This window comes from Streptomyces sp. NC-S4 (assembly GCF_054353315.1).
Genome location: NZ_CM135937.1, coordinates 5,881,861 through 5,939,531 on the forward strand (window position 1 = coordinate 5,881,861; position 57,671 = coordinate 5,939,531).

Sequence of the window (57,671 nt, forward strand, 5' to 3'; positions counted from 1 at the left end):
CTGCTCGGTGGCGACCAGCCCTGCTACCAGGACATCAAGGACTGATCAGTCCCCGTGTCTGACCGGACGGGCGGGTGGTGACAGCCGTCGCCCCCGCCCGTCCGGGCTCCACAGAGTTCTCAAGTACCACCGTTTCCAGGGAGCTGTTGTCCATGAACCCCCAGGCCCCGGTTTACGTTCGCGCAGAAGACGACGCCTGGCTCACCGTGGTGTACTACCACTTCCATGCCTGGAGCGGCCGCCGTCCCTTCTGGGCCGGGCTGTTCACGCTCCTCGGCGGCTTCCCGATCGCCTACTTCCCCTACGCGGACCTCCGGCTGGGCAACGTCAGCCTCGCCATGGCCACCACGGGCGGTGCCGGTGCGCTGATCATCGGCGTACTGCTGATCACGCTGGGCCTGGCGCTCTGGTTCCAGGCGACCATCCGCGTCTTCGCCGGCGTGGCCGCGATCCTGCTCGCCCTGGTCTCGATCCCGGTCTCCAACCTCGGCGGCTTCTTCGTCGGCTTCATCCTCTCCATGGTCGGTGGCGCGCTCGCCCTGTCCTGGGCGCCGGGGAAGCCCGCGGAGCAGGACGAGCAGCCGGCGGGCGACCAGCAGCCGGGCGTCGTCGCTCTGAGCAAGGCGGACGCGATGGCGGACATGGGCGCCCAAGGCGTTCCGGGGCCCCGTGGGGCGGAAACGGCACACGCGAGCGAGACGACTGCCCACGCCGATGGCGGGAGGAACAGTGCGGGGTGACGAGACGCAGCGGGGCGTGGCCCCTGGCGCAGAGTCCCGTGTAGTGAAGGGGCCGCGCCACGCGGCGCCCAGGAAGTCGCTGCTGAACAAGATCCAGATACCCGTCGGCAAGACGATGGCGCTCGCGGCGATGCCGACGGCCGTGTTCGTCGGGATGGGCATGGCGCCGAAGCTGGCCGTGGCCGACGACAAGGAGATCCCCTTCGCGCCCGGCCCGTGTGTGACACGGTCCGACGAACCGGCGGAGACCGAGTCGAAGTCCCCGTCACCCACGCCCTCGACGACGCCTTCGCCGAGTGCGTCGCCCAGCGCGACGCCCTCTCCGTCCGCGTCCCCGTCGTCGTCGGCGAAGGCGAAGCCGAGCACCTCCCCGTCGGCGGCCAAGCCGCCGGTGACGAACGAGAAGGCTGCGGCTGCGGCTGCGGCCACGACGCCGGCTCCGGAGCCGACCAAGTCCGTGAACCCGCTGGACCCGCTGGGCGTCGGCGACGCGCTCAAGAACCTCGTCGACGAGCTCGGCAGGCCCCTCAAGGACGCGACGGCGAAGGCGACCCCGACGCCCGCGGCCACCCCGTCGGGCGCCGCCACGACGGCTCCGACCCCGGACCCGGCCGCGGACGCGATCCGCGAAGCGGCGAAGAAGGCCGGTGTCGACGTCAAGGAGCTGTCCGAGGAGGTCAAGAAGACCGAGAAGGACCCCAAGAACGAGACGGGCGAGGACAAGGCCAAGGACGACAAGGCCGAGGACGAGGCCAAGGACGACGAGTCCAAGGACGAGGACAAGGACGAGGAGACGAAGGACCCGGACGGGAAGCAGCCCTTCCCGTGCCCGACCTACGACGCCAAGGCACTGGCCGACGCCGAACTGGAGCAGGGCGTCCCGCTCCTGCCGGACGAGCCCTGGTACCTCGACAGCTCCCTGCTGACCCTGTATGGCCTGGACTACCACGGCATCGTCGAGGTGAAGACGGCCGGCGGCAAGACCAAGAAGGTCCTGAAGTTCACCGCGGACTCGCTGGACATCAAGGACCTGTACCAGACGGTCGGCAAGTCGGGGAACGTCGCCCACCTGAAGTCGCGTCCGGGCTCCACGTCCAAGATCCGCGGCGGCACGGTGACGATGTACACCGAGAGCCTCAAGGGCAACCTGTTCGGTCTGATCCCGATCGAGTTCACCCCGAACAGCCCGCCGCCCCTGAACGTCCCGTTCGCTTTCTTCACGAACGTCAAGGTCGTCCAGGCCGGCCAGTTCGGCGGCACGCTCACCGTTCCGGGCCTGAAGAACTACATCGGTCCGCCGGAGTAGCAGCGGCTCCAGAGCGTCACAACGGCCCGCCCTCCTTGTGGGGGCGGGCCGTCCGTTTTCCGTTACCCATAGGTAACTCACAGCATCTTCACAGGAATTGGGCCCTCGACTAGCGTGCAAATGCCGCTGTCATACACGCGGCGCGCGGCTGTCCACGGGGGGACTCACAAGCACTTCGGTGTGCCCTTGGCATGCCTGCGCTCGTGACGTTCCTGAGGAGCCGCACTTTCATGCTGCAAACCATGAACCGCTCGGTGCGCCGGGCGGTGATCTGCGCGATCGGCCTGTTACTGGCCGCCGTCGCGGTGGAGGCGTCCGGAGTGGCGCCGCCGCTCTGGCCGGACGGGACCGCCAACGCGGCTTCCGCGGGGGCCACGGCCCCGCCCCTGAAGACGTTCCCGCTCTTCGCGCGGAACGCGAGCACCGGCAAGCTCCGGGCGTACGAGGCGAACGGCGCGGGGGGCCTCAAGTCCGCCTACGAACTGGGCGGCGGCTTCGGCGAGGCGACCGCACTCGTCCAGGCCAACGTGTCGGAGGGCGGCCGGGCCAACGACCTCTACCACCGCGCGGCCGGAAGGCTCTACTACACCGCCGAGCACGGCAACGACACCAAGCTCATCGGCGGCGGCTGGGACATCTACGACACGATCGTCTCCGTGGGGAACATGGGCGGCTCCGCCGATCCCGACCTGATCGGCCGCGACGCCGCCGGCAACCTCTGGCTCTACCAGGGCCGGTCCGACGGCACGCTCGCGCCCCGGATGCGCATCGGCACCGGGTGGGGCGGCATGACGCTCGTGGGCCGCGGCGACTACACCGGTGACGGCAAGGCCGACATCCTCGCCCGCAGCACCGACGGCACGCTCGCCATCTACGCCGGTACCGGCTCGGCCACCGTGGACGCCGTGGTCGGCACGCGGTACGTCGTGGGCCCGGGCTGGCAGGCGTACAAGACCCTCGCCTCCGCGGGCGACACCGACGGCGACGGGAAGACCGACCTGATCGCCGCCGACACCGCGGGCGCACTGTGGCTGTTCAAGGGCACCGGCAATCCGGCCGCCCCCTTCGCCGCCCGGGTGCAGATCGGCACCTCGGGCTGGGCGGCCTTCGATGTCCTCTTCTGAGCAGAACGGCTGATACGGGTATGCGCAGATACGCAACCGCGCCCGGGCGCCGTCGATTCGGCAACTGGACGACCTTCCTGACCACCACGGCCGTGGCCACCGCCACGGCCATCACCCTGACCGGCAGCGGGGTGCAGCCCCTCGACGGGCTGCGCCCGGCGGCCGCCGCGGAGCCCGCCCCCTACGACCTGGACGCGGCCCAGAAGGTCCGCGAGGCGCAGTGCCTGCTGGGCAACGTGCTGCGCAAGGGCGGCGCGGAGATGAAGGCCGTAGCCCGCACGGGACTGAAGGGAACCGAAACCGAACTGCTCGCCGCCGCGGCGCGCAACTACTGGGACGGAACGCCGCTGTCGGCGGCGTACGACAAGGACCACTCCGCCGCCAACGCCAAGTTCGCCGAGATGGACGAGCGCAACAAGGCGTGGCAGGCCTCCCTGTACATGAACGACATCCCGCCCGGCTACACGGTCACGGGATTCCAGTGGCCGCCGGACAACCCGAGCATCTTCATGGCGACGGGCTACGGGGGCTGGATCGCGGACCAGTTCTGGACGGGCCAGGGCGACTTCTACACCGACCCGCACCCGCTGGCGGGCAAGGACTCGGTCGACGCGGCCACCAAGATCGCGAAGGCCCGGTACTACCCGGAGAGCTCCGACACCTACGAGGACCGCAAGGAGTGGGAGTGGCACATGGCGGGGTCCACCCCCATGTATGCCGACGACGCCCGCATCTTCCTGCAGAACGGCGGCTTCCCCACCAGCGCCCCCGCCCCGGACTCGATGGAATTCCGGATCGACGTGGAGCAGCTCAAGGCGCGCTTCGCGTCCTGCGCCACGCGCAATCCGCTCGACCCGCACAAGGTCCTGACGGCCGAGGCGGCCGTCGCCTCGCAGGAGTGGCAGGCCGAGATCGCGGGCCAGAACGCCCAGCGGGACACCATCCTCGGTGCCGAGCAGGCCGCCTCCAAGGACCTGCAGATCGCCGCGCAGGCCATGGCCGAGGCGCTCGGCCAGTCCATGATCGCCAGTCGGCTCACCGACTGGGAGGCACACTTCCTGAAGGTTCCGGCCGGCAGCGGACGGCCGCCCGCGAGTGAGTTCACCAAGGCCCGCACGTGGATCGAGCAGGCCCAGGCCCGCGCGACCGGGCGGCTCTACGTGGCCTCGCGCGCTGCCCAGGACGCCCAGGCGCAGGCCGCCAAGGTGACCACCGCGCAGAACGCGGCATACGCGATCGCCGACAACGCGGGTCTGCCCCGCGGCCGCGGTCTCCTCTACGGCCAGCAGGCGGCCCAGGTGACCAAGGCCTCGGCGGCCGCCGCCCAGGCGGCGGCGAAGGCCACCGAGACCGCGCTGAACGCGACGCGCGCCTCGGCGGCCGACAGCAAGACGCTGAACTCGCTGGCCATGACGCAGGCGCACGCCTCGAAGGCGGAGTTCCGCCGCAAGGCCGCCGAGGAGGCCGCCGCCCAGGCGAAGGCCTCCGCGGAGGGAGCTGCGGCGCAGGCCGTGAAGGCCGCGGAGAACGCCTCGAAGGCGAAGGCGGCACAGGTCAAGGCGGCGGCAGCGGAGAAGGAGGCCAAGACCGCCTCGGAGGACGCCAAGGCCAAGCGCGAGAAGGCCGAAGCGGAACGCGACTACGCCAAGTCCCAGAAGGAGCTCGCCGAATCGGAGCGGGCGAAGGCCGCGACGGCGGAAGCCAGGGCCCAGACCCAGCGGACCGAGGCGGGCAACCAGCTGGCCGCGGCGCAGACGGCGGGAACCACCGCCGAGAACAAGATGAAGGACGCGGTCGACGCCGAGAAGAAGGCCGTGACGGCCCGGAACAAGGCGATCGACGCGGAACAGGAGCGCGACGCCCTGGACGCCAAGGCCTACGCCAAGGAGTCCAAGGCCGCAGCCGACGAGGGCACCGGCGCGGCCGAAGGGTCCCGAACCGCGGCCACGGCCGCACGTACCGCGGCGGACAACGCGGGCACGGCGGCCAGGGCCGCACGCGCCGAGGCGGACACGGCGACCGAGGCCGCGACCAACGCGAGGGCGGCGGCGACCCGGGCCCAGGGAGCGGCCAAGCGCGCCCAGGCGGCGGCGGACGCGGCCAAGCGGGACGTCGCGGTCACCGAAGCCGCGGTGCAGAAGGCACATGCGGCGGCAGCCGAGGCCATCGATGCCTCGGACGCGGCCAAGTGGAACGCGATCACCGCGAAGTCGCAGGCGGAGACGGCCCACCAGCAGGCGGAGAAGGCCAAGACGGACGCCTCGGTCGCCCGCAGTGAAGCGGTGGCAGCCGGAGCCGAATCCATCCGCACGGCCGGGTTCGCCTTTTCCACGGCGCAGGCGGCCGTCGCCGCCAGTGAGTCGGCGATGCAGGTGGTCAAGCCGGCCAACGACGCCATCGAGCTGGGCTCTCCGTACAAGGAGACCGACTCTTCGGCGGGTCTGGCCGTGCTGACCGGTCAGGCCGCGAAGACGGCGGCCGAGCAGCAGGCGGCCCTGGCCCAGGCCAAGGCGGACCAGGCGGCCAAGGCGGCCGCCGAGGCGAAGAAGCTCGCCGAGCAGGCGGACGCGGACGCGAAGGCGGCGGCGGAGGCCGCATTGCAGGCGGCCGACTGGGCCGCCAAGGCGGCGAAGTCGGCGCAGGCCGCGCAGAAGTCGGCCAACGAGGCGGCAGCGGCGGCCAAAGCGGCGAAGGCTTCCGAGGCCAAGACCGTCGAGTACAACCGGCAGGCCACGGCGGACGCCGCGGCGGCGCAGACCGCGGCCACCACGGCGGGCACCCACGCCTCCGCCGCGGACGCGGCGGCGACGGACGCGGAGCGCGACGCCGCTTCCGCCCGCAAGGCGGCCACGGCGGCGGAGGCCGACGCGAAGACCGCGGACACGGTCGCGACCAAGGCCGAATCCGATGCCACCACGGCGGAGACGGCCGCGAAGCGGGCCCAGGAAGCAGCGAAGGAGGCGCAGGACGCGGCGACCCGGGCGGAGAACCAGAAGAACCACGACGCCATCGCCTCGGGCGGTGTGACCGGCGTCAAGGGAGTGTTCGCCCGCTCCAAGATCGAACCGATCGGAGAACCCGAGGACCAGAACAAGTGCGTCCTGGACATCGGGTTCGACGGCTGCACGGTGAAGTTCAAGCTGACCTACAACCTCACGGTCGACTTCTACCTGTGCACGGACCCGGCGGCCCCGGAGAACGTGACCGAGGCGAACTGTCCGGCCGATTACGTGACCTGGATCCATTCCCAGAACATGGGTCTGCAGACGTATTACAAGGACGTCTACTTCAGCCGCCTGGAGATCGCCCTGATCTTCGACAAGGTGTTTCTGAAGACCCTCTGGCACATGCTCACGGACGACTTCTACAGCTGCGTCAAGGGACACAAGCTGGACGCATGCGTGTCGGTGGGGATCGACCTGGCCATGGGCGCCGTCAGCAAGCGGATGGAACTCCTCATGGATGCGATGCAGGCCTACCGGACTGTCATGAGGACCGGCGCGAGCATGGACGAGGCCAGGGCGCTGGCCAAGAAGGCCGAGATGGAGCCCGACGTGATAGCGGCCCTGGAGCGGGAGGCGAACTGGGGGCAGAAGTTGTTCACCTCCTGCTACCGCAACAGTTTCCCGCGAACCACGCCGGTGCTCCTCGCCGACGGCTCGTACAAGCCGATCGGTGAAGTCCGCCACGGCGATCTGGTGATGGCGGGTGACCCCGTGTCCGGCGCGGTCCGTGCCCAGCCCGTCACCAGCACCTACCAGCACGACACCGAACGCCTCGTCGACATCACCCTGGCCGGTGGCGGACAGCTCACGACCACGGCGGGACACAAGTTCTTCGTGGCCGGCCGTGACTGGGTACTGGCGTCCGACCTGGTGGCCGGCGACCGGCTGCGGGGCCCGGACGGCTCCCTCCGTGCCGTCGTGGCACTCAAGGACCGGGACGGCATCGCCCCGCAGCGGGTCTACGACCTGACGGTCGACGGGCTGCACACCTTCTTCGTGCGGGCCGCCGGAGAGCAGCCCCAGGACGTGCTCGTGCACAACTGCTTCAGCCTGATGGACGAGACGACGTTCCCGGCCAGCGGTGCGCACACGATGAGCAGGCACGTCAACCGGACAGCGCGCCAGGCGATGGACGACGCGCTCGAGAACCAGCGAAAGGGGCTGGAACCGGTCAGCAGCGTCTTCACCGATGCGGACATCGCCCAGCAGGCGGTCGACCGGGCGGCGGCCCACTACTTCTTCGGAGCCGGCAAGACGAAAAGCGCGGCCCGCAAGACCGCGCTCGACAACTGGCTGAAAGACCCGAACGGCCCTGACACCTTCACCTTCGATGGCAAATGGGACGGGATGACCTCGCTCGGGACGGTGTACCGCGTGGGTGAGGCCCCGAAGGCGGCCGGCAACTCGGTCCGTGTCACCTTGAAGAAGTTCAAGCACGACAAGGGCAACGGGTTCGTCGTCTACACGGCGTACCCGATCTGACGGAGGTGAGCAGGACGAGCGCGCACGGTGAGTGGGACTTCGGGCTCAGTGCCCTGGCCCAAGCGTTCCGGGACGTCTGGATCCACGGGACGGCCGACGAGGTGATCGCGTCCGTGGCTTCGCGTCATGCCCGCACGCTCCACGCCGACACGGTGAGGCTGCTGGAGTCACCGCTGTCGGACGGGGCACTCATGGCGCTGTGGCACGCGGCGACCGGGCGGAACCACAACCCGGACGTCCTGGGGATGGGCGGACGTGACTGGCTGGCCCATGTCGCGGACATCGCCCGTCGGCGGATCGACCAGGAAGGGGAGCGACGTTCGAGCTCTCCCTCACCGGTGCGTACGGATCTCGCCGAGGACGTCCTCGGCGAGATCCGGGGGCCGGTCCTGGCCGCACTGGACGAGGCGACGGCCGACCCGCAGGGCCGGGTCTCCGGAGCCGTGGCCGCGCTGGAGAGGGTGGTCGCCGAGGTCGATCCCGACCTCGGGTTCCGGCTCTTCCTCCGCTCGATCGTCGGGTTCCGGGTGCCCATCACGGATGTCCAGTACACGGGGTACAGGGCGCTCGGCGACCGGTTCGGGTACGGCGATCACCTCCTCCACAACGTGGAGAACCTGACCGATTTCAGCTGAGACGACACCGAGGGCGGCTCCCCGGATCCTGAGTGGATCCGGGGAGCCGCCCTCGGTCTCTGTGCGGCAGAGGCAGTGCGTCAGGCGCGGGTGTCGCCGCCCAGGTGGTGGACGCGGACCATGTTGGTGGTGCCGGGGACGCCGGGGGGCGAGCCGGCGGTGATGATCATGGTGTCGCCCTGGTTGTAGCGGCCCAGCTTGAGCAGCTCGCCGTCCACCAGGTCGACCATCGCGTCGGTGGTGTCCACGTGCGGGACGATGTAGGACTCGACGCCCCAGCTCAGCGTGAGCTGGTTGCGGGTGTTGACGTCCGTGGTGAAGGCCAGGATCGGCTGGGTCACGCGGTAGCGCGACAGACGGCGGGCCGTGTCGCCGGACTGGGTGAAGGCGATCAGCGACTCGGCGTCGAGGAAGTCCGCGATCTCGCACGCCGCGCGGGCGACGGAGCCGCCCTGGGTACGGGGCTTCTTGCCCTGGACCAGCGGCTGGAGGCCCTTGGAGAGGAGCTCCTCCTCGGCCGCCGTGACGATCTTCGACATCGTCTTGACGGTCTCGATCGGGTACGCGCCGACCGAGGACTCGGCCGACAGCATGACCGCGTCCGCGCCGTCGAGGATGGCGTTGGCGACGTCGGAGGCCTCCGCGCGCGTCGGGCGGGAGTTGGTGATCATCGACTCCATCATCTGGGTCGCGACGATCACCGGCTTGGCGTTGCGGCGGCACATCTCGATGAGCCGCTTCTGGACCATCGGGACCTTCTCGAGCGGATACTCGACGGCCAGGTCACCGCGGGCCACCATGACCGCGTCGAAGGCGTCGACCACGGCCGCCATGTTCTCGACGGCCTGCGGCTTCTCCACCTTGGCGATGACGGGGACCCGGCGGCCCTCCTCGTCCATCACCTTGTGGACGTCCTTGACGTCGTTGGCGTCGCGGACGAAGGACAGGGCGACCATGTCGCAGCCCATCCGCAGGGCGAAGCGGAGGTCGTCGACGTCCTTCTCCGACAGGGCGGGGACGTTCACGGCGGCACCGGGCAGGTTGATGCCCTTGTGGTCCGAGATGACACCGCCCTCGATGACGATGGTCCGCACCCGCGGGCCCTCGACCTCGGTCACCCGGAGCTCGACGTTCCCGTCGTTGATCAGGATCTGGTCGCCCTTGGCGACGTCGCCCGGGAGGCCCTTGTAGGTGGTGCCGCAGATGGACTTGTCGCCCGGGACGTCCTCGGTGGTGATGGTGAACTCGTCACCGCGCACCAGCTCGACGGGACCCTCGGCGAAGGTCTCCAGACGGATCTTCGGGCCCTGGAGGTCGGCGAGGACGCCGACGGCGCGCCCGGTGTCCTCGGAGACCTGCCGGACGCGGTCGTACCGCTCCTGGTGTTCTGCCTGGGACCCGTGGCTGAAGTTGAATCGGGCCACGTTCATACCTGCCTCGATGAGCGCTTTCAGCTGCTCATACGAGTCGACGGCGGGGCCCAGCGTGCAGACGATTTTGGAACGGCGCATGACTGGATCCTATCGGTTTGTTTCGTAGCGGAATATTCCGGCTGGTGGAAAGTCCAAGTGACTACTGGGTAACCAGCGCATACGCCTGGGTGGCGATCTCCAGTTCCTCATCCGTCGGGACCACCGCCACCGCCACCCGGGCATGCTCCGCCGAGACCAGCCGCGGCTCGCCGGAGCGCACGGCGTTGGCCTCCGGATCCAGCACCAGGCCCAGTGCGGCCAGGCCGTCGATCGCGGCCTCGCGGACCTGATGGGCGTTCTCGCCGACCCCGGCCGTGAAGGTCACCGCGTCCACCCGCCCGAGCACCGCCGCGTAGGCCCCGATGTACTTCTTCAGCCGGTGGACGTACGCGGCGAAGGCGAGGCTCGCCGCCTCGTCGCCCTCGCCCGCGCGCCGCAGCACCTCGCGCATGTCGTTGTCGCCGCACATGCCCAGCAGACCGCTCTTCTTGTTCAGGAGCGAATCGATCTCATCCACCGAGAAGCCGCCCACCCGTGCCAGGTGGAAGACGACCGCCGGATCGAGATCGCCCGAACGGGTCCCCATGACCAGCCCCTCCAGCGGGGTCAGGCCCATGGACGTCTCCACGCACACCCCGCCCCGCACGGCCGAGGCGGAGGCGCCGTTGCCCAGGTGCAGCACGATCACGTTCACGTCCTCCACCGGCTTGCCGAGCAGCCGGGCCGTCGCCCGCGAGACGTAGGCGTGCGAGGTGCCGTGGAAGCCGTACCGCCGGATGGCGTACGCGTCGGCGACCCGGGCGTCGATCGCGTACCGCGCCACGTGCTCCGGCATGGTCGCGTGGAAGGCCGTGTCGAAGACGGCGACCTGCGGAAGGTCCGCGCGCAGCGAGCGCGCCACCTCGATGCCCGTCACGTTCGCCGGGTTGTGCAGCGGGGCCAGCGGGATCAGGCTCCGGATCTCCGCCAGCACCTCGTCGTCGATCACGGTCGGGCGGGTGAACCGCGTCCCGCCGTGCACCACCCGGTGACCCACCGCCGCCAGTTCGGGCGAGTCCAGCCCCATGCCGTCCGCGGCGAGCTCCGCCGCCACGGCCTTCAGCGCCGCCCCGTGGTCCGCGATCGGACCGAGCCGCTCCCGGCGGCCGGCGGCCGCGGCCGGACCCGAGAGCGGCTCGTGCACCAGCCGGGAGGTCTCCTCGCCGATGCGCTCCACCAGGCCGGACGCGAGCCGGGACCGGTCCGCCATGTCGAGGAGCTGGTACTTGACCGACGAGGAGCCGGAGTTGAGGACGAGTACGCGCGATGCGGTCACGGTGGAGGTCTTTCCTGGTCGCGGGTGGTGGAGGGGGAGGGGCAGGCCGTGGGCGAAGGGTCAGGCCGTGGGCGCCGGCGCGCCCTGCGCCTGGATCGCGGTGATGGCCACGGTGGTGACGATGTCCTGGACGAGCGCACCGCGTGAGAGGTCGTTGACCGGCTTGCGCAGACCCTGGAGCACCGGGCCGACCGCCACCGCGCCCGCCGAACGCTGCACGGCCTTGTACGTGTTGTTGCCGGTGTTGAGGTCCGGGAAGATCAGCACCGTCGCGCGGCCGGCCACCTCGGACCCAGGCAGCTTGGTCGCAGCGACCGAGGGCTCCACGGCCGCGTCGTACTGGATCGGCCCCTCGATCAGCAGGTCCGGGCGCTGCTCGCGGACGAGCTCGGTGGCCTTGCGGACCTTGTCGACGTCCGCGCCGCTGCCCGAGGTGCCGGTCGAGTACGAGAGCATCGCGATCCGCGGCTCGACGCCGAAGGCGGCCGCGGTGGCGGCCGACTGGACGGCGATGTCCGCGAGCTGCTCGGCGTTCGGGTCCGGGTTGACCGCGCAGTCGCCGTAGACGAGGACCCGGTCGGCCAGGCACATGAAGAAGACCGAGGAGACGATGGACGCCTCGGGCTTGGCCCTCCCGTCGCCCGCCACCACCCTGCCTGACGCGCTTCGCGCGGCCGTGTTCGTTTTGATGATCTCGAAGGCCGGGCGGATGGTCGCCGCGGTGGAGTGCACCGAACCGGAGACCATGCCGTCGGCCAGGCCCCGCTGGACCATCAGGGTGCCGAAGTAGTTGACGTCGGTGACCACGTCGGCCGCCAGCTCGGCGGTCATCCCCTTGTGGGCGCGGACCTGCGCGTAGTACTCGGAGAAACCTTCCCGCAGCGGTGAGGTCGCCGGGTCGATGAGCTGTGCGCCGGAGATGTCGACGCCGAGGTCGGCGGCCTTCTTCAGGATCGCCTGCTCGTCCCCCAGCAGGGTCAGGTCGCAGACCCCGCGGCGCAGCACCACGTCCGCGGCGCGCAGCACGCGCTCCTCCGTGCCCTCGGGCAGCACGACGCGCCGGCGGTCCGAACGGGCCCGCTCCAGCAGCTCGTGCTCGAACATCATCGGGGTGACGCGCTCCGAGCGGGCCACCGACAGCAGACCGCGCAGCTCGCCGGTGTCCACGTGCCGCTCGAACAGGCCGAGCGCGGTCTCCAGCTTGCGCGGGGTCGCGGAGTTCAGCCGGCTCTGCAGCGAGAAGAGTTCGGCGGCGGTGGGGAAGCTGTTGCCGGCCACCGACACCACGGGCGTGCCCGGTGCCAGCTTCGAGGCCAGCGTCAGGATCTCCGGGGTCGGACGCTCGTTCAGCGTGAGCAGCACACCGGCGATCGGCGGGGTGCCGGAGGAGTGCGCGGCCAGCGCGCCGATGACCAGGTCGGAGCGGTCCCCCGGGGTGACGACCAGGCAGCCGGGGGTCAGGGCGCCCAGGAAGTTCGGCAGCATGGCGCCGCCGAAGACGAAGTCCAGGGCGTCGCGGGCCAGCCCGGCATCGTCGCCGAGGAGCACCTCGCCGCCGAGCTCCCGGGTGATCTGGGCGACGGTCGGTGCGGAGAGCGACTTGTCGTCCGGCAGCACGTAGCAGGGCACGGGCAGCCGGGCGGCCAGCCGCTCGGCTATGACGTCGCGGTCCTCCGCGGCCACCCGGTTCACGACCATCGCGACGACGTGGCAGCCCAGGGTCTCGTAGGCGCGGTAGGCGTTGCGGGCCTCGGCGCGCACGGCCTCGGCATGGTGCTTGGTGCCGCCCACCACGGGCACGACGACCGCGCCCAGCTCGTTGGCGAGGCGGGCGTTGAGCGCCAGCTCGTCGGGGAGGTTGGTCTCCGCGTAGTCGGTGCCGAGGACGAGCATGACCTCGTAGTCGCGGGCCACCCGGTGGTAGCGGTCGACCAGCCGCGAGACCAGCTCGTCGGTGCCCTTCTCGGCCAGGATCGCCGAGGCCTCCTGGTAGGACATGCCGTAGGCCGCCGCGGCGTCCTGATCGATCCGGTAGCGGGCCCTGAGGAGGTCGAAGAGCCGGTCCGGCGCGTCGTGCAGCAGCGGACGGTAGACGCCGACCCGGCCCGTCTGCCGGGTCAGCAGCTCCATGATTCCCAGCTCGACGACCTGCCGGCCGTCCCCGCGCTCGATACCGGTCACGTACACGCTGCGCGTCACGCCCGCTCTCCGTCCCATGCTGTGAAGGTCATTTTGATCTGGCTCGACCCCTTGACAATACCTCTGTCAATGGATAGGGCGCCCCCGGGAAAAAGGCCTGGCCGGGAGGGGTGGAGGGCCTTCGGGGGGCGGCCGCCGAAGATGTGCGGCGCCCCGGGCCCGTGGAACAATCGGACAGGCCTCACCATTACGCCCTTATGTACGGCAGGAGACACAGCACGATGCGTATCGGAGTTCTCACCGCAGGCGGCGACTGTCCCGGCCTCAACGCTGTCATCCGGTCGGTCGTACACCGTGCCCTCGTCGGCCACGGAGATGAGGTCATCGGTTTCGAGGACGGCTTCAAGGGCCTCCTCGACGGTCACTTCCGCCCCCTCGACATCAACGCCGTCAGTGGCATCCTCGCCCGCGGCGGCACGATCCTCGGCTCGGCCCGCATGGAACGCGCCCGGCTCCACGAAGCCGCCGAGAACGCCCAGGAGCTGGCGACGCGCTACGGCATCGACGCCCTCATCCCGATCGGCGGCGAAGGCACCCTGACCGCCTCCCGGATGCTGTCGGACGCCGGGATGCCGGTCGTCGGCGTACCGAAGACCATCGACAACGACATCTCCTCCACCGACCGCACCTTCGGCTTCGACACCGCCGTCATGGTCGCCACCGAGGCGATCGACCGCCTCAAGACCACCGCCGAATCGCACCAGCGCGTGATGGTCGTCGAGGTCATGGGCCGCCACGCGGGCTGGATCGCCCTGGAGTCCGGCATGGCCGGCGGTGCGCACGGCATCTGCCTGCCGGAGCGCCCCTTCGAGGTGGACGCCCTGGTGAAGATGGTGGAGGAGCGGTTCGCCCGCGGCAAGAAGTTCGCCGTGATCTGCGTGGCCGAGGGCGCGCACCCGGCCGAGGGCTCCATGCCGTACGAGAAGGGCGCGATCGACCAGTACGGTCACGAGCGCTTCGCCGGCATCGGCAACCGGCTCGCGATCGAACTGGAGCACCGCCTCGGCAAGGAGGCCCGCCCGGTCATCCTCGGCCACGTCCAGCGCGGGGGCACCCCGACCGCGTACGACCGGGTGCTCGCGACCCGCTTCGGATGGCACGCCGTCGAGGCCGTCCACCGCGGCGAATTCGGCAACATGACGGCCCTGCGCGGCACCGACGTCGTGATGGCCCCGCTCGCCGAGGCCGTCACGGAGCTGAAGACCGTCCCCGAGGAGCGCATGTACGAGGCCGAGTCGGTCTTCTGACGCCGGCCCGGGCGGGACCCGCGGCCCCCGTGCGGTCGTCCCGCGCGTCCTACGCCGCACCGCCCGCGAGGTGCCAGAACCGGTCCACGATCTCGGTGAGGAACTCCCGGCCCGCGTCCCCGCTGCCGGCCTCGCCCTGGCCGCCGCCCCAGCTGAGCGTCGCCACCATCCGCGACTGGTAGTCGCCGTGCAGCTGCTCCAGCACCGCCTCCAGATGGTGCTTGGGGATCGGCAGCAGCTTGCCCAGCGGCTTCACGTACGCCTGCCAGCGGGTGGTCACCGCGCTGCGCAGCAGTTCGGCGAGCTCCTCCTGCTTGCCGGTCGCCGTCACGAACTGGGCCAGCGTCAGCCCCAGTACCGTGGCCAGGGCGGCGGACTGCCGTTCGTTGCCCTTCCAGCGCCCGGTGTCCTCCATCTTCTGGTACGCGCTCGTCTCCAGGCCGATCCGGCGGGCCAGGTCGTCCGCCGCGAGCCCCCGGGCGACCCGGTGTTCCCGCAGGGTGACCGGTTCGGCGAGCAGTTCGCCGGGTGCACACCACAGGACGCCCGCTAGCGCCGTGAGCTCGGCGGAGGAAGGTGATATCTCGCCGCGCTCCCAGGCCATCACGGTCTCGGGCGCGACGACGAGTCCGTACTGGGCGCGCAGGCCGTAGGCGACATGTCCGGGAGCCATGCCCAGGGCCGCGCGCAGGCGACGCGCGGCGGGGGCATTGAAAGGTGGGCTGGAGTGCACACCGCACACCGTAGAAGTGGCCGGCCTGCGGCGCCTACAGACCAAACAAACAAGCCAATACCTCGTAGGAACGTCCTATGAAGTAACGGCCTTTCGCCGGGTTTCCGGGCGACTGTCCGGTAATCGGTGAAGCGGAAGATCCTTTCCGTATGTACGGTTCCAGCCAATGCCCGCCGATGCAATACCTCTCACACTCTTCGCCCGATCCGAACCGGCCGGCCGTTTCCTGCGTGATCCTTTCCGGGGCCCTCGCCGACGGGGGTGACGAGGGCCCCTTCCTCCCTTGCCTTGACGTCGGCGTCAAGGAATACGGTCGTTCCATGCGCATCGGCGAACTGGCGGAGCGGGCGGGGACCAGCACCCGGACGCTCAGGTACTACGAGTCGCGCGGGCTGCTCCCCGCGCGGCGGGCCGGCAACGGCTACCGGACCTACGACGAGGACGACCTGCGGCTGCTGAGTCAGATCCGCACCCTCCAGGACTTCGGCTTCGAACTGGAGGAGACCCGCCCCTTCGTGGACTGTCTGCGGGCCGGCCACCCGGCCGGGGACTCCTGTCCCGCCTCGCTCGCCGTCTACCGGCGCAAGCTCGCCGAGCTGGACGGCCTGATCGGCCAGCTGGCCGACGTGCGCGAGCAGCTCGGGCGGCAGTTGGCCGACGCGGAACGGGCGGCCGGCGAAGCGGCCGTGCCGAAGTGCGAGATGACCGGATGACCGGATGACCGGATGGACGAGAGGGACGGTGGCATGAAGGCTCACGGCGTGGCGCAGGTGACCGACGCGGATTTCGAGACCGAGGTGCTCGGGGAGCGGGGGCGGCCCGTCCTCGTGGAGTTCACGGCCGACTGGTGCGGCCCCTGCCGCCAGCTCGCCCCCGTCCTCTCCTCGATCGCCGCGGAGGAGGCCGGCCGGCTCAAGGTCGTGCAGATCGACGCGGACAGCAACCCCGGGGCCGTCACCCGGTACGGGGTGCTGTCCATGCCGACCCTGCTCGTCTTCCGTGACGGCGAGCCCGTCCAGCAGATCGTCGGCGCCCGGTCCAAGCACCGGCTGCTCCGGGACCTGGAGCAGCAGCTCGCCACGGCCTGAGCCGCGGGCCCGGGCCCGGGGCCGGGGCCGGGCCCGGCCCGGCCCCCGAGCCCGGCGCCTCAGGCCTGCGGCCGGAACCAGACCGTCGCCAGCGGCGGGAGGGTCATGCGCAGGCTCGCCGGGCGGCCCTGCGCCGGCACCGGCTCCGGCCGCATCGGCTGGGTGTGGTGGACGCCGCTGCCGCCGTAGACCTCCAGGTCGGTGTTGAGCACCTCCCGCCACAGCGGCACCTCCTCGGGCACCCCGATCCGGTAGCCGTGCCGGACCACGGGCGAGAAGTTCGACACCGCCAGGAGCTGCGAGCCGTCCTGCGCGTACCGCAGGAACGCGAAGACGTTGTCCTCCGCGGCGTCCGCCTCCACCCAGGCGAAGCCCTCCGGCACGGTGTCCCGCTCCCACAGGGCGGGCGCCCCCGTGTAGGTGCGGTTCAGGTCGCGCACCAGGTTCCGTACGCCCCGGTGGTCACCGGCCGCCGCGTAGGACTCGTCCAGCACCCACCAGTCCGGCCCGTACACCTCCGACCACTCCGACCCCTGGGCGAACTCCTGCCCCATGAAGAGCAGTTGCTTGCCCGGATGGGCCCACATGAAGCCCAGGTACGCCCGGTGCGCCGCCCGCTTCTGCCACCAGTCGTCCCCGGGCATCTTGGAGACCAGCGAGCTCTTGCCGTGCACCACCTCGTCGTGCGAGATCGGCAGCACGTAGTTCTCGCTGAAGGCGTAGATCATCCCGAAGGTCATGTCGTGGTGGTGGTACTTGCGGTGCACCGGGTCCTTCGACATGTAGCGCAGGGTGTCGTGCATCCAGCCCATGTTCCACTTCAGGCCGAAGCCGAGCCCGCCGGAGTCCGTCGGCCGGGTCACGCCCGTCCACGCCGTGGACTCCTCCGCGATCGTCACGACCCCCGGGCAGCGCCGGTACACCGTCGCGTTCATCTCCTGGAGGAAGCCCACCGCGTCCAGGTTCTCCCGGCCGCCGTGCTCGTTGGGCGCCCACTCGCCCTCGGCGCGCGAGTAGTCGAGGTACAGCATCGAGGCCACCGCGTCCACGCGCAGGCCGTCCACGTGGAACTCCTCGCACCAGTACACGGCGTTGGCGACGAGGAAGTTGCGGACCTCCTTGCGGCCGTAGTCGAACTCCAGCGTCCCCCAGTCCGGGTGCGCGGCCCGCCGCGGGTCATGGTGCTCGTACAGCGGCCGCCCGTCGAACTCCGCGAGGGCCCAGTCGTCGCGCGGGAAGTGCGCCGGCACCCAGTCGACGATCACCCCGATCCCGGCCCGGTGCAGCGCGTCCACGAGGAAGCGGAAGTCGTCCGGGGTGCCCATCCGCGAGGTCGGCGCGTAGAAACCGGTGACCTGGTAGCCCCACGAGCCGCCGAAGGGGTGCTCGGCGACCGGCATCAGCTCCACGTGCGTGAAGCCCAGCTCCTTGACGTACGCCGGGAGCTGCTCGGCGAGCTGCCGGTAGGACAGCCCGGGCCGCCAGGAAGCCAGGTGCAGCTCGTACACCGAGAAGGGGGCCTGGTGCGGGGAGCGGGCGCCGCGCCCGGCCATCCACGCCGCGTCCTGCCACTCGTACCGGGACGAGGTGACCACCGAGGCGTTCGCCGGCGGGACCTCCGCGGAGCGGGCCATCGGGTCGGCGCGCAGGGTGTGACTGCCGTCCGGGCGGGTGATGTCGTACTTGTAGAGCGTTCCGGCGCCCACCCCGGGCAGGAACAGCTCCCACACCCCCGTCGAGCCCAGCGAGCGCATCGGGTAGGCGACGGAGTCCCAGTACGAGAAGTCCCCGGCGACCCGGACCCCCTGGGCGTTCGGCGCCCACACGGTGAAACGGGTCCCGGCGACGCCCTGGTGCTCCATCGGCTCGGCGCCGAGCGCCTTCCACAGCTGCTCGTGGCGGCCCTCGCCGATCAGGTGCAGGTCCAGCTCGCCGAGGGCGGGCAGGAAGCGGTAGGGGTCGTGGACCTCGATCTCGTCGCTGTCGTACGCGACCAGCAGCCGGTACTCCGGCACGCCGGTCAGCGGCAGCAGCCCCGAGAACAGCCCGTCGCCCTCGTCGAAGAGCTCGGCCCGCAGCCCCTTGGCCACGACGGTGACCGCCTTGGCGTGCGGGCGCAGCACCCGGAAGGCCACCCCGCCCCGCTGGGTACGGGCCCCCAGCACCGCGTGCGGGTCGTGGTGGCGGCCCTCCAGCAGCCGGGCACGTTCGTCGGCGCCGAGTGCGGGCGCCGGCCGGACGCCCCGCGGCGGGTCGGCGCGGCGGGCCCGGGGCGTCCGGGCCTTCTTCGCCGCCGCCGGGGCGGGTACGGCTTCCTCGCGGACGGTCGGTGACGGCTGTCGTGCGGCGCTCACGCGAGCGGCCTCCTCGGGGGCTTCGGGTGGGGGTGGGGGGAGATGGAGCCGGGGGCGGACGGGGTCGGGGGCACACGGTGGGCGGGTCGTACGGGCTCCGAGAGCCGCCGGATCGCGGCCATCGGCACGTGCAGCCAGTCGGGACGGTGCCGGGACTCGTAACGGGCCTCGTACACCGCCTTGTCGGTCTCGTACGCGCGCAGCAGCACGGGGTCCTCGCGGGGGTCCCGGCCGGTGGTGCGGGCGTAGCCCTCGCAGAAGGCGGCCCGGCAGTCGTCCGCCCAGGCGGGGGCGAACGGCCGGTGCGAGCGGGCGGCGTAGTCGAAGGAGCGCAGTATCCCGGCGATGTCGCGCACCGCCGGTTCGGGACGGCGCCGGTCGGCCAGCGGCCGGGCCGGCTCGCCCTCGAAGTCGATCAACGACCAGCCGCCGTCGAGGGTGCGCAGGGTCTGCCCCAGATGGAGGTCCCCGTGGATCCGCTGGGCGGGCACGCCCGCCCCCCGGGAGGCCGCCAGCGCGTCGAAGGCGCCCCGCAGCCCCGCCTCGTAGGGCCGCAGTGCCGGCACCTCCCGGGCGGTGGCGGCCAGCCGGGCCGTCATGCCCGCCGCGAGCCGGGCGGTCTGCTCCGGGCCGAGCGCGACCGTGGGCAGCGCACCGGCCAGCGCGCTGTGCACCTCGGCGGTGGCCCGGCCCAGCGCGTGCGCCTCGGCGGTGAAGTCGGCCCCGGCGCCGAGCCGGCGCAGCGCGAGCTGCCAGCCGTCGTCGGAGCCGCGCAGGTACGGCTGGAGCACGCCCAGGGTCAGCGGTTCGCTGCCGGGCGGCTCGGCCTCGTACCAGGCGACGGGGGCCGGGACCCGGGTGCAGCCGGCGGCGGCCAGCGCCCTCGGCAGCTCCAGGTCCGGATTGACCCCGGGGCCGACCCGGCGGAACACCTTCAGGATGAACGAATCTCCGTAGATCAGCGAGGAGTTGGTCTGTTCCCCGGACAGCGGCCGGGGGGTGAGCCCGGCCGGGATCGGCGTGGCCGGGTCCCGGTCGAAGCGCAGCGGCCCGAGGGTCCCGGGGGAGCGCAGCCGTTCCAGCAGCATGGCCGCGAGCCGGGGATCGCCCAGCGCCTCGTAGACCGCCCGGCCCGCGTACGGTCCGTCCTCGGCATGCCCGATCAGGGTGGGCGCGAGGGCGGGCGGCAGGGACGGGCGGATGCCCAGCAGCAGTTGGTAGCAGTCCCCGTCGACGTCGAGGAGCAGGTGCAGCAGTCCGGGGGTGGATCCCGGCGGCAGCAGCTCGGCCGCCGAGACGGTCCTGAGCCTGCTGATGGTGCGGCCCTTGCCCGCGAACCAGCGCTGTGCGGGCAGCCAGGCCTTCAGCATCGGCTCCAGTGGAGCGATCCCGGTGGCCCGGTCGGCCGTCAGCCGGCTCCGGGCGGATGCAGCCTCCGACATGACGTCGCGTCCTTTCCCCGGGCCGTCACAGAATGCGCAGAGTGTCCCGGATGCGCGGCAGTTGCTTCTCCGGCATGTGCGAGTGTCGGGTCAGGATGGTCCGTACAGGGGCGGGCGATTGACCCATTCGAGCTGCCCGCCCCGTCCTCGGCCCGCTACTTCGTGCGTTTGTCGACGCGCTGTTCGGCCCGCAGCCGGAACCAGTAGAAGCCGTGGCCCGCCAGGGTCAGCAGGTACGGCCACTCGCCGATCGGCGGGAAGCGCACATCACCCGTGAGCTCCACCGGGACCCGCCCGTTGAACGACCGCAGATCGAGCTCGGTGGGCTGCGCGAAGCGCGAGAAGTTGTGCACGCACAGCACCAGGTCGTCCCCGTGCTCGCGCAGGAACGCGAGCACCGCCGGGTTCGACGACGGCAGTTCGGTGTACGAGCCGAGTCCGAAGGCCGGGTTCGCCTTGCGGACCTCGATCAGCCGACGGGTCCAGTGCAGCAGCGAGGAGGGCGAGGACATCGCGGCCTCGACGTTGGTGACCCGGTACCCGTAGACGGGATCCATGATGACCGGCAGGTTCAGCCTGCCCGGATCGCACGAGGAGAAACCGGCGTTGCGGTCCGGGGTCCACTGCATCGGCGTGCGGACGCCGTCGCGGTCGCCCAGCCAGATGTTGTCGCCCATGCCGATCTCGTCGCCGTAGTAGAGCACCGGCGAGCCGGGCAGCGACAGCAGCAGGGCCGTGAACAGCTCCATCTGCTTGCGGTCGTTGTCCAGGAGCGGCGCGAGCCGGCGCCGGATGCCGATGTTGGCCCGCATGCGCGGGTCCTTGGCGTATTCGGCGTACATGTAGTCGCGCTCTTCGTCCGTGACCATTTCGAGGGTGAGCTCGTCGTGGTTGCGCAGGAAGATGCCCCACTGGCAGCGGTCCGGGATCGCCGGGGTCTTGGCCAGGATTTCGGAGACGGGGTAGCGGGACTCGCGTCGCACCGCCATGAAGATGCGCGGCATCACGGGGAAGTGGAACGCCATGTGGCACTCGTCCCCGCCCTTCTCGAAGTCGCCGAAGTAGTCGACGACGTCCTCGGGCCACTGGTTGGCCTCGGCGAGCAGCACGGTGTCCGGGTAGTGCGCGTCGATCTCGGCGCGGACCCGCTTGAGGAGCTGGTGGGTGCGCGGGAGGTTCTCGCAGTTGGTGCCCTCCTCGGCGTACAGGTAGGGCACGGCGTCGAGGCGGAAGCCGTCGATGCCGAGGTCGAGCCAGAAGCGCAGGGCGGAGACGATCTCCTCCACCACGGCGGGGTTCTCGTAGTTGAGGTCCGGCTGGTGGGAGAAGAATCTGTGCCAGTAGTACTGCTTGCGTACGGGGTCGTACGTCCAGTTGGAGGTCTCGGTGTCGACGAAGATGATGCGGGCGTCCTGGTACTGCTTGTCGTTGTCGGCCCACATGTAGTAGTCGCCGTACGGTCCGTCCGGGTCCTTGCGCGACTGCTGGAACCACTCGTGCTGATCGCTCGTGTGGTTCATGACGAAGTCGATGATCACCCGCATGCCGCGGGTGTGCGCGGCGTCCACGAACTCCACGAAGTCGGCGAGGTCGCCGAACTCGGGCAGCACGGAGGTGTAGTCGGCGACGTCGTAACCCCCGTCGCGCAGGGGTGAGGCGAAGAACGGCGGCAGCCAGAGGCAGTCGACACCGAGCCACTGGAGGTAGTCCAGTTTGCTGGTGAGCCCCTTGAGGTCCCCGACGCCGTCGCCATTGCTGTCGTGGAAGGAGCGGACGAGGACCTCGTAGAACACCGCCCGCTTGAACCAGTCGGGATCGCGGTCCTTGGCGGGGGTGTCCTCGAAGGTGTCGTGGACGGGATCGTTGATCATCATGTGGTGGGTGACCCTCCGGTGGGCGGGGACGGTCGCAGAGCGGCCAGTACGTGCGCGGGCGTGCGGCCCGGCTCTAGGCGCACGTAGTTCGCCCTGCCCCAGTGATAGGTCTCGCCGGTGAGCTCGTCGCGCACCGCGAGGGACCCGTGCCAGTCGAGGCCGAGTACCGGCATGTCCAACGACACGGTCGCCTCCTGGGTGTGGTGCGGATCGAGGTTGACGACCACCAGTACGGAATTGGCTCCGGCGTGCTTCGAATAGGCGATCACCTGTTCGTTGTCGGTCGAGTGGAAGTGGATGTCGCGCAACTGCTGGAGCGCGGGGTTGCGGCGGCGCAGCCGGTTCAGGGCGGTGATCAGCGGGGCGATGGTGGCGCCGGTGCGGTCGGCGGCCGCCCAGTCGCGCGGCCGGAACTCGTACTTCTCGGAGTTCAGGTACTCCTCGCTGCCCTCGCGCACCGGGGTGTTCTCGCAGAGCTCGTAGCCGGCGTACACCCCCCAGGCGGGGGAGAGGGTGGCGGCCAGGACGGCCCGGACCTCGAAGGCGGGACGGCCGCCGTGCTGCAGGTACTCGTGCAGGATGTCCGGCGTGTTGACGAAGAAGTTCGGCCGCATGACCGAGGCGGAGGGGGTGTCCGCCAGCTCGGTCAGGTACTCGGTCAGCTCGGCCTTGGTATTGCGCCAGGTGAAGTACGTGTAGGACTGCTGGAAGCCGACGGCGGCCAGCGCCCGCATCATCGCGGGCCGGGTGAAGGCCTCGGCCAGGAAGATCACGTCCGGGTCCGACTTGTTGATGTCCGCGATCACCTTCTGCCAGAAGACCACCGGCTTGGTGTGCGGATTGTCGACCCGGAAGATGCGGACGCCGTGGTCCATCCAGTGCCGCAGGATCCGGCAGGTCTCCTCGACGATGCCGGCCATGTCGGTGTCGAAGTGGATCGGGTAGATGTCCTGGTACTTCTTCGGCGGGTTCTCGGCGTACGCGATCGTCCCGTCGGCCCGGTGGCGGAACCACTGCGGGTTCTTCTCCACCCACGGGTGGTCGGGGGAGCACTGCAGCGCGAAGTCCAGCGCGATCTCCATGCCCAGCTCGCGGGCCCGCCCGACGAAGGCGTCGAAGTCCTCGATGGTGCCGAGCTCCGGGTGGACCGCGTCGTGCCCGCCCTCGGTGGACCCGATGGCCCACGGCACGCCCGGGTCCCAACTTCCAGCGGAAAGAGTGTTGTTCGGACCCTTGCGGTAAGTGGACCCGATCGGGTGGATGGGCGGCAGGTACACCACGTCGAAGCCCATCGCCGCGATGGCGGGCAGCCGCTCGGCGGCGGTCCGGAAGGTCCCGCTGACCGGGGCCTCGCCCGGCTCCAGCACCGCGCCCTCGGAGCGCGGGAACATCTCGTACCAGGAGCCGAAGAGGGCCCGCTTGCGCTCCACCAGGAGCGGCAGGGGCTTGGAGGCGGTGACCAGCTCCCGGTACGGGCGCCTGGCGAACGCGGCGTCCACGGCGGGGTCGAGGGCGGCCTCGTAGCGCTCGGCGACGGGCAGGTCCTCGTCGCGCATGGTCGCGGCGGCGGCCAGGACGGCCTCGCGCCCGTCGCGCTTGGGGATCCGGGCCCCGGCCCGCTCGTAGAGCTCCGCGCCCTCCAGCAGCATCAGACCGGTGTCGATCCCCGCGGGAATCTTGATCGCGGCGTGGGCCCGCCAAGTGGCCACCGGATCGCTCCACGCCTCGACGGTGTACGTCCACCTCCCCTCGACCTCGACGGAGACCTTGGCCCCCCACCGGTCGGTGCCGGGGGCGAGTTCGCTCAGCGGCACGGGGACCCGCAGCCGCCCGCCCGGATCACGCAGGACGAGGTGGGCGGCGACGGCGTCGTGTCCTTCGCGGAACACGGTGGCCGAGATCTCGAAGACCTCGTCCACGACCGCCTTTGCGGGTCTGGCGCCGCAGTCGACGGCGGGGCGGACGTCCAGCACGGGAATGCGACCGATCATGATGGGATCACCTGGGGGCAGTTCGCAGGGCTCGGTGACAACAGGCCAGCCGTGGGCACGACTGGTAGTGCACGCTCTGTTCGCTCTGTTTCTAGCCGCTCAGTGGACGGCTGGGCTGCGGGCATGGCCGCTCCTGTCCGCGTTCACTCGGGTGGCGGGGAGAGGGTTTGTGGGCGGGTGCGCCGTGCGTGTACGAACGTGTACCCGGGGAGCCCTTCCCACTCTCACCCCGCCCAATCCGCGCGTTCGGTTAACTACTCGTACGTAGTGGCACGGCCGATACCAAGCCCCGGGTCGACATCCGCCGGGTCTCCGTCAAGTCGGCCGGAACTAGGTGGCGTAGGGGTGCACGAGGGCTGCGCCGGGAGACAATGCCGTCATGCCGAGAGGGACGAGTGACCGGTGATTCGGGGGTCTTGAACGATGCGGTCGAGGACGGCGGTCGTGGTCCGGCTGCCCGGGAGCGCGTCGCCCGTGCCGGTCGACGAGGCGCAGCGGCTGCTCGCCCGGCGGATCTCCGGCGAGAGCGGCATGGGGGCGATCGTCGGCCGGTTCCTGGAGACCCTGGGAGCGCACGGCGCCGAATGCGCGCCCAGGGAGCTGGACCGGCTGGGCCGGGTCGCGGCCGACCTGATCACCGCCTGCCTGGCCGGGCAGCACGACGGCGCGGCCGAGCCGATCGGCGGCGAGGCCAGCGGCGGCGAGCCCCCGGCCGGTCCGGACCCCCGCGCGCTCCTGGAACGGATCGACGCCTTCATCGACCACAACCTCGGCGATCCGGGCCTGACCCCGCGCTCCGTCGCCGACCGCCACCAGATCTCGGTGCGCCGGCTGCACCTGATGTTCCAAGGCCGCGGGGAGGGCGTCGCGGCCACCATCCGCCGGCGCCGGCTGGAGAACTGCCACGCCGACCTCGCCCGGCCCGGACTGCTCGACCGGCCCATCAGCACCATCGCCGCCCGCTGGGGCTTCGGCAGCGCCGCCGTCTTCAGCCGTGCCTTCCGCGAGGCGTACGGCATCAGCCCCACCGAACGGCGCGCGCGGGCCGTGGCCTGACGGGCGCTGCGCGGCCCCGCCGGGGATCCGGTCCGGCCCGGCCCGCGACCACCGGCCGGCCGGAGCGCCCGACAGGCCCGCGCGGCAGCCCGGCCGGCCACCGCTCACCGGCTCCTCCGGGCTGTCCCGTGCCGCGCCCGATGCGTCATCCGTACGGGGGACCACGCCACGGGGGGTGCGGAGGAACCGCGCGAATCGCCCCGCGCACAGCTGCCGCCTGCGACCGCCCCGGACCCGGTGGCCCGCCGCCGGGGAGATCGCGGACCGGCCGAACTCCCCGACGCCCTCCCGGAGGTGCTGCGGCCGCTTCCGGACGTGCCGCCGGAGCGGGACGGCCGTCACCGGCGGACCGGGCCCGCCGGAGGGCCCATGGCCGGAACACGCGGGCGCCGCTAGCCTTCCCGGGGTGATGCGCGGGTGCACAGCGTGGTGCGGCCGCTCCGATCCGTAATCCCCTGCGAAGGTGGAACACGTGAAGGCTATCCGTCGATTCACCGTGCGCCCCGTCCTCCCGGAACCCCTGCTGCAGCTGACCGAGCTCGCGCGCAACCTGCGCTGGTCGTGGCATTCCGAGACCCGTGAACTCTTCCAATCCGTCGACCCCGAGGGCTGGCAGGCCGCCGGCGGCGATCCCGTCCGGCTGCTCGGCGCGGTCTCCGCGACCCGGCTCGCCGAACTGGCCGCGGACCGCCGCTTCCTGCGCCGGCTCGCCGTTGCCGCGGCCGACCTCGACGACTACGTGAACGGCGGGAGGTGGTACCAGAGCCAGGAGAACGGTGCGGAACTGCCCGCCGCCATCGCCTATTTCTCCCCCGAATTCGGTATCACCGCCGCCCTGCCGCAATACTCCGGCGGCCTCGGCATCCTCGCCGGCGACCACCTGAAGGCCGCCAGCGACCTCGGCGTCCCGCTCATCGGGGTGGGCCTGCTCTACCGCCACGGCTACTTCCGCCAGTCGCTCTCCCGCGACGGCTGGCAGCAGGAGCACTATCCCGTCCTCGACCCCAACGAACTCCCGCTCGGCCTGCTCCGCCAGGACGACGGCACCCCCGCCCGCGTCTCGCTGACCCTGCCCGGCGGACGCACCCTGCAGGCCCACATCTGGCAGGCCCGCGTCGGCCGCGTCCCGCTGCTGCTCCTGGACTCCGACGTCGAGGACAACGACGCCGCGGCCCGCGAGGTGACCGACCGGCTCTACGGCGGCGGCAGCGACCACCGGCTGCTCCAGGAGATGCTGCTCGGCATCGGCGGCGTGCGCGCGGTGCGCGCGTACTGCCGGATCACCGGCCATCCCCATCCCGAGGTCTTCCACACCAACGAGGGGCACGCCGGCTTCCTCGGGCTCGAACGCATAAGGGAACTGGAGCGGGAGCAGGGCCTCGGCTTCGACGCCGCCGTCGAGGCGGTGCGCGCCGGGACCGTGTTCACCACGCACACCCCCGTCCCGGCCGGGATCGACCGCTTCGAGCGGGCCCTGGTCGCCCGGCACTTCGGGGAGGGCGGGGAACTGTCCGGCGTACCGGTCGAGCGGATCCTCGAACTGGGCGCCGAGACCTATCCCGGCGGCGACCCCGGCGTGTTCAACATGGCCGTCATGGGCCTGCGCCTGGCCCAGCGGGCCAACGGGGTGTCCACCCTGCACGGCGCGGTCAGCCGGGAGATGTTCGCCGGGCTGTGGCCCGGCTTCGACCCGGCCGACGTGCCCATCATCTCCGTGACCAACGGGGTGCACGCCCCCACCTGGGTGGCCCCCGAGGTGGTCCGGCTCGGCGCCCGCCAGATCGGCGTGGGCCGTACCGAGGACGCCCTGTCGGTCGGCGGCTCGCCCCGCTGGGACGCGGTCGCCGAGATCCCGGACCAGGACGTGTGGGACCTGCGGCGGGTGCTGCGCGAGCAACTGGTGCAGGAGGTACGGGACCGGCTGCGCGCCTCGTGGCGCCAGCGCGGGGCGGCCGCGGCCGAACTGGGCTGGGTGGACTCCGTACTCGACCCCGACGTGCTGACCATCGGCTTCGCCCGGCGCGTGCCCTCGTACAAACGGCTGACATTGATGCTGCGCGACCCGGACCGGCTGCGCAGGCTGCTGCTGGACCCGGAGCGGCCGGTGCAGATCGTGGTGGCGGGCAAGGCGCACCCGGCCGACGACGGCGGGAAGCGGCTGGTGCAGGAACTGGTCCGCTTCGCGGACGACCCGAGGGTGCGGCACCGGATCGTCTTCCTGCCCGACTACGGCATGGCCATGGCACAGAAGCTCTACCCGGGCTGCGACGTCTGGCTGAACAATCCGCTGCGGCCGCTGGAGGCGTGCGGCACGAGCGGGATGAAGGCCGCGCTCAACGGCTGCCTCAACCTGTCCGTGCTGGACGGCTGGTGGGACGAATGGTTCGAGCCGGACTTCGGCTGGGCCATCCCGACCGCCGACGGGCTCGGCGCGGACGAGGACCGGCGCGACCACCTGGAGGCGAGCGCCCTCTACGAGCTGATCGAGAACCGGGTCGCGCCGCGGTTCTACGACCGGACCGGGCACAGCGGGCTCCCGGTGCGGTGGATCGAGATGGTCCGGCGCACGCTCGTCTCGCTGGGGCCGAAGGTGCTCGCCGGGCGGATGGTCCGGGAGTACGTGGAGCGGCTGTACACGCCGGCCGCGCTCGCCCACCGGGCCCTGGACGCCGAGGCGGCCCGTGACCTCGCCTGGTGGAAGGGCCGGGCCCGGGCGTCCTGGCCGCGGGTCTCCGTCGAGCACGTGGAGACGCTGGCCGCGGCTCCTGTGGGCGGCACCGCCGAACTGGGCGCCACCCTCACCCTGCGCGTGCAGGTGGCGCTGGACGTGCTCACCCCCGAGGACGTGGAGGTCCAGGCCTTCGCGGGCCGGGTGGACCCGCAGGACGTCATCCGGGACGGGCGGAGCTTCCCGCTCAAGCCGGCCGCGGGGCCCGATCTGGAGGGCCGCTGGGTGTACGAGGGCCCGCTGGCCCTCGACCGTACGGGGCCCTTCGGCTACACGGTGCGCATCCTGCCCGCGCACCCGCTGCTGGCGACCCCGGCGGAACTGGGCCTGGTCGCGGCCCCGGTGGAGGCGGACGCGGGGGGCGGGGTGCTGCTGCGGTAGACACCGCGGCGGTACCGGTTCAGGGGGCGGGCGGCGGATCCACCAGCCGCTCGCCCTCCACGAGCATCCCGGCCCGCTTGACGCTGCGCAGGGCCGGGATCACCTCCACCTGCCCCACGCCGTCCACCGCGCCGATCCGCTCGGTCAGGTACGTGTAGAGCGCGTCGGTGTCCCGGCACACGACCACCGCCATCAGGGAGGCCGCCCCGGTCACGGCCGCCGCGAACGGCACCTCGCGGTGGCTCGCCAGTGCGGCCCCCACCTGCGCCAGCCGGGCCGGCGGGACGGTCAGCACCATCGTCGCCTCGGCCTCGTAGCCGAAGAGCGAGGGGACGAACTCCACGTCGAAGAAGAGCGCCCCGAGATCACGCAGCCGTTCCACCTTCCGGCGGGCGGTCGACTCCGACAGCCCCGTGGCGCGGGCCAGTTCCGGATACCCGGCGCGGCCGTCCCGGCCCAGCACCGCGAGCAGCGCGAACTCCGTCTCGTCCAGGGCGTACCGGCCCGGCCCGGGCGGGGGCACGGGCCGTTCCAGGGCCGCGATCTGATCCGGGCGCAGCACGTCCACGCCCGCCCACGAGTCGGGCCCGCCGAAGAACTTCCGCAGGATGGTGTGGGCGCTGATGCCGGTCACCCGGCGGGTCCGCGGCAGCTTCTCCAGCAGCAGGGTGTCCCGGTCCCGGCGGGTACGGGCCCGGGTCATGCAGTGGACCTCCGTGCCGCCCGAGTTCAGGGTCACCCACGCGATGTCCGGGCGGCGGGCGAGCGCCTCGGCCACCGGGAGCGCCGCGTCGGGGGCGCACTGCACCCGCAGCCAGGACTCGAACAGGCCGACGCGGCTGCCCTGCGGCAGCCCGACCACCCGGACCAGACCGGCGGTCCGCAGCCGCCGGTAGCGGCGTACGACGGTCTGGTCGGAGACCTCCAGCACCTCGGCGAGCCGGCTGAAGGGGGCCCGGCCGTCGATCACGAGGGCGTGCACCAGGGACCGGTCGAGTGCGTCCAGCTGCGTCGAGTTCATGGTTTCCATCATGACAGGGGTCATGGTGGCGGAAATCCGGCAGGAGCGGGCCGCTGGATGGGGGAAGCGGGCTGAGCGGTGGGACCTTGGGGTCACCGCGGACCCGCCCGCGACCCCACCCCCGCGCACACCCGAGGAGAACTCCCATGCGCAAATGGCTGCCCCTGACGGCCGTCTGCCTCGGGGCATTCATGCTCCTGGTCGACGTCACGATCGTGACCGTCGCCCTGCCCGACATGTCCGCCGACATGCACACCGGATTCGCCGGCCTCCAGTGGGTGATGGACGTCTACGCCCTCGCCCTGGCCGCCCTGCTGCTGGGAGCGGGCTCGCTCGCCGACCGGATCGGCCGCCGCCGCGTCTACCTCATCGGGCTCGGGCTCTTCGCCGCCGCCTCGCTCGCCTGCGGGCTGGCCACCGGCCCGGCCGAGCTGATCGCCTTCCGCGCCGTCCAGGGCATCGGCGGAGCCGCCATGTTCGCCACCACCATGGCCCTGCTCAGCTCGTCCTACCAGGGCCGCGACCGCGGGGTGGCCTTCGGCGTCTGGGGCGCGGTCAACGGCGCCGCCGCCGCGGCCGGGCCGATCATCGGAGGGCTGCTCACCGAGAACTTCGGCTGGCGCTGGATCTTCTTCATCAACCTGCCCGTCACCGTGCTGGCCGTGTACGTCACCCTCAAGGCGGTGGCCGAGTCCCGTGACCCGCACGCCGGGCGCCTCGACCTGCCCGGCATGGCCACCTTCACCGCGGGCGCCGCGGCCGTCACCTACGCCGTGATCCGCGTCGGCGAGAACGGCTGGGGCTCGCCCACCACCCTGGGCCTGCTCGGCGTGGGAGTGGCGGCCTTCGCCGGCTTCGTGCTCGTCGAACTGCGCAGCGGCCGCCCGATGCTGGACCTCTCGCTCTTCCGCAGCCGGACCTTCGTCGCCGTCATGGCCGCCGGACTGCTGCTGTCGGGCGCCGCGTTCTCGTACCTCATGTACGTCTCCCTCTGGCTGCAGTCCGTCGAGGGGATGAGCCCGGTCGGCGGGGGCCTGGTGCTGCTGCCGCTCAGCGCGGCCGGCTTCGTCGTCGCCGCGGTGGCCGGACGGCTGCTGCACACGGTCCCGCCCCGGCTGACCATCGGCGGCGGACTGCTGCTGATCGGCTTCGGCGCGCTGCTCCAGGCCTGGATGCTCGACGCGGGGGACGGCTGGACCGCCCTGGTACCGGGGCTGCTCGTGACCGGCGTGGGGGTGGGCGCCGCGACCCCGGCGCTGGCCGCCACCGCGATGGGGGCCGTGGCCCCGGCCCGGGCGGGCATGGCGGGCGGCGCCCTGAACACCGCGCGCCAGCTGGGCACCGCCCTCGGCATCGCCGTGCTCGGCGCGGTCTTCCACACGGGGTTGCGCTCCGGGCTCGGTGAGGGCGGCCGGGGCCTGGCGGAGACGCTGGCCTCCGGAGGCGCCGGACGGGTGCTCGGCGAAGCCCCGGCGGGCGCGGCCCGCGAGGCCCTGACGGGGCTGGTGGAGGCCGCCTTCGCGAGCGGTCTGCGCGATACGTTCCTGGTCTCGGCCGCGATGGGGCTGGCCGGTGCGGCGGCGGTCTTCCTCCTGCTCCGCGGTGGGACGCCGGCCGCCGCCGCCCCGCTCCCGCGGCCCCGCGCGCAGTCCACCCGGGCCCAGGACCCGGCGGGGGCACCGGCCGTACGGGACTGAGGCCGTAGGCAGGGAGACCGTGCGGAGGGCCGTACGGCTGGGACCTCACGGGTGAACCTTCGAACGCACAGGGCATGCCGAATCGATTCAGCAGCCTCCTCCGCTCCTACGCTGCCCGAGGATGCCACCGGACCGGTATCCGCGGAACCCGAGGAACGGACTCCCCCCATGCGTCTTCGCTCGACCGCCGCCGTGTTCGTCGGCGCTCTCGCGCTCGCCCTGCCCACCGCCGGCCCGTCAGCGGCCGACGACCACGGCGAACGCGCCCTCGGCACGCTGCACTACCAGTACCTGGACGCCGCCGGATCCGAGAGAAGAGGCCAGATCCGGCCCGCCGACAACGACACCTGCTACCTGCTGACGCGTACCTCCCGCGACGAGCCCGCCATCGAGGTGCGCAACGAGACGGAGTCGCTCGCGGTCCTCTTCGACAACCGCAGCTGCGAGGGCGAGGCCGAGAAGGTACTGAAGCCGGGGGAGAAGGCGAAGCAGGTGGAGGTCGTCTCCGTCTACTTCAAGCCGGTGGCCAAGGAGGACTCGGGGACCAGCGGAAACGGCGGGAACGGCGGGACCGGCGGGAACGGCGGGACCGGTACCTGGCCGGGCCGGGACGACCGGCCCCGGGACGACGAGGCGGACGAGGACCAGACCGACAGCGGGACCGGCGGCAACGGCGGCAACGGCACCTGGCCGGGCCGGGAGGACCGGCCGCGCGAGGACCAGAGCGACCAGAACCAGAACCAGAACCAGGACCAGAACCAGGACCAGAACCAGAACCGCGACGACGAGGAAGAGGAGGAGGACCTCCTCACCGCGATCTTCCGCGCCCTCGGCTGACCCGGGCCATGGAACAGGGCCGCCCGGGGAGGATTCCTCCCGGGCGGCCCCGTGGTCTATCTGCTCAGCTGCCGTTCACCGTGCCCCGGTGGGGTCAGAAGGTGAGCTTCCAGCTGTTGATGTAGCCGGTGTCCAGGCTGGCGGCGTCCCTGACGCGGAGCTTCCAGGTGCCGTTGGCAACCTCGGAGGAGGCGTTCACGGTGAACTGCTGGACGATGTTGTCCGCGCTGCCGCCGGTGCGGTTGCGCAGGTTGTAGACGCTGCCGTCGGGGGCGACCAGGTCGACCACCAGGTCACCGACGTAGGTGTGGACGATGTTCACGTCCACCTTGAGGGCGCTCGGGGCGTTGCCCGTGCGCGTCACGTTGATCGGGGACTCGACGGTCGCGTTGTCCGCGATCTGGTAGTCCGTGGTGTTCTCGAAGACGCTCGGCTGCGTGGTGCCGACCGTCCAGGTGAACGCCGCGGTACCGGTCTGGTTCTGCGAGTCGGTCACCGTGACGGTCACGTTGGACGTGCCCGCGGTGGAGGCCGTGCCCGAGATCAGGCCGTTGGAGGAGTTGATCGACAGGCCGGCCGGCAGGCCGGTCGCCGCGTAGCTCAGCGCACCCGGGTTCGTGCTCGTGGCCTGGACCTGCAGGCTGACGGCGCTGCCCGTGACGGTGTTCTGGTTGGCGATCGGGGTGACCGTGACGCCGTTGGAGATGCGGGATCCGACGGCGACGCCGGCCCACGCGTTGGCGACGTTGTTGTAGATCGTCGAGCCCTGGCCGTAGAGGTCGGCGGCGGCCTTCAGGGTCTGGACGCGGGCGTCGGCGTAGTTGGTGTTCGACTTGAAGTAGCCCACCGTCAGCGCGCGGAACCAGATCTTCGAGGCGGCGTCCCGGCCGATCGCGGTGACCGGCAGGCCGTCCGCGGTGGGCGAGTTGTAGCTCACGCCGTTGACGACCTTGGCGCCCGAGCCCTCGGAGGCCAGGTAGTACCAGTGGTTGGCCGGGCCCGAGGAGTAGTGGACGTCGATACCGCCGAGGCCCGAGTACCAGCTGTCCTTGGACGCGCCGTCCTTGCTCGGCTTGTCCATGTAGCGCAGCGGGGTGCCGTCGCCGTTGATGTCGATCTTCTCGCCGACCAGGTAGTCGCCGACGTCCTGCGGGTTGTTGGCGTAGAACTCGACGGCCGCCGCCATGATGTCGGAGGTCGCCTCGTTCAGACCGCCGGGCTCACCGCTGTAGGTCATGTTGCCGGTGACCGAGGTCAGACCGTGGGTCATCTCGTGCGCGGCCACGTCGGTGGAGGTGAGCGGCTTGTTGTTGCCCTCGCCGTCGCCGTACGTCATGCAGAAGCAGGAGTCGCTCCAGAACGCGTTGACGTAGGCGTTGCCGTAGTGGACCCGGCTGTACGGGGCCACGCCGTCGTTGCGCAGGCCGTTGCGGCCGTGCACGTTCTTGTAGTAGTCCCACGTGGCGGCGGCGCCGTAGTGCGCGTCCGCGCCGGCCGTCTCCAGGTTGGACGGCTGGTTGTTGCCCCAGATGTCGTCCGGGCCGGAGAACAGCGTGCCGGTGCCGGAGCCGGTGCCACGGTTGAGGTTGTACGTCTTGTGGCTGCCGCGCGCGGCGTCGGTCAGGTTCCAGGTGCTGCCCGACTGGGTGGTCCCGAGGGTCACTTGGCCGCTGTACATCGTGTTGCCGGTGCCGGTCTCGATGGCCTGCCACTCGGTGATCTTGGCGCCGGTCTTGGCGTTGGTCACCACGTGGAGCTCGTTCGGCGTGCCGTCGTGCTGGAGGCCGCCTACGACGGTCTCGAACGCGAGGACGGGCGCGCCCTCGGCCGCCCAGATCACCTTGCGGGCGTTCTTGGAGGGCTTGGCCTCCTTGGAGCCCTCGGCGCTCGCGGCGGAGACGGCCTGGCTCTCGGCGGCCGCCGGGGTGACGGTGGCGCTGGTGTCGGCGACCTTGATCTCGTGGTTCGTCGCCCTGGTCACGCTCTTGGTGACGCCGTCCTTGGCGTGGACGGTGAGGTCACCACCGAGGACCGGGAGTCCGTCGTAGGTGCGCTCGTAGGTGGTGTGCGTGGTGCCGTCCGCGTCCTGGACCACGTCGCGGACGACGAGCTTCTCGCCGCTGCCGAGGCCGAGCGCCTTGGCGGCCTGCACGGTGGTCGAGTTGGCCTCGGCCAGGAGCGTCGCACGCTCCGAGGCGCTCAGGGCGCGGTTGGCCGCGCCCGGGTTGGGCTGGGAGGCCGTGGGTGCCTGTGACGCGGTGGCGTCGGCGGTGGCGGTACCGGTCTGGATGCCGACGGCGAGCAGGGCTGCCGCCGCAACGAGAGCGCCGGCCGCGGTGGCACGCCTCTGGGGGGTGGACCTCAACGCAGACTCCTTCTGCAAGGGGGGTTCCGGATGGCTGGGTGGGCCTCCGGGCAGAGCAGGGCTGGTGCGATGAACGGTCGAAGATTGCCACTCACGACGTCAGATGTCAGGGCCGCGTCAAAAGGTTGGCCGGAAAAGGTCCGTTGTTCGAAGATACGTATCCGGTATCCGGACCATTCACCTTCGTGTGCTTCACCAGGTCGTCCGCGATGCGGAACGTCTGCTACCGGTTGCTAACACTTGCGCAACAAGAGGCTGCGTTGACCCAAACGGCATTTACCGTACGGGTGTTTGTCGTACTGTTTCCCGGTGCGGCAGATGTTCGTTGCCAGGGGAAGCGATGGGCACCCGCCACTGTCATAGACCACGTGCCAGGGGGGCCCATGAGGCATGTCCATATTCCTGCGCAAAGAGTGGCCCGAGCGGCCCGGGAGTCCCTTGCGCCCGCACGGCGCCTCGGGGACAAGGCCCGTTGGTACCGCCCGGCCGCAATCGCCGCCGACTTCCTCGGCGCCGCCATCCCGGTAGGACTCGTCTTCGACGCCGCGCAGCAGGTCCGGCCGGTCTACTGCGCCCTGGCCGCCGCCGTGGCGTGGACCGGGGTGCAGGCGCTGCGCCGCCGCTACGCGACCCGGACGCTCGGAGAATCCCGCGGAGTGCTGCCGGTCCTGCACGACTGGCTGATTCTGATCGGCGTGCTGGCCGTGGCGCGCGTGGTGACCGAAGAGGCCACCCCGCGGCTGTCCGCCCTGGGGGCCCTGCTGCCCGCTCTGCTCATCACCGTCGCCTGCCACAAGCTGACCTACCGTCACCTCTCGGCCGCCCGCCGCGAGGCACAGGCCGTCAGCCGGGTCCTGGTGGTCGGCGAGCCCGACGCGGCCGAGGACGTCATCGCGCACCTCGCCGCCCGCACCGACCACCCGTACGTCGTCGTCGGCGTGGTCCCGGTCGGTGCCGGGCAGCTCGCCAGCGGGGTGCCCGTGGCGGCGCGGCTCGACGGATGGACTCCCGAGACTCCGAACGGCGACTCCGCGGCCGTCCTCGGCGCCGTCGCCAGCCACCACGCCGACCTGGTGCTGGTGGCCCCCGGTGTACGGATCACGGGGGAGCGGCTGCGCCGGATCGCCTGGGCCCTGCACGACGCCGGGCTCGAACTCGCGGTCTTCCCCGGACTGGTGGAGGTCTCCGTCAAGCGGCTGGAGACCCTGTCCGCGGGCGGGCTCGCCGTACTGCGGGTGGCGCCGCCCGTCAGCCGCGGGATGCAGACCCTGCTCAAGTCCGCCCTGGACCGGGTCGGAGCCGCCGCCGGACTGCTGCTGCTCTCCCCGGTCCTGCTGGGGATCGTCCTCGCCATCCGCCTCGGCTCGCGCGGCCCGGCCTTCTACCGGCAGCGGCGGATCGGCCGCGACGGGGTCCCGTTCGTCATGTGGAAGTTCCGCACGATGGTCGTGGACGCCCACGCCATGAAGGCCGAGCTGTCCGGGTCCAACGAGAACGACGGCCTGATGTTCAAGATGCGCCGCGACCCCCGGGTGACCCGGGTGGGCCGGCTGCTGCGCCGCACCTCGCTGGACGAGCTGCCGCAGCTGATCAACGTACTGATCGGCGACATGTCGCTGGTCGGCCCGCGCCCGCCGCTCCCGGAGGAGGTGGCGAAGTACGACGAGGTCGAGCTGCGCCGGCTCACCGTACGGCCGGGGATGACGGGGCTGTGGCAGATCAGCGGCAGGTCCGACCTGTCCTGGGACGAAACCATCCAGCTCGACCTGCAGTACGTCGACAACTGGTCCTTCACCAGTGATGTCGACGTCATGGGCCGTACGCTCCGCGCCGTCGTAGACGGTCGCGGAGCGTACTGAGGGGCCCGGGCCGCCTGTGCGATCAGCTCTGCTCGCGCCACCACTCGTACGTGGCGGCGATGCCGTCCCGCAGCGGGATGGCGGGCTTCCAGCCGAGCGACGTCAGGCGGCTCACGTCCAGCAGCTTGCGCGGGGTCCCGTCCGGCTTGGAGGTGTCCCAGGCGAGCCGGCCGCGGAAGCCGGTCACCTCGGCGACCGTCTCGGCCAGTTCCCTGATGGTCAGGTCCTCGCCGCAGCCGATGTTGACGGGCTCGTCGCCGTCGTAGGTGTTCAGCAGCACGGCGCACGCCGCGGCCAGGTCGTCCACGTGCAGGAACTCCCGCCGCGGGGTGCCCGAACCCCACAGCGTGACCTCGTCACGGCCTTCGGCGGCGGCCTCGTGGAAGCGCCGGACGAGGGCCGGCAGGACGTGCGAGGACTCCAGGTCGAAGTTGTCGCCGGGGCCGTAGAGGTTCGTCGGCATGGCCGAGATGTACGAGGCCCCGTACTGCTTGCGGTACGACTGGACCTGGACGATGCCGGCGATCTTCGCGAGGGCGTAGGCCTCGTTGGTCGGCTCCAGCGGGCCGGTCAGCAGGGCGTCCTCGTGGATCGGCTGCGGGGCGAGCTTCGGGTAGATGCAGGACGACCCCAGGAACAGCAGCCGGCCCACGCCGGCGGCGTGCGCTCCGCCGATCACGCTGAGCTGGATCTGAAGGTTCTCCTCCAGGAACTGCACCGGGTACGTGCTGTTGGCCATGATCCCGCCGACCTTGGCGGCGGCCAGTACCACGGCGTCCGGGCGGACGTCCTTCAGGTACGCGGCGGTTGCCGCGGCATCGCGCAGGTCGAGGTCGGCGCGGCCCCGGGTGAGCACCTCATGGCCGTCGGCCGTGAGCCGGCGGGCGACCGCGGACCCCACGAGGCCGCGGTGGCCCGCGACGAAGACGCGGGCGTTCGGGGGCAGGAGCGGCAGCGAACTTGTCATACCGCCGATGATGCCAGTCCGCTCCCGCGGGGGTGGCAGGGGTCCAGGGCCCGGAACCGCGCCACCGGCGCGGCCCCGGCCGCGCCGGACCCCACGGTGAACGGCGGCCGCGGCAACCGGTCGTCGACCGGCATCCGGCGGGCCCGAGGGCGCCGGCAGTCCACCGGCGGCCGGCACCCGGCCGCCGGGCCGGCCGGGATCCCGGCCGGCTCCGGAACCGGGAGCGGCCCGGACCGCGTCCGCTCCGGGCAGGGGCGTCCGCCCCGCCGGGGCAGCCCGGGGGCGGCCGTGTACGGTAACGCAATCCGGCCCCCGGGCCGCGGCGGGGCCGTTCGGTGCGACGCCCGAAGGCCCGCTCCGCACCCACCCCGAGGCAACGCCTCACCACGACCGACAGAAACAACCAGCAAGGGGACCCCATGGGCAAGACCGCACTGATCACCGGAGTCACCGGACAGGACGGCTCGTACCTCGCCGAGCTCCTGCTCTCCAAGGGCTACACGGTGCACGGGCTCGTGCGGCGGTCCTCCAGCTTCAACACGGAGCGGGTCGACCACATCTACCAGGACCCGCAGACCGCCAACCGGTCCTTCGTCCTGCACCACGCCGACCTCTCCGACGGCGTCGCCCTCGTGAACCTGCTCCGCGACATACGCCCCGACGAGGTCTACAACCTCGGCGCGCAGTCCCACGTCCGCGTCTCCTTCGACGCCCCGCTCTACACGGGCGACGTGACCGGCCTCGGCGCGCTGCGACTGCTGGAGGCCATCCGGGCCAGCGGTGTCGACACCCGCATCTACCAGGCCTCGTCCTCCGAGATGTTCGGTTCCACCCCGCCCCCGCAGAACGAGGGCACCCCGTTCCACCCGCGCAGCCCGTACGGCGCCGCGAAGGTCTTCGCGTACTGGACCACGGTGAACTACCGCGAGGCGTACGACATGTTCGCCGTCAACGGGATCCTCTTCAACCACGAATCCCCGCGCCGCGGCGAGACCTTCGTGACCCGCAAGATCACCCGCGCGGTGGCCCGCATCAAGGCCGGTCTCCAGGACCACCTCTACCTGGGCAACCTCGACGCGGTCCGCGACTGGGGCTACGCCCCCGAGTACGTGGACGCCATGTGGCGGATGCTCCAGCAGGACGAGCCCACCGACTACGTCGTCGCCACCGGCGTGGCCGCGACCGTCCGCGAGTTCGTCGAGTCCTCCTTCTCGCACGCCGGTCTCGACTGGACCGAGCACGTGCGCTACGACGCCAAGTACGAGCGCCCGAGCGAGGTCGACGCCCTCATCGGCGACGCCTCCAAGGCCCATGACCTGCTTGGCTGGAAGCCGACGGTCCTGGTGGCCGAGCTGGCGCAGATCATGGTCGACGCCGATATCCGTCAGGTTGAGGACCAACTGGCGGGTGTGACGGTCCGCATCGACCGCTGAGGCCTTATATTTCCCCTACGGTTTGCCGTGTTCCGGCCATACTCCGCAGCTCTACGGGGGTGTGGCCGGGGTAAACCTGCCGTATGTCCCTTGTGCACCCTCCATGCTGAACCTGTTGATTCCAAGTTGGTATGCAATGGGTCAAGAGAGGTGACCGGGCCTTCAACTGAGCCCTAGTCTGCGCCAGTACATATGGCTGTTCGGATAGTTCCAGCCATCAAACCGGGCAATTGCCCTGGGGGGCTCATGCGTAGATCCAGAGGGCTGACTGCCGCCCTCGTACTGTCACTGGCCGGTGCGGGCACCGGCATAGGCCTGGTGCTGATGCCTGAGGCGTCCGCCATCACGGCGCCAGTGGCATTCACCGCCGACGAGCTGCCGACCTGGCAGACGAACGGCGTCGTCTGGGCGATGGCCCAGGCCAACGGCACCGTCTTCGCGGGCGGTACCTTCTCGGCCGTCCGTCCGCCCGAGGGCGTGGCCGGCGCGGAGCAGAACGCCGTGAACTTCGTGGCGCTCGACGCCGCGACCGGCAATCCCACCTCCTGCAAGCTGGCCTTCACCATCGGAGACGGCACGGCGACCGTCCGGACGCTGGTCGTCTCGAAGGACAAGAAGACCCTCTACGCGGGCGGCAACTTCGGCGCGGTCAACGGGACCCCGGTCTCCAGCCTCGCCGCGATCGACATCGCGAGCTGCACCCCCAAGGCATCGTTCCACCCGAGCTTCCCCGCCACCGTGCGCGCGCTCGCCGTCACCGACGACACCCTGTACGCGGGTGGCGACTTCGGCACGGTCGAGGGCCAGACCCGCGAGCGGTTCGCCGCCGTGGACGCCTCCTCCGGTGCGCTGAAGCCCTTCGTCGCCAACGTCGACGAGCCGGGCCGCGCCGTCGAGGTCACCCCCGACGGCAAGAACGTGCTCCTCGGCGGCGACTTCTTCACCGTCAACGGCTCCAACAGCCACGCCCTCGCCGTGGTCAACGCCACCACGGGTGCGGTCACCAAGACGTACAACAACATCCCGTCGAACTCGGTCGTCAAGGACATCTCCACCGACGACACCGGCTTCTACACGGGTCACGAGGGCTCCGGCGGCGGCGTCTTCGACGGCCGCATCGGCCTGCGCCTGAGCGACTTCACCGAGAAGTGGCGCGACCGCTGCCTCGGCGCGACCCAGTTCGTCCTGCCGTACGAGGGAGTGCTCTACAGCTCCTCGCACGGGCACGACTGCTCCACCGAGCTGGAGTTCCCCGACGGCAAGCGGAACTTCCTGCTGGCCCAGCCGACCAACCACGAAGGCGCCGCCCCCGCGCCCGTGGACGGCTTCGTGCGCGGTCCCGGCAAGCTCGGCTGGCACCCCACGGCCAACGACGGCATGGACGGCACCGAGGGCATCGGCCCGCGCGTCATGGCCGTGGCCGAGAAGAACGACGTCAAGTACATGTGGGTCGGCGGTGAGTTCACCCTCATCAACGGCAAGCCGCAGTGGGGCCTGACCCGCTTCGCCTCCAAGGGCGACGTCGGCGCACCGACCACCCCGGTGGCCAGCGCCTCCAGCGTCAAGCCCGGTGAGGTCCAGGTCCGCTGGCGCACCAGCTACGACGCGGACGACAGCAAGCTGACGTACCGCATCTACCGCAACGGCTCCGCCACCCCGGCCGCCACCGTCACCGCCAGCTCACTGGAGTGGGAGCGCCCCCAGGCCTCCTGGAACGACACCACGGTCAAGGCCGGCCAGAGCTACACCTACCGGGTGACCGCGACCGACGCCGCCGGCAACACCAGCGCCCTGTCGGCCGTCGCCTCGGTGACCGTCCCGACCTCGGTCCAGTCCTACCCGAACCAGGTCCGCACCGACGGCGCCGACCTGTACTGGCGCTACGACGACTCGGTCAGCCCCTACGTCGCCGACTCCTCGGTGTCCGGCAACCGCAGCGGCATCCAGCTCAACACCCCCGCCCTGAAGCAGTCGCCCGGCGCCGTCCCCGGCAGCACGGCGATGGGCTTCAACGGCACCAGCCAGCAGGTGTACAGCGACCGCCGTCAGACGGTCGGCAACACGTTCACCATCGAGACCTGGTTCAAGACGAACACCACGCGCGGCGGCAAGCTCATCGGCTTCGGCAACAACCAGGCGCGCAACAGCGGATCGTACGACCGCCAGCTGTACATGACCAACACCGGTCGCCTCGTCTTCGGCGTCTACAACGGCTCGACCCGGACCGTCTCCACGGGCCTGTTCGAGACGTACAACGACAACCAGTGGCACCACGTGGTCGGCACCCAGGGCCCCGGCGGCATCACGCTGTACGTCGACGGCCAGAACAAGGGCTCGCTGAACGTCACGAGCAACACCACCTACGCGGGCTACTGGCACGTCGGCGGCGACAACCTCAACAACTGGCCGACCCGTCCGACGAGCAACTTCTTCGCGGGTCAGCTCGACGAGACGGCCGTCTACCCGTCGGCGCTCACCCAGGCCCAGGTCAAGAGCCACTTCGACCTCGCCAAGGCGCCCACCGACACGGTCTCCGCGGTCAAGACGACCGAGGACACCTACGTCAACCAGGGCGCGCCGAGCACCGCCTACGGCACGTCCACCTCGCTGGCGGTCCGCGGCAGCGGCTCCCTGTACGAGACGTACATGCGCTTCAACCTGCCGGCCGCCCCGGCCGGCCAGGTCCTGAAGTCCGCCTCGCTGCAGATCAAGACCAGCACGCAGGCGAACTCCGGCACCACCGACACCATCAAGGTGGTTCCGGTGACCGGTAACTGGACCGGCGCGGGCACGACCTTCAACACCAAGCCCACCCTCGGCACCACCCCGCTCGGCACCCTCGCGGGCGTGGCGGAGGGCTCCGCGGTCCACAACGTGGAGCTGGACACCGCCGCGGTCTCCGCGGCGCTGGGCACCAGCTACGGCCTGGGCCTGACGAGCACGGGCACCGACCCGCTGTGGATCTGGTCCGCCGAGGCCACGGCTGCGGAGGGCACTCCGCAGCTGGTCCTCACCTTCGGCGCGAAGTAAGCGACGAAAACCGAAACAACCGCCTGACGGCGTGCGGGGTCCGGCCCTCTGTGGCCGGGCCCCGCTGCACACCCCCTTGAGTACGGGAGCCTTCCGATGTACCGACGCTCCGCAGCGGCTGCTGTCCTGCTGGCCGCCGCCCTGACGCTGACCGCCTGCAGTTCGGGCGGGGACAAGGCCGACTCCGGCGCCAAGCCGAAGCCCCCGGCCTCGTCGTCGGCCCCCGACCCGGCGGATGCTCCGCAGCCGTCGACCGACCCGAACGCCAAGCCGACCGGCCCGGTCCTGCCGGACGCGAAGATCACCCCGAAGACGGGCAGCTTCACGGCCGAGGAGAAGAAGTACCTGAGCGGGCGGGTCCCCGACAAGGTGGACCCGGCGTCCGTGCTGCAGGGCGGCCAGGACGCCTGCCAGCGGGTGCAGCGCACCGCGAAGCACGACAAGGACGCGGCGACCGGAGCCGTCATCACCGGTGAGATCCCGGGCGCCAAGGACGCGATCACCCTCCTGTGCCCGGACCAGAAGCCGATCCTCGCCGCGGCGGAGAAGGGCTTCCCCGAAGGCCCCCGGACCTCGCCCGCGGCGGGCAGCTACCGGGCGCTGACCCAGGCCACGAACTGCACCTGGGAGGCCAAGGGCAAGGACGGCGCCACCCTCGCCTCGGGCCCCGAGAACCCGCCCAAGGCGGGCGACAAGATCACGGCGACGATCCCGGCCGGGACGGCGGAGTTCACCTCCTCCGGCTGCTACGCCTGGATCCCCGCGTAACCGACCGACAACGCCCCCGAGGACCGGACTCCCGGCCCCCGGGGGCGTTTTCGTACCCGGAACCCGGGTACCCGCGCGGTCACAGTCCCGACAGCGGAAGGCGGACCCATGGGCATCGGCGGATGCATCGTCCTGATCGTGGTGGGGGCCGTCCTCACCTTCGCCAGCGACTGGGAGCTGGAGAGCGTGAACCTCGACCTGGTCGGCCTGATCATGATGGCGGTCGGCGGCATCGGCCTCGCGGTCTACACGAGCATCTACAAACGCCGCCGGACCACGGGCGCGATCCCGGTGGTGGACGACCACCGCCGGGACGTCATCTGACGCCGCGGAGGCGTTTGTGAGTTCTGGCTAAGGGGCGAGTGAGATGTTGCCGACGGCCGTGGACCATTCGATGCCGGAGGCGGGCCGGATGTAGGCGAGTCGGACCCAGCGCTCCTGACCCTCGTGATCGAGTACGCTCTCGCACACGACGGCCATCAACCGGCCCCTTCCCTTGGACGCGATGTCTTCCACGACATGCCCGATCCACGGGTGGTGCTCATGCCCGAACGAGCCGCCCCCGGTCATCGCTCCTCCTGCTGGTCGCCGTGGTGGGCGGCCGCTGCCGCGAGGAAGCGGGTCCAACCGCGTGCGGCGATGGCGAGCAGGCGAAGGCTCGGGCCCGGCGGGGGTTCGGGAAGCACCGCCTTGCGGCGCCTGCCCGTGCGTGTCTGACTCATGGTTCGGACTCCAGGAGAGTGCGGAGCCGGAGGGTGTCCGGACACCCAGCAGGAAACCGCACTGGGTAGTGGACATATCACGGTCTGTGTGGACGTTCGGGGACGTCCAGAGCTACCGTTGAAACGTCCCGGCGTCCCACGGGGAAGGCCCCTCATGGCGAACGAGCGTCTGCGCGCCTCGATCTCGGCGAACTCCGCCACCATCGAGTCGGTTGCCGCGCAGGTCGGGGTGGACCCCAAGACGGTGGAGCGCTGGATTACGACCGATCGGACTCCGCACCGCACGCATCGTTGGAAGACCGCCACCTTCCTCGGCGTGGACGAGGTGTATCTCTGGCCGTCGATCGCCCGGCAGGCAGAGACGGCGAGTGCTTCCGAGCTGGTGAGGTACTACCCGCACCGAGGTGTCGTGCCCGTCGAACTGTGGTCATCCCTGATCGACAACGCCGTGAGCCACGTCGAGGTCCTCGTCTACGCCGGTCTGTTCCTCTTCGACGGACATCCAGAACTGGCCGAACGGCTCTCCCGCAAGGCGCGGGCGGGCGCCCAGGTGCGCATCCTGCTGGGGAACCCGGCCTCTGAGGTGCTCCGGCAGCGAGGCGAGGAGGAGGGCATCGGCGCGGACCTCGCCGCCCGTGCGCGCATGACACGGCGCTACCTCGAACCCGCCATGGCGACACCGGGGGTGGAGGTCCGGCTGCACGAGACCATCCTCTACAACTCCCTGTACCGCTTCGACGACGACGTACTCGTCAACCCTCATGTGCTGGGGGCTCCCGCGGGCCAGAATCCGGTCCTGCACTTTCGCTACATCCCGGGCGGCCGGAGCTTCAGGCACTACATGAGGAGTTTCGACTACGCCTGGGATCGCGGTACTTCGGCCTAGGGTGGCGGTCATGGCCCGAGTGGACTACTTCGACGACCCCAACGCGCCGGTCGCGAACAGCATCGTTCCGTCCGTGACCGCGGTCGCTCGCGACGACGACGGCCGGGTCCTGCTGATCCACAGAACCGACAACGACCTGTGGGCCCTGCCGGGAGGCGGCGTGGACACGGGAGAGTCCGCCGCCGACGCAGCCGTACGCGAGACGCGGGAGGAGACCGGGTTCGACGTCGAGGTGACCGGGCTCGTCGGGCTGTACACCGACCCGCGGCACGTCATCGCGTACGACGACGGGGAGGTCCGCCAGCAGTTCTCGATCTGCTTTTCGGCACGCATCGTCGGAGGGGATCGCCGAACCAGCAGCGAGAGCAAGGAAGTGGCCTTCCTGGCTCCGGACGAGCTGGACGGAATGCGGATCCATCCGTCGATGCGGCTGCGCATCGATCACGGGCTCGCCGATCGGTCCGATCCCTACATCGGCTGATCCGTCATCGCGGCGTCGGCGCGGGCGACCGCTGCCGCCAGGTACGGGACGGCTGCGCTGATCGCCGCATGGACCTCGCTGCCCGGTGCGTAGCGGGTCAGGATCTCGTCGATGCGTTCGGGGAAGCCGAACCGCTGACCGGCCGGCCCCGTTGTCATGTCGGCGCAGGTCAGCGCGTCCAGGACGGCCGATTCCTCCCGCTCGTACACGGCGAGTTCGGCAGACAGGCCGCGCTGCCGGGCCTCGTACACGGCTCCGGAGTGGTGAGCGACCAGGCGTACGAGCCGTCCGTCAGCGCCCTGGGATGCCAGGTACCGGGCACCGTCCAGAGGGTGGAAACCGGAGTCGCGGAGCTGCGGCGCATAGCCGATGTCGTGCAGCCACGCCGCCGCGACCAGCAGCTCCCTGTCCGCCTCGGGCACGGACCGGGACAGCTCCCGAGCCCGCTGCGCGACGCCCCGGGTGTGCAGCCAGCGGTCGCCCAGCGGAGGCAACAGGGACTGCGCCAACCGGGCTGCCCCTTGCGGGGATTCCAATGAGGAAGAGGGCATGGCCCACACCGTATCGACGTGGGCCGCCCTCCTCAGCCGCGGATGCCCTCGTAGACCGGGAGGAGGGTGTCCAGGACCGCGTCCATGGAGAAGGACTCCGCGGCCAGCTTGCGGGCCGCGTGTGAGGCCTTGTGGTTCGCGGCCGGGTCCAGGAGGTCCAGGACGGCGGCGGACACGCCCGCGGGGCCGGGGTCGACCGCGTGGCCGGCGCCGGCCCGGGCGATGTCGCGGGCCAGGCCGTTGGAGTGGGTCACGACCGGGGGGACGCCCACCGCGAGGGCTTCCAGCACCGACATGGGGAACGGCTCGTCCACCGACGGCAGTACGTAGACGTGGGCGCGGCGCAGCTCGGCCAGGACCTCCGTGCTGGAGAGCGCCCCCGGGACCGTGAACCGGTCGGTGAGTCCCAGCGCCCCGATCCGGGCCCGTACGGCGGCCAGCTCGCCCTCGTCCGGTCCGGCGACCACGAAGTGGGCGTCCGGGTGGGCGGCGAGGACGGCCGGGGCTGCGTCCACGAAGTCCACCGGCCGCTTGCGGGCCTGCAGCCGCGCCGAGTACAGGATGCGCGGCGGGCCGCCCAGCGGGGGCCGTTCCTCCTGCGCCGGGGTCCCGTTGACCAGGCGGACCGCCTGCGCCAGGGGCGGCGCGCCGACCACCGCGTCCAGCCCCTCCCGTTCGTGCGGGGTCAGGTACAGCACCGCGTCCGCGCCGCGCAGCAGCCGGCGTACCGCCACCGCGTCCAGCACCTTGGCCAGCAGCTTCTCGCTCGGGTCCACCATGCCGTGGGTCTGCAGCACCAGCGGCTTGCCCGCCCGCAGCGCCGCCAGGGCGACCGGCAGGGTCACCAGGTCCCGGGCCAGGTGGACGTGCACCACATCGGCGTCCCGCACCAGCCGCCCGGCCGAGGCCAGCAGGGCCGGGGAGGTCATCCCGCTGAAGCCGAGGGGGAGCAGCCGGCGGGCCGGGAACAGCTGCGCCGGTACGCCCTCCACGGAGTCCGGCCACGGATCGAAGCCCTCGCCGAGGGCGAGCAGCCGCGCCTCGTGGCCGCGGGCCCGCAGCCACTTCGCCAGGTTCAGCGCGACCCGGACCGGACCGCCGAAGGCGTGCGAGGGGGAGTGGAGGGTGACGGCGTGCAGGACGCGCATCGCGGCGCTCACTTGGGCTCCTCCACCGGGCGGCGCTGCCCGTCCTGGGTCTGCAGGGTCAGTTCGGGCAGGTCCTTGTGGACCACGGCGCCGGCCCCGGCGACCGCGCAGCGGCCCACCGTGACCCCGGCGAGCACGGTCGCCCGTACCGCCACCCAGGCGCCGTCCTCGACCACGATCGGGGCGTTGCGGTAGCGGAAGTCGGCGGCCCGGTGGTCGTGCGAGCCGGTGCACAGCATCGCTTCCTGCGAGACGCACACGTTCGCCCCGATGGTCACCGGCTCCAGGTTCAGCAGCCAGGCGCCCTCGCCTATCCAGGTGTGGTCCCCGATGTCGAGCTTCCACGGCCACAGCACCCGCACCCGGTGCCGGATCAGCACGCCCTCGCCGATCTTCGCGCCGAAGGCCCGCAGCAGCGACACCCGTACCCGTGCCGGACAGAACCAGCTCATGAACAGTGTGTTCATCACGGCGAACCAGAGCGCCTGCGTCAGCAGCCCGCGGCCCTTGTCGTACCCGGCCAGCGTGAAGGAAGGAAGATCCCGCAACTGTCGCCCCCATCTGCACTCCGCCATGCCTCCCCGGGCGCGGCCCGCTCAGACTAGACTGCCCGCGGACCAGGCACATCGGGTGGGGGCGGCAGTGACGACGGACATACGCAAGCCCCCCGCGACGCCCGCGAAGCAGCCGGTTCCGTCCCCCTTCGAGGACGAGAGCCTGTGGGGCCGGGCCACGCTGCCGCGCACGCTCCTCTCTCGCGCGCTGTCCGTCCCGCTCGCGCTCGGATTCACCGTCTTCCTGCCGCTGTTCGTCGCCGCCCAGACGGGCGCCGGCGTCCGCGACGCGGCCTTCTGGCTCCAACTGCTGCTCACCATGTACGCGGGCGCCCGGCTCTCCGCGATGGTGCTCACCAGCCGCCGCAAGCTGCTGCAGGGCTCCTTCTGGCTCTTCGTCTACATGGCCATGGGCGTGGCCCCGCTCGCGCAGGCCGTCCTCGGCCAGGTCCCCACGCCGGTCGTCGGCCCGCGCTCCGACCTGACCATCGCCATCGGGCTCGTCCTGCTCGGCTGCACGGCCTTCGACGTCGGCGTGCTGCTGGCCCGGCACCGGCCGGCGGTGCGCAGGGGCGGCTCGCAGAGGGACTCGAAGCCCGTCATGGCGCACCGGCGCAGGCTCCAGCTCCTGACGATCCTGTCGTTCCTGTGCAGCGCCGTCTTCATCATGAAGCTGGGCGGCCCGGCGGTGTTCTTCTCCAGCCGCCAGGAGATCATCGCCGGCATCGAGGAGGCCGGCGTCTCCAACGGCGACGGCCAGGCCGGCCAGGCCCTGCTGCGCGGCTTCGGCACCGTACCGGCACTGCTCGCGCTGCTGCTCTACACGCGCTGGCTGATCACCTCGAAGTTCGCCCGTCGCAAGGTGTCGATCATCGTCACGTGGGCGGCGCTCGCCGGCCTCAACCTGATCGTCAACAACCCGATCTCGAACCCCCGGTACTGGTTCCTGACGGTCATGTTCGCGCTGCTCTTCACCGTCTTCCCGGTGAGCGCGGCGGCGTACCGGGTCGCGCTGTCCATGGCGGTGGTCGTCGCGCTCCTGATCTTCCCGTTCGCGGACCGCTTCCGCTACGACGAGAAGAACTACCGGCCGGTGGAGACCACGTCCTTCCTGGAGCCCATGGCCCTCAAGGACTACGACCAGATCGGCATGTTCGCCAATACCATCACCTTCTCGAACTCCGGGCCCGGCCACTTCTACGGCCGCCAGCTCGCGGGATCCGTCTTCTTCGCGGTGCCGCGCGCGGTGTGGCCGGGCAAGCCGCGGGACACGGGCGTGATGGTCGGCCAGTGGATGGGCACGGTCAACACCAACCTGTCCTCCCCGATCTGGGCGGAGCTGTGGCTGGACTTCGGGCCGCTGGGCATGGGGGCGGGGCTGCTGGGCATGGGGTACGCCGCGGCGCGCGTGGACCGGCGGTACGCGAAGCGGGCGACGCGGCGGAGCCCGCCGGGGAGCCTGATCTCGGTGGTGGTCCCGCTGGTCGCGGGCTACTCCTTCATCCTGCTGCGCGGGCCGCTGCTCCAGGCGTCGGGGCGCGTGGCGATCGCGGCGATGTGCCTTGCGCTGGTCGCGACCTACCGCTCGGACAAGTCCACCACCCTGCGCTAGCCCTGCCCGGGCCGCCGCTTCCCGGGGCTCCGCCCCGGACCCGCGCCTCAAACGCCGGCGGGGCTGGAGGTTTCAGCCCGTCCGGCGTTTGAGGACCGGGTCCGGGCAGCGCCCGGGAAACGGCGAAAGGGCGGGGCGGGGAGAGAAGCCCGCGCAGCGGTTCACACCGCGGCGGCTCGGTGGGCTCATCGCTGCGCGCGAGCGGTCAGGCGGCGGCCGCCGGCTCGGGTTCCCGCGAGCCGGCGGTGGCCGGGAGGCGGGTGACGCGCCACCAGGCGGCCAGGGCCTTGAGGGCCGAGCCGCCCGCCAGGCCCCACGCGGCGCCCGCCACACCCCACACCGCGTACCCGCCGAGCAGCAGCCCCACGGACAGCAGCGAGAAGACCACCTGCAACGACAGCGTGGCCTTCGGAGCGAGCACCCGCAGGGTCAGCAGCGCGCACGTGCCGAGCCCCATCACGGCGTACTGCGCCCCCGTGGCCGGCAGCAGCGCGGACGCGTCCGCCCAGGTGTCGCCGAGCAGTTCCCGGCCCAGCCGGTCCGGCAACAGGTACAGGGCCGCGGCCCAGCCCGCGCCGACCGCGGCGAGTACGAGCCCCAGCGCCGCCGTTGCCCGTACGGTGGCGCGCTTGCCGCCGAGCCGCCCGAGCACCGGCGGCCCGAAGGCGTTCGCCGAGTTGAACAGCACGTTCAGCGGCCCGAAGAGCGTGGTCGCACCCCGCAGCGCGCCGACGGCCAGCGGCGTCGCGAAGACGCCGAGGCCCAGCACGGCGAGCTGGCTGGAGCCGTTGCCCACCGCGAACTCGACGACGAACCGCTGCCCCAGGTGGCCGCGCCGCAGGTACGGCCGCAGGTCACCGCGCACGCCGCGCACGTACGGACGCAGCAGCCACAGCCCCAGGCCCAGCGCCGGCAGCGCGGAGAGCCCCCACGCGAGCACCAGCCGCCCCGCCGAGGCCCCTTCGGGCTGCAGGGCCAGCGCCGCGACCACGCACACCAGCCGCAGCGCGTCGGCGGCCAGCGCCCGCTCGGGGGCGCGCAGCGCGGAGAAGCAGTACCGCAGGCCGTCCTGGAGGAGCACCAGCGGCAGTACGAGGCCCAGGGCGAGGAAGGCGGTCCCGGTGGCCCCGGCCGTCGCGAGGCCCACCGCCAGCAGCAGCGCGCCCACGACGGCCGACGCGGCGGCGGTGAAGCCCAGCGCCGAACGGCACTCGGCGCCGAGCCGCTCGCCCTTCTCCAGCACCAGGCTCTGGCCCACGTAGGCCATGTTCAGCCCGAGGAGCACGCTGAAGGTCACGTACACCATCGAGAAGTCGGCGAACCCGGACGCCGTGGACAGCCGGGCGGCCAGCACCAGCACCAGGATGTTCGTGGCGCTGGAGGCGGCCTGGTCCAGGACCGAGGCGACGGCGGCGAGGCCGCGTCGGCTCATCTGCGGCCCATGCGGACGGTGCGCAGCGCGACGGTGTCGGTGCCGTCACCGGGGATGTGCTGTTCGGGCTCCGCCACCTCGTAGGGGATCGGCTGCGGCGCGGACCGCCCGGGCTTCGAGGAGGGACCGGGGCCACCGGCGGGGCCGGTGGGGGCCGGGCCGGCCTTGTCCTTGCCGCGGCCGCGCTTCTCGCCGGGCAGCGGCGCGTGCAGCACCGCGCCGAGCACGGTGCCGCCGGCGCCGCTGATCAGCTCGCGGATCCGGGACAGGTCGGTGCGGTGCACCGCGCGAGGGTCGCAGACGACCAGGACGCCGTCGACGCGGTCGACGAGGGCGAGGGCGTCGGCGTAGGAGAGCACGGGCGGAGCGAGCACGACGACGGTGGAGTTGGGGGAGTCGGCCTCGGAGATCAGCCGGGTGGCGCGGGCCGAGGTCAGCGAGCGCGGGACGTTGCGCGCCTGTCCGCCCGGGATCAGGTCGAAGGATCCGGACTCCCCGGCGTCCACGACGAGCTGGCGTCCGTCGGGCCATTCGGTGTCGGAGTGGCGGCCGCCCGAGTTGGGGCTGCCCGGGGTCTGGCTCCAGCGCGGCCTGCCGCCGGCGTCCGTCGGCAGCTGGCTGGCCAGGACCGGGGTGCGCAGGTCGGCCTCGATGAGGAGGACGTCCTTGCCGGTCTCCGCGAAGGAGGCGGCGAGGTTCACGGCCACCGCGGCGGCGGTCTCGCTGCTGCCGCGCGGGGCGACGACGAGCAGGCGGCGCCGGTCGGCGAAGCGGGAGTCGTAGGCGAGGCGGAAGGCCACCGAGCGGTACTCCTCGGCGAGCCGGGGATCGGCCTCACCGGCGGCGAGCAGCGGTCCGCCGCCCGTCCGGTCCCGGGGCAGGTAGCCCAGGACGGGTGCGCGCAGGGCCCGGGCGACATCGCCCTCGGAGCGCGGCGCCGGGTCGAAGACGAGGCGGACCCAGGCGGCCAGCAGGCCGAGTGCGAGGCCGACGGCCGCACCGAGCGCGAGCGACATGATGATGCCGGGGCCGTCGGTGCCGGTGGGCGCGGTCGCCGCGCTGGTGACGCGGCCCGGGGTCATGTCCAGGGCCTCAAGCTTGGTGATCTTGGTGTTGTAGCCGCCGACCTCGCTCTGCAGGTCGGTCTTGGAGGAGCTGGCGGCGTCGCGTCCGGCGCCGGCGGGCATCCGGGCGATCTCCTTGGACAGCTCGTCGAGCTGCTTGGCGATCGGGTCGCGCTGCTCCTTGTAGCCCTTGACCATCTTGTCGCGGGTGGCGTCGAGCGCCTCCTGCCGCTTCGTCAGGTAGGCCTCGGTCATCGTGTTGGCGCGCTTGGCGGCCTCCTTGGCGGAGTCCGCGGTGTACGTGAAGCGCAGGACCATGGTCTGCGGCGGGTTGGTCACCTGCAGACCGCTGCGCAGGGCGGCGAAGCCGGACGCGCCCACGCCGAGCTTCTTCGCCGCCTCGTTGGCTATGGAGGAGCTGAGCGCGACCTGGCGCTCCGAGCCGATGTTGATCGCCTTGTCCGGCGCGAGGCTCGGGTTGAACGGGTCGTCGGTGGGCGCGCGCAGGACGACGTCGGCGGTCGCGACATAGGTGTCGGCCGTGGAGATGCCGAGGTAGACGCCGCCCAGCAGACCGATCCCGATGCCCGCGCCGATGAGCCTGCGGTAGCGCAGGAGTTGCCGGAACTGATCCCTGAGGAGATCGGGTTCGTCGTCGGCCGGTGCCGCTGCAGGGCGGTTCGTCTCGATCACGGCCGGGTTCCCCCAAGTGCTTCGTCTATCAGTGCGTCGATGCGGGCCAGGCCCGCTTCGCGGCTCAGGTGGGCCGCCACGTGGCGGGGTCCGGCCGCTCCCAGTGCGTCCGCGCCTTCCGGGTCCTCGGCCAGGGCCCGTACGGCCTTCAGCAGGGCCTCGGGGTCCTCCGGCGGTACGAGCACCCCTGCGCCCGAGCGTTCCACCTCCTGGGCGGTTCCGCCCTCCGCGGCCACGGAGGCGACGACGGGCCGACCGGTCTGGAAGTAGGAGGTCAGCTTCGACGGGACGCTCATGTCCAGCACGGCGGCGTGCTGCGTGACCGCGAGAACGTCCGCCGCCGCGAGGATATCCGGGAACTCGCCGTCAGCGGCAGGGGGGATGATGTCCAGATTCGGCACATCCGCCGCGAGATCGGACAGAGCCGCCCGCTGGCTGCCGTCGCCCATCAGGACGAAACGGACGCTCGGATCCAGCCGCGCGGCGCCGACGAGGACTTCGAGACCCTGCTTGAGGCCCATGTTCCCGGAGTGCAGGACGACGGTCTCGCCGGGGGCCCAGCCGAGGTGGTGGCGGGTCTCGCCGCGCGGCTTGGTGGGCACCGGCACGTGGGACCAGTTGGGGACGAGGCGGATCCTGCCCGGGTCCACGCCCATGCCCACCACCCGGTCCACGAAGGTCTCGTGGATGACGCCGACGAGGGTGGCGCGCTTGAGGGCGTAGGCCTCGGCGCGGCCGGCGATCGCGGCGGCCTTGTCGCCGCCGCTGATCCCGCTCTGCGCGGCGGCGGCGCCCATCAGGTCCTGGACGACCGGGATGTACGGGACCTTCCAGCGCGCCGCGAGCCGGGCGGCGAGCACTCCGCCGGCCAGGCTGGGCATCTGGGCGAGGACCGCGTCCGGCCTGGGCATCTTCGGCGGGGCCACCGCGCCGTGCAGCAGAATCGATCCTTCGAAAAGGGCCCGCTTCACGGCGGTCTGGCGCGGCGGCACGGTGTGCGCACGCCGGTGCACGGTGACCCCCGCGCGCTGTTCCGTGCGCTGGAACGCCCCCTTGTACTCGGGTTCGAGCGACCACGCCGGGTAGTGCGGCATGCCGGCCAGCACATGGGTCTCGTGACCGAGATCCGCCCAGTGCTCCGCGATCTGGGTCGCATACGGGCCGATCCCCGCGTGCTCCGGAGCGTAATTGGTGGAAACCAGCAGCATGCGCCGCTGACCGGATCTGGACACCGTGCGTCCCCTCTTCCCCTGGATGATGCGCACGTCACCCTATTCGTTCACCCGCGTGCTGCGGAACGTGCACGCTATTGTCTGCTAATCCGCTGCACCGGGGGGTGTGGCCGCTGGGGGTAAATGATGACGGAGCACGACATGTCCGACCTTGGCGCGCCTGCGCGTCGACCGTATCGAGTCGGGTACGCGCCCGGCGCCTACGATCTGTTCCACATCGGACATCTCAACATCCTCCGGCACGCCCGGAGCCAGTGCGACTACCTGGTCGCCGGAGTGGTCTCGGACGAGATGGCCGAGCTCGCCAAGGGGCGTCGCCCGATGATCCCGCTCGTCGAGCGGCTGGAGATCGTCCGCAGCGTGAAGTACGTCGACGCCGCCTTCGTCGAGACGGTCCCCGACAAGGTCGAGACCTGGAAGCAGGTCCGCTTCGACGTCATCTTCAAGGGCGACGACTGGCGCGGCACGCCCAAGGGCGACCGGCTGGAGAAGGACTTCGCCGCCCACGGTGTCGACGTCGTGTACTTCCCGTACACCGTGCACACGTCCAGCACCCAGCTGCGCCGGGCACTGGACGCGCTCGCGGAACCGGCCCCGGCGCCGGGCCAGGTCACCGGCGAACGGCGCTGAGCTCCCGGAACCACTTCGCGAGGAACGCCAGCAGGAACAGCGCGGCGACCACGCCCAGTCCGGCGTACGCCCACGCGAACAGCTTCCCGCCGCCCAGCAGCAGGAACACCAGGCAGAACACCCCGTAGTCCACGGGCAGCAGGGCCACCGCGCGCGCGGTCGACGGCGCGGCCGCCGGGCTGCCGGGAGCCGGCCTGGGCTTCAACTTCTCGGTCAGCAGCCCGCCGAAGAAGGTCACCACCGCGGCGAACTGGAAGCCCAGCGGCACCAGCAGCCAGCCGTCCGCGCCCGTCCCGTAGGCGTCGGGGAAGCGGTAGAAGGCGATCAGCACGCAGGAGTGCAGGGCGGTGAGCTTGGCGGCGTCCACCACGTGGTCGAGCCATTCACCGGCCGCGCTGCCACCGCCGCGCAGCCGGGCGAGCTGCCCGTCGGCGGAGTCGAAGGCGAAACCGACGGCGAGGGCGGCCCACACCGCGATGCCCAGCCCCCACGAGGGGCCGGCCAGCGCGACCGCGGCCACGGCGGCGAAGCTGAAGGCGGCACTGATCAGCGTCACCTGGTTCGGAGTGAGTCCCAGCGCGTACGAACCGGCGGCCAGATATCGCCCGGTGGGCCGGTTGACGAACCGGGAGTAGAGCGACACCCCCTTCGCCGACTTCTGCGCTCCGCGCAGTTCCTGCAGCGCGTTCGTGACTCTGCCCATGCAGGGACCCCCTCCGAGACGATGTCGAACACATCATCGCAGGACAGGTGAGCGAGTCGGTTCCGGAACTCTGCGGACGTCGGGAAGCAGCAGTACGGACAGGTTCGCGGCGGCGCTGAGCACGGCGGCGACCAGCAGCGGAACCGTGGCCCCGACGGCGCCGGCCAGCGGGGCGGCGACCGCCAGACCCAGCGGGCGCGCGGCGAACGAGATGAGGGTGTCGAAGGATCCGACCCGGCCCAGGGTCTCCAGCGGGATGCGGCGCTGCATCTCCGTCTCCCACAGCGGACTCAGCACCCCCAGCCCGAACATGGCGCAGCAGAACGCGGCGGCGGTGACCGGGAGCGGCAGCCGCAGCGCGAAGGCGGTGAGGGGCAGTGCCTGGGCGGCGGCGCCGACGGCCACCCCGTACAGCGGCCGGCGCAGCGGCAGCCGCCCCGCAGCCCAGACCCCGGCGAGCATGCCGACCGTGCCGGTCTGGGCGATGACGACCCAGGAGCCCTCGCCGCCCAGGCTCCCCACGGCGATCACCGGGCCGAGGGTGAGGAGCAGTCCGGCCGCCAGGTGCCAGACCCCGTGGGCCAGTACGTTGGCGAGGAACCACGGGTGGCGGCGGGTCTCGGCCCAGCCCGCACGCAGTTCGGCACCGAAGGCCGCGCGCGGCGCGGTCCGCGCGACCGCGGTGGTGCGCAGGCCGCCGAGGGTGAGCGCGGAGAGGGCGAAGAGCGCCGCGGTGAGCAGTGAGGCCCAGCCGCCGCCGACGGTCAGCGCCAGCGAACCGGCGGCGGCCGGGGCGGCGACGTTCGCGAGCCCGGTGGCGACCCCGAGCCGGGTGTTGGTGCGCAGCCGCCCGTCCTCGGGAACCGCGGCGGCGACGAGCGTGCGCACGGCGGGCGTGCCGAAGGCCACCGCGGCTCCCGTCACGGCGGCGAACGCCGCCAGCTCGGGGACGCGCCCGTCGAGCCCGGTCAGGAGCAGGGCTCCGGTTGCCAGTTGGGCCCCGGCCCGCACGAGGTCGGCGACGAGCACCACCCGCCGGGCGGGGAACCGGTCGGCTGCCACCCCGGCGACGGGCAGCAGGAGCAGCATGGGCAGCAGCTCGCAGGCGAGCACGAGGCCGAGGTCGCCGGAGGAGCCGGCCCGCAGGAGCGCCAGGGTGAGGGTGGTGGGGACGAGCGCGGAGGCGAAGGCGGCGAAGGTGCGGCCGACGAGCAGCCGCCGTATCGGGGTGATCATGGCCGGAAGTTATTTCGCCAACGAATCATTCGTCAACGAAATATCGGCCCGGGGTTCGGCCGGGGACCGGACATAATGCGGACATGGGCAGAGAGGCGGCCGAGGGCCGGGCACGGCGCGCGGTGGGACGGGCCGCCGGTGCGGAGCGGGGACCGGGGGCGGAGCCGGGACCGGCGGCCGCGTCGGCCCACCTGACGGGAGCGGCCTCCCCCTCGGGCCCGGACGGACCGCACGCACCGGCGGCCCTGCCCGCGGTCATCCGGCCGTCCGAACCGGAGCCGGCCGAGGACTCCGTCGACCGGCACATCGCCCGGTGGACGGGCAAAGTGCCCTTCGACGTGCCCACCGAAGCCGTCATCACCCGCATGCAGCTCCTCGCCAAGCACGTGTCGCAGGGCAAGGAACGCGCCCTGGCCGAGACCGGGCTCCAGGCCTTCGAGTTCGAGACCGTGCACCGGCTCGCCTCCCGCGGCGCACCCTGGCGGGCACCCTCCGCCGAGCTGGCCGCCGAACTGCTCCTCTCCCCGGCCGGGATGACCGGCCGCCTCGACACCCTGGAGAAGTCCGGCCTGGTCCGCCGGCTGCGCGCCGCCGCCGACCGCCGCCGGGTCGACGTGGAGCTCACCGAGGAGGGCCACCGGCGCTGGACCGAGGCCATGCGCTGGCGCGGCATCGCCGAGGCCGAGATGATCGAGTCCCTCGACGACGGCGAACGCGCCGCGCTCGCCGCCCTCCTCAAGCGGATGCTCCTGTCGGTCGAGACCCGCTGACCCGCAGCAGGAGCACCGAGCGGGCCGGCACGGTCAGGGCCTCCCCGGCGCGGTGCAGGGTCCCGGGGACGGCTGCCTGTTCCTCCAGGGAGGTGTCCAGGACCAGCTCGTACGCCTGCGCCCACGGCGCCCCCGGCAGCATCCACGCCAGCGGCCGGTCCCCCGTGTGCAGCAGTGCGAGGAAGCTGTCGTCCGTCACCTGCCGGCCCCGCTCGTCACGGCCCGGGATGTCCCGCCCCGACAGGTACATCCCCAGCGCGGCGGACGGCGCGTACCAGTCCCGCTCCGTCATCTCCACACCCGCCGGGGTGAACCAGGCCAGGTCCCGCAGCCCGTCCGCGCCCTGCGAACGCCCCGAGAAGAACGCCCGCCGCCGCAGCACCGGATGGGCGTGGCGCAGCGCGATCAGCCGGGAGGCCAGGGCGAAGAGCGACTGCCAGGCCGGATCCTCCAGCAGCGACCAGTCCACCCAGCCCGTCTCGTTGTCCTGGCAGTACGCGTTGTTGTTGCCGTGCTGCGTCCGCCCGAACTCGTCCCCGGCCACCAGCATCGGCACGCCCGTGGACAGCAGCAGCGTGGTGAGCAGGTTGCGCAGCTGGCGGCGGCGCAGCACACCGATCCGGGGATCGTCGCTCTCGCCCTCCGCCCCGCAGTTCCACGACCGGTTGTCATGGGTCCCGTCCCGGTTCGCCTCCCCGTTCGCCTCGTTGTGCTTGCGCTCGTAACTCACCAGGTCGCGCAGGGTGAAACCGTCGTGCGCGGTCACGAAGTTCACCGAGGCGTACGGCCGCCGGCCGCCCCACGCGTACAGGTCGCTGGAGCCCGACAGCCGGTAGCCGAGATCCCGTACGTCGGGCAGCGCGCCCCGCCAGAAGTCCCGTACGGCGTCCCGGTAGCGGTCGTTCCACTCCGTCCACAGCGGCGGGAACGCCCCCACCTGGTAGCCGCCCGAGCCCACGTCCCACGGCTCGGCGATGAGTTTCACCCGCCGCAGCACCGGATCCTGGGCGATCACCGCGAGGAACGGCGACAGCATGTCCACGTCGTGCATCGACCGGGCCAGCGCCGCCGCCAGATCGAAGCGGAAGCCGTCCACCCCCATCTCGGTGACCCAGTAGCGCAGCGAGTCGGTGATCAGCCGCAGCACGTTCGGGCGCCCCGCGTGCAGGGTGTTCCCGCAGCCCGTGTAGTCGGAGTACCGCCGCTGGTCGGACTGGAGCCGGTAGTAGCCCCGGTTGTCGATCCCGCGCAGCGACAGCATCGGACCCAGCTCGCCCGCCTCCGCCGTGTGGTTGTAGACCACGTCGAGGATGACCTCGATCCCGGCCGCGTGCAGGGCCCGGACCATCCGCTTGAACTCCCCGACCTGCTGTCCGGCCGTACCGCTCGCCGAGTATGCCGCGTGCGGGGCGAAGTAGCCGATCGAGTTGTAGCCCCAGTAGTTGCGCAGCCCGCGGCGCAGCAGATGGTCCTCGTGCGCGAACTGGTGCACCGGCAGCAGCTCGACCGCCGTCACGCCCAGCGCCGTCAGGTGCTCGATCGCCGCCGGGTGGGCCAGGCCCGCGTAGGTGCCGCGCAGTTCCTCGGGAATGCCCGGATGACGCATCGTGAAGCCGCGCACGTGCAGCTCGTAGATCACCGAATCGGCCCACGGGGTCTTCGGCCGGACGTCGTCCGCCCAGTCGTCGTCATCGTGGACGACCACGCCCTTCGGGACGAACGGCGCGGAGTCCCGGTCGTCGCGCACGGTGTCCGCGATGTACTGCTGCGGCCAGTCCCGGACGTGCGCGTACACCTCCGGGGGCAGG

45 protein-coding genes (2 of these 45 only partly in view) are annotated in these 57,671 nt (G+C 71.6%); 23 read left to right on the plus strand and 22 right to left on the minus strand.

Features of this window, described 5'->3' with window-relative positions; translation table 11 throughout:
• The 6 genes from ACXNSR_RS26695 to ACXNSR_RS26720 form a co-directional block, all read left to right on the plus strand.
• Positions 1-45 carry the final stretch of a DUF6230 family protein gene (locus ACXNSR_RS26695; RefSeq protein WP_458637950.1) on the plus strand. Its footprint begins 597 nt before the window's first position, so the window shows 45 of its 642 coding nt (coding positions 598-642); its start codon lies beyond the left edge, outside the window; it ends in the stop codon at positions 43-45.
• Positions 46-152: 107 nt separating this feature from the next.
• Positions 153-740, plus strand: coding sequence for a DUF6114 domain-containing protein (locus ACXNSR_RS26700; protein ID WP_458637951.1), 588 nt, complete (start codon positions 153-155; stop codon positions 738-740).
• Positions 730-2,046 carry a hypothetical protein gene (locus tag ACXNSR_RS26705; RefSeq protein WP_458637952.1) on the plus strand — a complete coding sequence of 439 codons (1,317 nt, stop codon included), beginning with the start codon at positions 730-732 and terminating at the stop codon, positions 2,044-2,046. Before ACXNSR_RS26700 ends, ACXNSR_RS26705 begins: the two co-directional genes overlap by 11 nt.
• Before the next feature lie 230 nt (positions 2,047-2,276).
• Entirely contained in the window at positions 2,277-3,170 is an 894-nt protein-coding gene (locus tag ACXNSR_RS26710; RefSeq protein WP_458637953.1) for an FG-GAP repeat domain-containing protein, read from the plus strand.
• Positions 3,171-3,190: 20 nt separating this feature from the next.
• On the plus strand, positions 3,191-7,657 hold the full coding sequence (locus tag ACXNSR_RS26715) for a polymorphic toxin-type HINT domain-containing protein (RefSeq protein WP_458637954.1): 4,467 nt from the start codon (positions 3,191-3,193) through the stop codon (positions 7,655-7,657).
• Between the two features lie 5 nt (positions 7,658-7,662).
• The gene (locus tag ACXNSR_RS26720) at positions 7,663-8,292 is read left to right on the plus strand and encodes a hypothetical protein (RefSeq protein ID WP_458637955.1); all 630 of its coding nucleotides are present in this window, start codon (positions 7,663-7,665) and stop codon (positions 8,290-8,292) included.
• Between the two features lie 80 nt (positions 8,293-8,372).
• Here ACXNSR_RS26720 and pyk read toward each other — a convergent pair whose 3' ends face one another.
• The 3 genes from pyk to pta form a co-directional block, all read right to left on the minus strand.
• Positions 8,373-9,803 carry a pyruvate kinase gene (pyk, locus tag ACXNSR_RS26725; RefSeq protein ID WP_458637956.1) on the minus strand — a complete coding sequence of 477 codons (1,431 nt, stop codon included), beginning with the start codon at positions 9,801-9,803 and terminating at the stop codon, positions 8,373-8,375.
• Positions 9,804-9,864: 61 nt separating this feature from the next.
• Entirely contained in the window at positions 9,865-11,079 is a 1,215-nt protein-coding gene (locus tag ACXNSR_RS26730; RefSeq protein ID WP_458637957.1) for an acetate kinase, read from the minus strand.
• 60 nt (positions 11,080-11,139) lie between these two features.
• On the minus strand, positions 11,140-13,278 hold the full coding sequence (gene pta, locus ACXNSR_RS26735) for a phosphate acetyltransferase (protein ID WP_458637958.1): 2,139 nt from the start codon (positions 13,276-13,278) through the stop codon (positions 11,140-11,142).
• Between the two features lie 221 nt (positions 13,279-13,499).
• On the opposite strand from pta, the gene ACXNSR_RS26740 reads away from it, so the two are divergent.
• Positions 13,500-14,525 carry an ATP-dependent 6-phosphofructokinase gene (locus tag ACXNSR_RS26740; protein ID WP_030009086.1) on the plus strand — a complete coding sequence of 342 codons (1,026 nt, stop codon included), beginning with the start codon at positions 13,500-13,502 and terminating at the stop codon, positions 14,523-14,525.
• A gap of 49 nt (positions 14,526-14,574) precedes the next feature.
• Here ACXNSR_RS26740 and ACXNSR_RS26745 read toward each other — a convergent pair whose 3' ends face one another.
• Positions 14,575-15,258: a helix-turn-helix domain-containing protein gene (locus ACXNSR_RS26745; protein ID WP_458637959.1), complete on the minus strand. Its 684-nt coding sequence runs from the start codon at positions 15,256-15,258 to the stop codon at positions 14,575-14,577.
• Between the two features lie 320 nt (positions 15,259-15,578).
• Between ACXNSR_RS26745 and ACXNSR_RS26750 the strand changes: the two genes are divergently transcribed.
• Complete coding sequence (locus ACXNSR_RS26750; RefSeq protein WP_266605082.1) at positions 15,579-15,971, plus strand: MerR family transcriptional regulator; 393 nt, start codon at positions 15,579-15,581, stop codon at positions 15,969-15,971.
• Between the two features lie 33 nt (positions 15,972-16,004).
• Complete coding sequence (locus ACXNSR_RS26755; RefSeq protein WP_458637960.1) at positions 16,005-16,346, plus strand: thioredoxin family protein; 342 nt, start codon at positions 16,005-16,007, stop codon at positions 16,344-16,346.
• A gap of 59 nt (positions 16,347-16,405) precedes the next feature.
• On the opposite strand, the gene glgB is transcribed toward ACXNSR_RS26755, so the two are convergent.
• From glgB to ACXNSR_RS26775, 4 genes are all read right to left on the minus strand, one after another.
• On the minus strand, positions 16,406-18,700 hold the full coding sequence (gene glgB, locus ACXNSR_RS26760; protein WP_458637961.1) for a 1,4-alpha-glucan branching enzyme: 2,295 nt from the start codon (positions 18,698-18,700) through the stop codon (positions 16,406-16,408).
• Positions 18,697-20,142, minus strand: coding sequence for a maltokinase N-terminal cap-like domain-containing protein (locus ACXNSR_RS26765; protein ID WP_458637962.1), 1,446 nt, complete (start codon positions 20,140-20,142; stop codon positions 18,697-18,699). The genes glgB and ACXNSR_RS26765 overlap by 4 nt, the downstream gene beginning before the upstream one ends.
• A gap of 155 nt (positions 20,143-20,297) precedes the next feature.
• Positions 20,298-22,016 carry a maltose alpha-D-glucosyltransferase gene (gene treS / locus ACXNSR_RS26770; RefSeq protein ID WP_458637963.1) on the minus strand — a complete coding sequence of 573 codons (1,719 nt, stop codon included), beginning with the start codon at positions 22,014-22,016 and terminating at the stop codon, positions 20,298-20,300.
• Positions 22,013-24,007, minus strand: coding sequence for an alpha-1,4-glucan--maltose-1-phosphate maltosyltransferase (locus ACXNSR_RS26775; RefSeq protein WP_458637964.1), 1,995 nt, complete (start codon positions 24,005-24,007; stop codon positions 22,013-22,015). Before ACXNSR_RS26775 ends, treS begins: the two co-directional genes overlap by 4 nt.
• A gap of 423 nt (positions 24,008-24,430) precedes the next feature.
• Between ACXNSR_RS26775 and ACXNSR_RS26780 the strand changes: the two genes are divergently transcribed.
• Positions 24,431-25,063, plus strand: a complete 633-nt coding sequence (locus ACXNSR_RS26780) for a helix-turn-helix domain-containing protein (RefSeq protein WP_458637965.1) — start codon at positions 24,431-24,433, stop codon at positions 25,061-25,063.
• Positions 25,064-25,535: 472 nt separating this feature from the next.
• Entirely contained in the window at positions 25,536-28,172 is a 2,637-nt protein-coding gene (glgP, locus tag ACXNSR_RS26785) for an alpha-glucan family phosphorylase (protein ID WP_458637966.1), read from the plus strand.
• Positions 28,173-28,191: 19 nt separating this feature from the next.
• Here the strand turns inward: glgP and ACXNSR_RS26790 are convergent, their stop codons facing one another.
• Positions 28,192-29,193, minus strand: coding sequence for an Lrp/AsnC family transcriptional regulator (locus ACXNSR_RS26790; protein WP_458637967.1), 1,002 nt, complete (start codon positions 29,191-29,193; stop codon positions 28,192-28,194).
• A 146-nt stretch (positions 29,194-29,339) separates the two neighbouring features.
• Here ACXNSR_RS26790 and ACXNSR_RS26795 point away from each other — a divergent pair, with 146 nt between their 5' ends.
• A complete protein-coding gene (locus ACXNSR_RS26795) occupies positions 29,340-30,890 on the plus strand; it encodes an MFS transporter (RefSeq protein WP_458637968.1) in 1,551 nt (516 codons plus the stop codon).
• 168 nt (positions 30,891-31,058) lie between these two features.
• Complete coding sequence (locus ACXNSR_RS26800; protein WP_458637969.1) at positions 31,059-31,727, plus strand: hypothetical protein; 669 nt, start codon at positions 31,059-31,061, stop codon at positions 31,725-31,727.
• 94 nt (positions 31,728-31,821) lie between these two features.
• On the opposite strand, the gene ACXNSR_RS26805 is transcribed toward ACXNSR_RS26800, so the two are convergent.
• A complete protein-coding gene (locus tag ACXNSR_RS26805; protein ID WP_458637970.1) occupies positions 31,822-34,092 on the minus strand; it encodes a M4 family metallopeptidase in 2,271 nt (756 codons plus the stop codon).
• Between the two features lie 383 nt (positions 34,093-34,475).
• Here ACXNSR_RS26805 and ACXNSR_RS26810 point away from each other — a divergent pair, with 383 nt between their 5' ends.
• Positions 34,476-35,951: a sugar transferase gene (locus tag ACXNSR_RS26810; RefSeq protein WP_458637971.1), complete on the plus strand. Its 1,476-nt coding sequence runs from the start codon at positions 34,476-34,478 to the stop codon at positions 35,949-35,951.
• Positions 35,952-35,973: 22 nt separating this feature from the next.
• On the opposite strand, the gene ACXNSR_RS26815 is transcribed toward ACXNSR_RS26810, so the two are convergent.
• Complete coding sequence (locus ACXNSR_RS26815; RefSeq protein ID WP_458637972.1) at positions 35,974-36,918, minus strand: GDP-L-fucose synthase family protein; 945 nt, start codon at positions 36,916-36,918, stop codon at positions 35,974-35,976.
• 419 nt (positions 36,919-37,337) lie between these two features.
• On the opposite strand from ACXNSR_RS26815, the gene gmd reads away from it, so the two are divergent.
• The 4 genes from gmd to ACXNSR_RS26835 all read left to right on the plus strand — a co-directional run bounded on the left by gmd (position 37,338) and on the right by ACXNSR_RS26835 (position 42,473).
• Positions 37,338-38,351, plus strand: a complete 1,014-nt coding sequence (gmd, locus tag ACXNSR_RS26820; protein WP_458637973.1) for a GDP-mannose 4,6-dehydratase — start codon at positions 37,338-37,340, stop codon at positions 38,349-38,351.
• 246 nt (positions 38,352-38,597) lie between these two features.
• Positions 38,598-41,381 (plus strand): CBM96 family carbohydrate-binding protein, encoded by a 2,784-nt coding sequence (locus ACXNSR_RS26825; protein WP_458637974.1) that lies wholly within the window; start codon positions 38,598-38,600, stop codon positions 41,379-41,381.
• A gap of 96 nt (positions 41,382-41,477) precedes the next feature.
• Positions 41,478-42,149 (plus strand): hypothetical protein, encoded by a 672-nt coding sequence (locus ACXNSR_RS26830; protein ID WP_458637975.1) that lies wholly within the window; start codon positions 41,478-41,480, stop codon positions 42,147-42,149.
• Positions 42,150-42,257: 108 nt separating this feature from the next.
• The gene (locus ACXNSR_RS26835) at positions 42,258-42,473 is read left to right on the plus strand and encodes a DUF6458 family protein (protein WP_458637976.1); all 216 of its coding nucleotides are present in this window, start codon (positions 42,258-42,260) and stop codon (positions 42,471-42,473) included.
• Positions 42,474-42,500: 27 nt separating this feature from the next.
• Here ACXNSR_RS26835 and ACXNSR_RS26840 read toward each other — a convergent pair whose 3' ends face one another.
• Complete coding sequence (locus tag ACXNSR_RS26840) at positions 42,501-42,665, minus strand: hypothetical protein (protein WP_458637977.1); 165 nt, start codon at positions 42,663-42,665, stop codon at positions 42,501-42,503.
• Between the two features lie 50 nt (positions 42,666-42,715).
• Entirely contained in the window at positions 42,716-42,871 is a 156-nt protein-coding gene (locus ACXNSR_RS26845; protein ID WP_458637978.1) for a hypothetical protein, read from the minus strand.
• Between the two features lie 154 nt (positions 42,872-43,025).
• On the opposite strand from ACXNSR_RS26845, the gene ACXNSR_RS26850 reads away from it, so the two are divergent.
• On the plus strand, positions 43,026-43,757 hold the full coding sequence (locus ACXNSR_RS26850; protein ID WP_458637979.1) for a DUF5919 domain-containing protein: 732 nt from the start codon (positions 43,026-43,028) through the stop codon (positions 43,755-43,757).
• 10 nt (positions 43,758-43,767) lie between these two features.
• Entirely contained in the window at positions 43,768-44,238 is a 471-nt protein-coding gene (locus ACXNSR_RS26855; RefSeq protein WP_458637980.1) for an NUDIX hydrolase, read from the plus strand.
• Here ACXNSR_RS26855 and ACXNSR_RS26860 read toward each other — a convergent pair.
• The 3 genes from ACXNSR_RS26860 to ACXNSR_RS26870 are packed head-to-tail and all read right to left on the minus strand — an operon-like array spanning position 44,226 to position 46,512.
• On the minus strand, positions 44,226-44,789 hold the full coding sequence (locus ACXNSR_RS26860) for an HD domain-containing protein (RefSeq protein ID WP_458637981.1): 564 nt from the start codon (positions 44,787-44,789) through the stop codon (positions 44,226-44,228). The genes ACXNSR_RS26855 and ACXNSR_RS26860 overlap by 13 nt on opposite strands.
• Before the next feature lie 32 nt (positions 44,790-44,821).
• Positions 44,822-45,937: a glycosyltransferase gene (locus ACXNSR_RS26865; protein WP_458643400.1), complete on the minus strand. Its 1,116-nt coding sequence runs from the start codon at positions 45,935-45,937 to the stop codon at positions 44,822-44,824.
• 8 nt (positions 45,938-45,945) lie between these two features.
• On the minus strand, positions 45,946-46,512 hold the full coding sequence (locus ACXNSR_RS26870) for a WcaF family extracellular polysaccharide biosynthesis acetyltransferase (RefSeq protein WP_458637982.1): 567 nt from the start codon (positions 46,510-46,512) through the stop codon (positions 45,946-45,948).
• A 67-nt stretch (positions 46,513-46,579) separates the two neighbouring features.
• Here ACXNSR_RS26870 and ACXNSR_RS26875 point away from each other — a divergent pair, with 67 nt between their 5' ends.
• Positions 46,580-48,103: a hypothetical protein gene (locus ACXNSR_RS26875; RefSeq protein ID WP_458637983.1), complete on the plus strand. Its 1,524-nt coding sequence runs from the start codon at positions 46,580-46,582 to the stop codon at positions 48,101-48,103.
• A gap of 205 nt (positions 48,104-48,308) precedes the next feature.
• Here ACXNSR_RS26875 and ACXNSR_RS26880 read toward each other — a convergent pair whose 3' ends face one another.
• Genes ACXNSR_RS26880 through ACXNSR_RS26890 form a run of 3 tightly spaced genes read right to left on the minus strand, consistent with a single transcriptional unit; the run spans position 48,309 to position 52,500 of the window.
• Positions 48,309-49,535, minus strand: coding sequence for an MATE family efflux transporter (locus ACXNSR_RS26880; RefSeq protein ID WP_458637984.1), 1,227 nt, complete (start codon positions 49,533-49,535; stop codon positions 48,309-48,311).
• The gene (locus ACXNSR_RS26885) at positions 49,532-51,292 is read right to left on the minus strand and encodes a lipopolysaccharide biosynthesis protein (protein WP_458637985.1); all 1,761 of its coding nucleotides are present in this window, start codon (positions 51,290-51,292) and stop codon (positions 49,532-49,534) included. Before ACXNSR_RS26885 ends, ACXNSR_RS26880 begins: the two co-directional genes overlap by 4 nt.
• A complete protein-coding gene (locus ACXNSR_RS26890; protein WP_458643401.1) occupies positions 51,289-52,500 on the minus strand; it encodes a glycosyltransferase in 1,212 nt (403 codons plus the stop codon). Before ACXNSR_RS26890 ends, ACXNSR_RS26885 begins: the two co-directional genes overlap by 4 nt.
• A gap of 165 nt (positions 52,501-52,665) precedes the next feature.
• Here ACXNSR_RS26890 and ACXNSR_RS26895 point away from each other — a divergent pair, with 165 nt between their 5' ends.
• Positions 52,666-53,154 (plus strand): adenylyltransferase/cytidyltransferase family protein, encoded by a 489-nt coding sequence (locus ACXNSR_RS26895; protein WP_030009114.1) that lies wholly within the window; start codon positions 52,666-52,668, stop codon positions 53,152-53,154.
• On the opposite strand, the gene ACXNSR_RS26900 is transcribed toward ACXNSR_RS26895, so the two are convergent.
• Both ACXNSR_RS26900 and ACXNSR_RS26905 read right to left on the minus strand, forming a co-directional pair.
• Positions 53,135-53,857 (minus strand): CDP-alcohol phosphatidyltransferase family protein, encoded by a 723-nt coding sequence (locus ACXNSR_RS26900; RefSeq protein ID WP_458637986.1) that lies wholly within the window; start codon positions 53,855-53,857, stop codon positions 53,135-53,137. The genes ACXNSR_RS26895 and ACXNSR_RS26900 overlap by 20 nt on opposite strands.
• 33 nt (positions 53,858-53,890) lie before the next feature.
• Positions 53,891-55,093, minus strand: coding sequence for an MFS transporter (locus tag ACXNSR_RS26905; RefSeq protein ID WP_458637987.1), 1,203 nt, complete (start codon positions 55,091-55,093; stop codon positions 53,891-53,893).
• 83 nt (positions 55,094-55,176) lie between these two features.
• Between ACXNSR_RS26905 and ACXNSR_RS26910 the strand changes: the two genes are divergently transcribed.
• Positions 55,177-55,863 carry a MarR family winged helix-turn-helix transcriptional regulator gene (locus ACXNSR_RS26910; RefSeq protein WP_458637988.1) on the plus strand — a complete coding sequence of 229 codons (687 nt, stop codon included), beginning with the start codon at positions 55,177-55,179 and terminating at the stop codon, positions 55,861-55,863.
• Here ACXNSR_RS26910 and glgX read toward each other — a convergent pair.
• A protein-coding gene (glgX, locus tag ACXNSR_RS26915; protein WP_458637989.1) for a glycogen debranching protein GlgX crosses the window boundary here: on the minus strand, positions 55,829-57,671 show its 3' portion. It continues 491 nt past the right edge of the window; only the last 1,843 of its 2,334 coding nucleotides appear in the window; the start codon falls outside the window, past its right edge; its stop codon occupies positions 55,829-55,831. The two genes, ACXNSR_RS26910 and glgX, sit on opposite strands and share 35 nt — an antisense overlap.

Excerpts from the sequence above, each read along its gene's own strand:
- ACXNSR_RS26700 (WP_458637951.1), top strand. The coding sequence starts at position 153 with ATGAACCCCCAGGCCCCGGTTTACGTTCGCGCAGAAGACGACGCCTGG.
- ACXNSR_RS26710 (WP_458637953.1), top strand. The coding sequence starts at position 2,277 with ATGCTGCAAACCATGAACCGCTCGGTGCGCCGGGCGGTGATCTGCGCG.
- ACXNSR_RS26715 (WP_458637954.1), top strand. The coding sequence starts at position 3,191 with ATGCGCAGATACGCAACCGCGCCCGGGCGCCGTCGATTCGGCAACTGG.
- pyk (WP_458637956.1), bottom strand. The coding sequence starts at position 9,803 with ATGCGCCGTTCCAAAATCGTCTGCACGCTGGGCCCCGCCGTCGACTCG.
- ACXNSR_RS26740 (WP_030009086.1), top strand. The coding sequence starts at position 13,500 with ATGCGTATCGGAGTTCTCACCGCAGGCGGCGACTGTCCCGGCCTCAAC.
- ACXNSR_RS26750 (WP_266605082.1), top strand. The coding sequence starts at position 15,579 with ATGCGCATCGGCGAACTGGCGGAGCGGGCGGGGACCAGCACCCGGACG.
- ACXNSR_RS26755 (WP_458637960.1), top strand. The coding sequence starts at position 16,005 with ATGAAGGCTCACGGCGTGGCGCAGGTGACCGACGCGGATTTCGAGACC.
- ACXNSR_RS26765 (WP_458637962.1), bottom strand. The coding sequence starts at position 20,142 with ATGTCGGAGGCTGCATCCGCCCGGAGCCGGCTGACGGCCGACCGGGCC.
- treS (WP_458637963.1), bottom strand. The coding sequence starts at position 22,016 with ATGATGATCAACGATCCCGTCCACGACACCTTCGAGGACACCCCCGCC.
- ACXNSR_RS26775 (WP_458637964.1), bottom strand. The coding sequence starts at position 24,007 with ATGATCGGTCGCATTCCCGTGCTGGACGTCCGCCCCGCCGTCGACTGC.
- ACXNSR_RS26780 (WP_458637965.1), top strand. The coding sequence starts at position 24,431 with ATGCGGTCGAGGACGGCGGTCGTGGTCCGGCTGCCCGGGAGCGCGTCG.
- ACXNSR_RS26790 (WP_458637967.1), bottom strand. The coding sequence starts at position 29,193 with ATGAACTCGACGCAGCTGGACGCACTCGACCGGTCCCTGGTGCACGCC.
- ACXNSR_RS26795 (WP_458637968.1), top strand. The coding sequence starts at position 29,340 with ATGCGCAAATGGCTGCCCCTGACGGCCGTCTGCCTCGGGGCATTCATG.
- ACXNSR_RS26800 (WP_458637969.1), top strand. The coding sequence starts at position 31,059 with ATGCGTCTTCGCTCGACCGCCGCCGTGTTCGTCGGCGCTCTCGCGCTC.
- ACXNSR_RS26810 (WP_458637971.1), top strand. The coding sequence starts at position 34,476 with ATGAGGCATGTCCATATTCCTGCGCAAAGAGTGGCCCGAGCGGCCCGG.
- ACXNSR_RS26815 (WP_458637972.1), bottom strand. The coding sequence starts at position 36,918 with ATGACAAGTTCGCTGCCGCTCCTGCCCCCGAACGCCCGCGTCTTCGTC.
- gmd (WP_458637973.1), top strand. The coding sequence starts at position 37,338 with ATGGGCAAGACCGCACTGATCACCGGAGTCACCGGACAGGACGGCTCG.
- ACXNSR_RS26825 (WP_458637974.1), top strand. The coding sequence starts at position 38,598 with ATGCGTAGATCCAGAGGGCTGACTGCCGCCCTCGTACTGTCACTGGCC.
- ACXNSR_RS26830 (WP_458637975.1), top strand. The coding sequence starts at position 41,478 with ATGTACCGACGCTCCGCAGCGGCTGCTGTCCTGCTGGCCGCCGCCCTG.
- ACXNSR_RS26835 (WP_458637976.1), top strand. The coding sequence starts at position 42,258 with ATGGGCATCGGCGGATGCATCGTCCTGATCGTGGTGGGGGCCGTCCTC.
- ACXNSR_RS26845 (WP_458637978.1), bottom strand. The coding sequence starts at position 42,871 with ATGAGTCAGACACGCACGGGCAGGCGCCGCAAGGCGGTGCTTCCCGAA.
- ACXNSR_RS26850 (WP_458637979.1), top strand. The coding sequence starts at position 43,026 with ATGGCGAACGAGCGTCTGCGCGCCTCGATCTCGGCGAACTCCGCCACC.
- ACXNSR_RS26855 (WP_458637980.1), top strand. The coding sequence starts at position 43,768 with ATGGCCCGAGTGGACTACTTCGACGACCCCAACGCGCCGGTCGCGAAC.
- ACXNSR_RS26860 (WP_458637981.1), bottom strand. The coding sequence starts at position 44,789 with ATGCCCTCTTCCTCATTGGAATCCCCGCAAGGGGCAGCCCGGTTGGCG.
- ACXNSR_RS26865 (WP_458643400.1), bottom strand. The coding sequence starts at position 45,937 with ATGCGCGTCCTGCACGCCGTCACCCTCCACTCCCCCTCGCACGCCTTC.
- ACXNSR_RS26870 (WP_458637982.1), bottom strand. The coding sequence starts at position 46,512 with ATGGCGGAGTGCAGATGGGGGCGACAGTTGCGGGATCTTCCTTCCTTC.
- ACXNSR_RS26880 (WP_458637984.1), bottom strand. The coding sequence starts at position 49,535 with ATGAGCCGACGCGGCCTCGCCGCCGTCGCCTCGGTCCTGGACCAGGCC.
- ACXNSR_RS26890 (WP_458643401.1), bottom strand. The coding sequence starts at position 52,500 with ATGCTGCTGGTTTCCACCAATTACGCTCCGGAGCACGCGGGGATCGGC.
- ACXNSR_RS26895 (WP_030009114.1), top strand. The coding sequence starts at position 52,666 with ATGTCCGACCTTGGCGCGCCTGCGCGTCGACCGTATCGAGTCGGGTAC.
- ACXNSR_RS26900 (WP_458637986.1), bottom strand. The coding sequence starts at position 53,857 with ATGGGCAGAGTCACGAACGCGCTGCAGGAACTGCGCGGAGCGCAGAAG.
- ACXNSR_RS26905 (WP_458637987.1), bottom strand. The coding sequence starts at position 55,093 with ATGATCACCCCGATACGGCGGCTGCTCGTCGGCCGCACCTTCGCCGCC.
- ACXNSR_RS26910 (WP_458637988.1), top strand. The coding sequence starts at position 55,177 with ATGGGCAGAGAGGCGGCCGAGGGCCGGGCACGGCGCGCGGTGGGACGG.